The organism is Massilia frigida (assembly GCF_011682175.1).
Classification (GTDB): Bacteria; Pseudomonadota; Gammaproteobacteria; order Burkholderiales; family Burkholderiaceae_D; genus Telluria_A; species Telluria_A frigida.
On record NZ_WHJG01000002.1, the window covers coordinates 283,836 to 337,243 of the forward strand.

Sequence of the window (53,408 nt, forward strand, 5' to 3'; positions counted from 1 at the left end):
GCGCGTGGCCAAGACCTATCTGACGCAAGCGAACCGCACCGTCATCGACCGCAAGCCGGTCGTCAAGACCGCCGCCGCCGCGCCCGCCGCCCAACCCGCCGCCAAGAATTAAGGAGAGCCACCATGAAAAGACTGATGCTGGCACTGAGTATTTCCCTGCTGTTCGCGCCGGCCGCCTTTGCCGCCGACAGCGCCAAGGCCGCCACTGCCAATACCCTGCCCCCGTACGGCAAGGACAAACCGATTCCGATTCCACAGATCTTCAAGCAAACCCTGGCCAATGGCTTGCAGGTATGGGTCGTGCCGCGCCAGGGCTTGCCGCGCGTGGACTACGTGCTGGCCGTGCGCGGTGCCGGCCTGGCCGCCGACGACAGCGCGCACCCCGGCTTCGCCAACCTGCTGGCGAGCCTGCTCAATGAAGGCAGTACCAGGCGCGACTCGCGCGCCATCGCCGAAGCGGCCCAGGGCCTGGGTGGCGAAGTCGGCGCCGGCGCCAGCCACGACGGCATCGTGGTCTCGGCCAATGCCCTGACCTCGAACGCCGGCCCGATGCTGCAACTGCTGGCCGAAGTGGCGCGCCTGCCGGCCTTCCCGCCGAAGGAAGTCGAACTGGGCAAGGGCAATGCGCTGGAGGGCTTGAAAGTGTCCGAAACCAGTCCGGGCTTTCGCGCCGACCGCGCCCTGAACAAGGTGGTGTTCGGCCCTCACCCGTATGGCAACACCAGCCCGACCGTGACATCGATCACCTCGGTCACGCCGGAATTGCTGCACGCCGAGCACGGCAAGCGCTTCCGCCCCGACCGCAGCCTGCTGGTGATCACCGGCCGCATCGGCAACGCCGAGGCGCTCAAGCTGGCCACGGCCGCCTTCGGCGACTGGAAGGCGGACGGCCCTGCCCTGCCCGACACTCCGGGCGCGAGCCTGGCCGCCAAGCCGGTGCGCCTGATCCTGCAGCGCGACGGCAGCGTGCAGTCGACCATGCGCCTGGGCAGCCCCGGCATGGCCGCCAGCGCCACCGACTACGTGCCGCTGCGCCTGACCAGCACCATCCTCGGTGGCGGTTTCAGCAGCCGGGTGAACCTCAACCTGCGCGAGGAAAAGGGCTACACCTATGGCGCCTCGGCCGGTGCGCGCATCTTCCGCAACGGCGGCAGCATCGTCGGCGGGGCCGATGTGCGCAATGAAGTGACCGGCGCGGCGCTCAAGGAATACCTGCACGAGTACACCCGCATCGGCAGCGAGCTGGTCCCGGACGCGGAATTGAGCATGAACAAGCGCTACGTGGCCGGCGGCTACCTGATCAGCAACCAGATGCAGCGCGCCGTGGCCGGCACCCTGGCCAACAACTGGCTGGTCGGCTTGCCGCCGGAATTCCTCGGCCAGTACGTGCCGCTGATCCAGAAAGTCACGGCCGCACAAGTGCGCGAGATGGGCAAGAAGTATTTTGCTCCAGAGCTGCAATCGGTGATCGTGGTCGGCGATAATGCCGCCGTGGCCGAACAATTGAAGCAATACGGGGAGTTCACCGTCCAGGAGAAGTAAGCCGGGGACGGCAGGACAGCCCGCCAGGGCGCCTGCACCGGATCGATTCGCCCGCAAGCCGCCGCTGCGCAAGCACCGGCGGCTTGTTTTTGCCCGCTTTTCCAAACATTATCCGCCGGCCCAGCCGCCTATCTGACATGACCATCAAAACCTGTGCCCTGCCCGTCCTGCTGGCAGCCTTGACCGGCTGCGTTACCTACGCGCCGCCGCCCGACGGGCCGACAGCGTCCCTGGGGGACGTACTTCGACACCGATTCAGACGGCCACATGCGTACCGGATTGGCAACAGTGTTTGCCAATCCGGCCTGCGACAGCATGCCGTCGGGCGGACGCATCGGTACCACCATGGGCATGGACGAGCGTCACGAATTTCCGACCCAGAAAATCGCCGCAGGCCAGGAATTCACCTTCGCCCTGGCGGTGGTCGAGGTACTGAACAAATCCAATGCAGGCTGCTCCGTGACCGCCACGTTCCTGCCCGAACCCGGCGCAACGTATGAAGCGCGCTTGTATATTCGCGGCAATACGGCACGATGCGAGATGGTGATCGTCGACGGCCAGAACCTCGCTGTTCCATTCACAATGCCGAAATTTTCCTGCATGGGCGGCTTGAAAGGTAAAACCAGAAACGGCGTGGGCTGGTTCGGCTCCCTCAATATTATTGGAGGAATCCGATAGTGAGGCTAAAGATCCCTCTGAAATAATCGTCGTTCAAGACATCGTTTCAGGGAAATCCCCCAAGTTGCCCGCACGGCACGCGTGCGCAGCATGCAGGCGTGCGAAAAACCCAGGCCGCCTGCCTCCACAGCAGGCGGTTTTATTATGCCGCTCACCATCTGTTAAGCAAACCGTGTATGCGATCTGCAAATCGGACAGCCAGGGCACCGAAAAGGAACAAGCCATCCCGCTCAAGTAAGTGCTCGGGCAAGTGCGCCTGCGGCGCTGCATCCGGCCATGCAGGGCCGGATTCAGGCGTAGACGTCGATGATATTGCCGGAGGAAGTGGCAGACGGCGCGCCGGCGGTGGGAGTCGCGGCCGTGGCGGATGGCGCGCTGGGAACGGCCGCCGCCGGCGTGGCGGCACTGCCACTTTCCTGGTCGATGCGCTGCCGCACCTGGGTGATGCGCGCAGAGATCGCCTGGATATCGGATTTGCCCTGCGGCGTGTCGGCGCTGGCGCAATTGACGCAGTCGGACAACTGCTGCTGATAGCGCTGCAATTGCGCTTGCAGGGTCACGGGCGACGGTTTCGCGGCGCCATAGGCATACGCGGCGCTGCTGGTACTGCTGGCGATGGCTTGCGTCATACGGCCTCCTGGAAACGCCCGGCGCTGCGGCCGGGCACCACGTTTACTTCTTCATCTCGTCCTTGGCCATCGCGTCTTTCTTCATTCCATCCTTGGCCATCGCATCCTTGCCCATGGCGTCTTTCTTCATGCCATCCTTAGCCATGTGATCCTTCTGCATGGCCGGCTTGTGCATGGCATCCTTGCTCATGCCATCCTTGGCCATCTCATCCTTCTTCATGGCATCCTGAGCATACACGGAAGAGGACAGCATCAGGCATGCGGCGATCAGGGCGGTGGTAACGTTTTTCATGGTATTTCCTTCAAAGTGAGTGAACAGGATAAGTACTGCTTGCGGGTGGTGCGGGACAGCGATCGGAAACCGGTCAACTGCCGCCGAACCAGTTATACCCCTGGTTTTCCCAGTAGCCGCCAGGGTAGGTATTGGTCACGAAAATGGCCTGGATATGCTTCGGATTCTTGTAGCCGAGCTTGGTCGGCATGCGCAGCTTCATCGGAAAGCCGTAGCGCGGCGGCAAGGGCTGGTCGTCGTAGGTCAGCGCCATCAGGGTTTGCGGATGCAGCGCCGTAGCCATGTCGATGCTCGTGAAATAATCGTCGGCGCATTGAAAGCCCACGTATTTGGCGCTCAGGTCGGCGCCCACATGGCGCAGGAAATGCCCGAACGACACCCCGCCCCATTTGCCGATCGCGCTCCAGCCTTCCACGCAGATATGGCGCGTGATCTGGTCCTGCTGCGGCAGCGCGCGCAGCCGGGCCAGGGTCCACGGCTTGCGGTCGGCCACCATGCCGCCCAGCTCCAGGCGCCAGGCCTCGCCATCGATCTCGCGCACCTCGTCCTCGCCATAAAAGGCATTGAAGGGAAACGGCCGCGTGATCATGCTGGCCGGATAAGTAGGCGCCAGACGCGCCGGATCGAACAGCAAGCCCTGGACCCGGTCGTTGAAGCGCGAGATGCCCGTCAGCGCCTGCTCGATGCTGTCCTGGTCGCTGGTGGAGCAGCCGGTTAGCAAGCTCAGGCCGCCCAGGGTCAGGCTGCGCTCCAGGAAGGCCCGGCGCGATGGCTGGGCGATGCGCTTGACGGCATCGGCCAGCATGGCGGCACCCTCGGCGGGAATGGCGATGTCGCGTGGTTTGAACAGTGTCATGATGGAGTTTTCCTGAACGGTGATTGTTAGCGGCCGCGCAGCATGGCCAGCAGGGTGCGCGGCACCAGGGCCACCATCGCCACGTGCACGACGATGAAGGCGCACAGGCCGCCCATCGCAAAAAAATGCACCAGGCGCGCGCCTTCATAGCCACCCATCAGCACGCGCAGCAGGGGAAACTGCACCGATTTCCACAGCACCAGCCCGGACAGCACCAGCACGATGCTGTCGAGCATGACGAACAGGTAAGCCAGGCGCTGCACGCTGTTGTAGCGGCGCGGATCGGCATGGGCCAGCTTGCCTTTCAGCGCAGCGCCCATGTCGAGCAGCAACTGGCGTGGCGAAATCGGGAAGAACTGGCGCCGCAAGCGTCCCGACACCAGATTGAGCAGCAAATACAGGATGCCGTTGGCCAGCAGCAGCCACATCGCGGCGAAGTGCCATTGCAGTGCACCGCCCAGCCAGCCGCCCAGGGTGATTCCAGGGGGAATGGCAAAGCCGAGAAAGGCGGTCGCGTTGTAGATGCGCCAGCCGCTGGCGACCAGCAGCACCACGGCGAGCGCATTGAGCCAGTGGGTCAGGCGCAGCCAGAGCGGATGGATGGTGCGCGCATCGCGCCTCATCGCGCGCCCCCGGCGGCCGCACCCTTTTTGACTTGGCGGCAAGAAGCGGCATATGATGCCGGCGCGGCGCCGGACCTTGTCAATACGGTGAAGGTGGGAAACGGTTTCATGGACTTTGCCTGTTTATGAATGACACTGACAGGTAGTTCGCAACGCGCCCGGGATTGGTTACAGCCCAGGAAAAATATGTCGCAAAATAATTTATATCGATCAAACGCTGTTACTAAAGGCCCCGATGGAACGAATACCTGAGGTAAGCAGCTTGCGCAGCACGGAATTGCGCTTGCACGCCCTGTTCTTGCAAGGACTCGACGGCGACGCCCAGGCCTACCGCGTCTTCTTGCAGGCGACGGCGTCGCATTTGCGGGCCTTCCTGCGGCGGCGCCTGAACCGCTGGCCGGACGAGGTCGAAGATCTGGTGCAGGAATCGCTGCTGGCGATCCATAACCAGCGCCTGAGTTACGATACCGGCGTGCCGCTGACGGCGTGGATGGTGGCGATTGCCCGCTACAAGCTGGTCGACTGGATGCGCCGCCATGCGCGCCGCGACGCCCTGACCGAGCCGCTGCCCGACGAAGACGCTTTCTTTTCCAGCGCCGACGCCGATGCCGGCGAGGCGCGGCGCGACCTGGGCAAGCTGCTGGCCACCCTGCCGGTCAAGCAGCGCGAGGCGATCGTCTACACCAAGCTCGACGGCCTGTCGGTGCGCGAAGCGGCCGACGCCCTGCAAATGACCGAAGCGGCGGTCAAGGTGTCCGTCCACCGCGGCTTGAAAACCCTGGCAACCCTTTTGAAGGATGCGCTATGAACACAGATGACTTGATTGACATGCTCTCCAGCGGCCCGGACGTGCGCGTGCAGGCGGCCCCGGCCCGCACCGCCCTGCTGCCGCTGGCCGCCGGCTTGCTCGCCAGCACCTTCATCGTGCTGGCCGGGCTGGGCCTGCGCGCCGACCTGGCCCAGGCCGCCACCCTGGCGCCGTTCTGGACCAAGCTTGCCTTCTCGCTCGCCTTGGCAGCGGCCGGCGCGCTGGCGCTCAAACGCCTGGCCACGCCGGGCGCGCGCACCGCCATGCTAGCGCTGCTGCTGAGCGCGCCGGTCGTGCTGATCTGGTGTCTGGCGGCAATGATGCTGTGGCAAGCGGCGCCCGAGCTGCGCGCCGAGCTGTTCTGGGGCCGTACCTGGCGCAGCTGCCCGCTGCTGATCGCGCTGATCTCGCTGCCCCTGTTCGGCACCGCGCTGCACGTCGTGCGCAACCTGGCGCCCACCCGCCTGCGACTGGCAGGCGCGGCCGCCGGATTCGGCGCCGGCGCGGCCGCCGCCGCCGTGTACTGCCTGCATTGCCCCGAGGCAAGCGCGGTATTCGTCGGCTTCTGGTACCTGCTCGGGATGCTGATCCCGGCGGCCGTCGGGGCCCTGATCGGCCCGCGCGTGCTTGCATGGTAGTTTGCATTTTCCATGCCATGTCGCGAACTCGTGCGCAACAAAATCAGTATTGAGCTAGATCAAAGTTTGTGCAGATAGGAGCACGTATAGTGATTTATATCGATCCGGGCTCAACGAACATTTGAGCCTTGTCAAACATTGTGCAACTTTCTTTGACCGGGAGAATGACGCGCATGCTAGCCCGACTGGCCCTCCCACTCTGGATCCACGCGTTTGAACCGGTCAGTGCGGCAGTGCGCGCCAAGGTGGCGGCGGCGCTGGAACAGGCCGGGCTGGAGCCGCAAGCGGGCGGCGCCCTGACGGCCGGCTTCGGCCTGGTCTTGATCGATGGCGTCGATAGCGCCGTGCTGGAGCGGGTGCGGCCCCTGGCCGCCGGCGCCAGCGTGCTCGCCATCGCCGTGGGTGCGCGCGCGCCGGCCACGGCCGACATGTGGGCCCTGCTGGACGCCGGCGTCTTCGATGTGCTCAGCTGGACCGATGCCAGCGGCGACGCCGCCCAGGTGCGGGCCCGCCTGGAGCGGCGCGACGCCCTGCAGCGCCTGGCCGACTCGCCCGCCGTGAGCAATTGCCTGGTCGGGGTCAGCCCGGCCTGGCGCGCGCTGGTGCACAGCGTGGTCGAAGTGGCCGCCTTCACCGAGTCGCCGGTGCTCATCACTGGCGAAACCGGCACCGGCAAGGACCAGATTGCGCAACTGATCCACCGCCTCGGCGGGCGCGGCGAGCTTACCGTGCTCGACTGCACCACCCTCACGCCCGAGCTGGCCGGCAGCGAGCTGTTCGGCCACGAGCGCGGCGCCTTTACCGGGGCCGCCAACGCGCGCGACGGCGCCTTCGCGCTGGCCGACGGCGGCGTGCTGTTCCTCGACGAAGTGGGCGAACTGCCGCTGCCGCTGCAAGCGCAATTGCTGCGCGTGCTGCAAGAACACACCTATAAACGGGTGGGCAGCAATACCTGGCAGCATTCGCACTTCCGGCTGGTGTGCGCCACCAACCGCAGCCTGGAAGAGGAGGTGGCCAATGGGCGCTTCCGGGCCGACCTGTACCACCGCATCGCGGCCTGGCGCTGCCGCACCCCGCCCCTGCGCGAACGCAGCGACGACGTGCTGCCGCTGGCGCGCCATTTCCTGGCGCTGCTGGCCGGGCCGGGCGTGCCGTGCGAATTCGACGACGCCGTGCGCGAATTCCTGCTGCTGCGCCAATACCCCGGCAACGTGCGCGAGCTGCGCCAGACCGTCGCGCGCCTGTGGTACCGCCACAGCGGCCCGGGCCCGATCACCATCGGCGACCTCGCGCCCGACGAGCGGCCCGCGCGTGGCGGCATGGCGGCCTGCTGGCCCGATGTGCGCTTCGAGAGCGCGATCCGCGAGGCCATCGATTTGCGCATCGGCCTGGCGCGCATCAGCCAAGCCGCGGCCGACATCGCGATCCAGCTGGTGCTGGAACAGGAAGGCGACAACAACCAGCGCGCCGCGCTGCGCCTGGGCGTGACCGACCGCGCGCTGCAAATCCGGCGCAAGGCGTGGGCCGATGCGCACTGACGCCGGACGCGCTTCAATGCCCGATCAGGCGCAGCAGGTTTTGGCCCAGCACCAGCGCCTCGTCGTCCCGCGCCAGGCCCAGCATGCCGATCTTGGCCAGCTCCACGCCCGGATGCAGCCACGGACCGTCGGAGCCGAACAGCAGCTTGTGCGCGCCGGCGCGCCGCACCGCCATCTCCAGCAGGTCGAAGCGGCGCACCCCGGCGCTGTCGGCGTAGATGTTGCGGTGGCGCGCCAGATGGTCGACCAGCGCCAGCTGCGCGCTCCAGTCGTCGGCAAAGCTGCCCAGGTGCGGCAGGATGAAGTTCACGTCGGGGAACTGGCTGGCCAGCAGTTCGGCCACCGCCACCTCGCCCGTCACGTCGTACAGCACCGGCAGGCGGAAGAAGCGCGCGGTCTCGCACACCTCGCGCGAAATGCGCGCGTCGTGCCGGTGCAGCTTGATGCCCACGAAGCCGTACTCCTCCACCGCCACCCGCACCATGGCGCGCACCCGCCCGCGGTCGCGCTGCGCATGCACGAAGGCGAAGCCGTAGAAGCGGCCCGGGTCGGCGGCCACGATGCGCGCCACGCTGCGGTTGGCCTGCGCATAGTCGGAGTGAAACGCGGCCAAGAGCACCGTGCGCGCGATGCCGGCCTGGCGTGCCCGCGCCAGGTAGCGTTCGAGGCCGGCGTCGCTGTCCCACGGGCCGGAAAAGCCGTCGCCCTCGCCCGCATGGCAATGGCAGTCGATGATCATAGATCGAGCACGATGCGGCGGCCGCCCTGGCGCCGCCATGTGCCGCTGCTGCCGCCACCGCTGCTTCTGCCCCGGAGGGCAGGCGAGGACTCGCGCAGTTGCGGCATGTGGCAGCGCAGCGCCGCATCGAGCGCCTGGCGCGCGGCGCGCTGCGGATCGGCACCCTGCCCCGCCAAGCCGGCCTGCTGCGCCGCCGTGCCGGCGATGCGCACGAAGCGGCGCGCCATTTCCAGCTCGCGCTCTTCGCCTTCCAGGCCGACCGTTTCCATCTCCAGCGCCTTGGCCAGGGCGCCGCCAAGCGCGCCGCCGATGGCCGTGCCCACGCCAGGAATCGGAATGAAGGACCCGAGCGCGCTGCCCACGAACGGCAGCGCGGTCTTGGCCAGGCCCTTGAGCATGCCGCCGAGCGGCTTGGCGACCTTGCCGATGAAGGAGCCGACCTTTTTGACGCCCTTCCAGATCCCCTTGAACATATTGCCGAGGAACTGTTCGAGTTCTTCCTCGCTGGCGACCGACATCAGTTCCATCGCCAGCGCGATTTCTTCCTGCTCCCCGAAGGGACCGGGCACTTCGAATTCGAGCATTTCCAGTTCGCCCATCTCGGCCTGCTGGCGGCATTTGGCACAAGCACATCCTGACCCTTGCATGATATTCTCCTTCAGTTGATGAAGCGTTGGCGAACGTTAGCGCCAGGATTCGCCGAACAGCTCGGCCTCCAGCTCGGTGCGCGTGTTGGTCAGCGTCGGGTTTTTCGTGGCGTTCGGTCCCGACTTGACACCCATATTCTTGTGCAGATCCTTTTCCACGGCGCGGCGCTGGTCGTCCGTCAGGGCGGTTTTGGCGACGAAGACCGTATGCTTGGCCACGTCCAGTCCCAGCATGGTGGCGCACAGGAGATGCTGCTGGAGCCGGCGCTTCACGCTATCGCTCTGGCCGCTGTAGGCGCGCTTGCCTGTCGGACCATCGAACTCGATCAGGTAGAGGCCCGCCACATTGGCGTCCGGCGAGCGCACCGCATCGCGCAGCGAGCCAATGCGTTTGTACTGTGGCGCGCCGCCCCCCATCTTGTCGAGTGCCGGTTTGATGGTCTTGGGTGTTTCATCCTGCGGCTCGTCGGCGTCGGCGTCGGGCGCAGGGCCGTACCCATACGGTTCCGGCCAGGGAGCCAGCACCGGGTAACGCCAGCCGCCCCACGCCGGCCCGCGTGGCGCTGGCGGCCTGGCCGGCCAGGTGCGCCCCATCGGGGGCCGTGGCGCGCGCGCCGGCGCCCCACGGCGCGCGCCGCGCTCTTGTTCCATCCCGAATTCCAGCATTTCAAATTCCGTATTCATACTCCCTCCTTGTGTGTTCGACTGAACCTGTCTGCGCGCGCAGGCAGGCCGCCAGCAGCGCCAGTGCGCGTTCGATGTCGCCCGGCGCATGGCGCGCCGTGACGATGAAACTGAGCGTGGCCTGCGTGCCCGCCCGCTGCAGAACCGCATCGACGCCGGCGCTGCGCAGGCAGGCGTGCAGCGCCACGCCGTCGGTGCGGCTATCGAGCGCCAGCGTCTGCACCGGAAAGGCGCTGGCGCGCAATGCGATGCCGTGCCTGGCCGCGCCGGCGCGCCACTGCGCCACGCGGCACCACAAACGCCGCCGCAACTGGTCGCCGTGGACGCGGTTGATGCGCAGCGCCGCCAGCGCGGCCCGGATCGAGGCCACCGATGGCGGGCTGGAATGCACGCGCGCCTGGCTCGATTGGCCGAAGCGCCGCACCAGGTCCGCGCTGGCGCACAGCACCGCCAGCGGCGCGCCGAAGGCCTTCGACAGCGAACTGCCGACCACCACGTGCGGCCCGTTGACGCCGTGCCGGCGCAGCGAACCGCCACCGCCGCTGCCAAACAGTCCGATGACCTGGGTGTCGTCCAGCACCAGCCAGCCGCCCGCCTCGCGCGCCAGCGCCGCGTATGCGGCCAGCGGCGGCGCCTGGGCCGCGCCGGGCGAGTAGCCGTCGGCCAGGATCAGCGGACGCCTGCCCTGGCGCCGCGCCGCGGCGGCCAGTTGCCTCAGCGCGCCCAGGTCGGCATGGGCGAACACCGTGAGCGGCGTGCCCCTGGCCGCCGCGCGTTCGGCCCCGGCCCGCGCAATCGGGTAGCTGGCGCCGTCGACCAGGATCGCCACCCGGGCCTGCGCCATCAGCTCGAACAGATCGCAGAACAGGTGCAGGGTCGATGGCAGCAGGGTCGCCGCCTCGCAGCCGCACAGCAGCGCCAGCGCGGCCGCCAGCTGCGCCGCGCCCGGCGGCTCGCTGCTGGCCGCCGGCCGTCCCAGGGTCAGCGCATCCCACTCGCCCAGCGCCGTGCTGGGATGGCGCAGGCCCAGGTACAGGGCGTTGGCGAAGTCCAGCATGCCGCGCGCTTGCTCACGCCATCCGCGCCTGCTGGTCCAGGCGCTGGCGCAGCAGGATCGAGGGCAAGGTGCCTTCCGCCTTGGGATCGCGCGCGTCGACCGTCAGGTCGACCCCGGTGGCGGCGCGGTAGGCGTGGATGTAGCCCTGGATCTGCGGACGCCAGAAGCGCGCCCAGTTGAAGGCCTGGGTCGGTTCGTAGATATCGCTCCAGGCGCCGTAGCGCACCGACAGCAGCACCTGTTCGCCGAACATGGCCAGGCTGCGGAAGTGCATCACGCTGGTGTCCGACCATCCCTGCAGCTTCTTCATGGCGTCCACCCGGTCCATCCACGGTTCCGGATAGGCGACCATGATGCGGGTCGGGAGAAACTCGCGGAACTCGGGCCGCGCCAGCATCCACTGCTGCATCAGCATTTCGATGCGCGCCGTCGACGGCAGGTCGCCGAACTGGTTGTGCGCGCCCTGCGACAGGATCAGGTGCACTTCCTTGAGGCCGTTCAAGACCGGGAAGGCGTCGGCCTTGACGGTGGTGTCGTCGTCCTGGCGGTAGAAGGAGGTGCACAGGCGCAGCAGGTAGTGGAAGGCTTCCAGGAATTTCGAGCGCGTGTCGGCCGGGCGGAAATGCTGGACCGCCTTGCCGTCGAGCCGCACGCCGTAATGATGGTCGTACTCGTAATTGCGGCGGACCACGGTGAGGCGATGTTGTTCGTCCTGCGTGTACCCCCAGATCAGGTTATTCAGTGGGCGCAGGGGATCGATTTCAAGGTTCGCCAGCGGGTCGGCGCGGCCCAGCGCGCGCACGTTCTGGAAGCGCTGGGTGATCGCATTCATGGTCTGCACCAGCATCCCCTCTTCGTGCCAGTAAGACCAGATCAGCTCCAGCAGGCACGGGTTGGCCAGTTTTTGCTGGACGATGCCGAAGCACATATCGGCCTCGCCCTCCTGCCCGCGCAGGAGGTGGATCGGCACGTCGGGCAGCTTGCGCCGGATGATCGCCAGGTAAGGCAGCACCTTGGTGCCGTCGACCGTCTCTTCGAGGTAGTCGGTATTGAAAGTCCGTTCCAGGTCGCGCGTGGCGGGAATGTCGCGCCGGTCCAGGTAAGCCTGGTCCTCGACCGGATTGAAATGCGTCGGCTGGCTGAGCACCCCGCAGTTGACCATCACGAACGCCTCGGTGGCGACCTTGAGCACGCGGTAGGCTTCCGAATCGTTGAAGGGCAGCGCGCGGCGCTGGCGCAGCTGCTCGAACAGCGCGCTCTTGGCCTCGAAACCGGGGCCGCGGTTGCCGGGGGTGCAGAACAGCGCATCCATGAAGTTCAGGTAGTTCGTAAACGACATCGCGTCGGTGCTGTTGCGGATCAGGGTCCACAGCGGCAGGTCGTCGGTCGGCTCGGTCTCGGTGCGCGTCATCGACACGCCGATGTTGCCCGAGATCGGGCTTGGGGTGCGTTCGTCGGCGACAAAACCCTGGCGGATGCCGATCAGGGCCGGCGGCGCCAGCGCCAGGTCCATTTCCGCTGCCGGTACGGCCACCGCACCGGCAGCGGCGACTGCGGCGACCGCCCCGGGAGCGTGCATAGCGAGGGAGCGCCGCGCCAACCCCAGCACCGCCTCGAACTGCTGCGGGCCGGCGTAGTTCACCACGCGCGAGAATTCGTACGGGTCTTTCTCGCTCACGTTCCACCCGGACGAGGACACCACCCGCACGTACGGCTTGAGAGCCTTGTTTTCATTGTTGCTGAAGCAGATCTTCGCCACCGCCCGGTCCGACACGCGCGCCGCGTTGCAAGGGGTGAAATGGCAGTCGACCGCCTCGAATCTGAGTTCGGCCTTCAGCTCCAGCGCCAGCTGGAAGCAGACCACGGCGCGGCAGCCGCCATCGACCTGCACCAGGCGCGGCGCGACCACCGGGTGGTGTTCGTACGCCACCACGTAGCTGCCTGGCGCCAGGTTGGCGACCGTGACCGCGCCGGCGCTGCCGGTGACGGCAAGCGCCTCCAGCTGGGGCGGCGACGTCGGCCAGTTGGACGCATCGAAACCTTTTTCGCCGGGCGTAAATCGGTAAATGCCGACCGTCGCATTCGACACCGGCGCGCCGCTCTGGGCCTCGTGCACGGTCACCTCGAGCGACCCCGCGCGGGCTTCCTTCACATTGTTCTTGCTGCTCATGTCAATCTCCTTAGTGGAAAGTCAAAGGTGCCCGGGGAAGCGCCGGCGCTCGCGCGTCCAGCGAGGCGCACAGGAAGCTGGTATCGAGTGTGCTGCGCAGCGCCCAGTGCGTCAGCAGTTTGGCCAGCAGGACGTTTTCGTCCTCCGGCCCGACCAGGCCATCGGCGCGCGCCTGGCCCAGCACCGCGAACACCAGCGACGGCGGGGCGCGGTACATCTGCGCGGGCGCGCCCTCCCAGCGCCGGTACAGGGCCGAGAGCGCGGCCGGCTGGCGCCGCGCCACATCGAGCACCTCGGGCAGGGTCTTGCCGCGCAGCGCGGCCGGCCGGTGCCGCACCAGGAGCGCGACAAAGTCGCGCATGCCGCGCCGCAGCCGTCCCAACAGGTCGACCGTTTCCGGCGCCAGGGTGGCGCTCGGGTAGTAGTCGTGCCACACATTGGCCAGGCGCTCCCACTGCGGATGCGGATACAGGGCCTGCCCCATCGCGCAACTGAGCATCACGCGGATCCACGGGATCGGATGGGGATCGTCGGGACTGAGGCGAAACACGAACACGCGCGGCAGGCTGACCACCCCGATCAGGCCCAGGGTCGAGACCACGCCGACCCGCGCCACCGACCAGAAATCGGCCACGATCTCGGAAATCCAGCGTTCCCACCACTGCCATACCTCGCGCTGGGCCGGGTCGCTTTGCTGCATCGCCTGCAGTTCGGGGCGCAGCGAATTGACCAGGTCGAGCAGGGCCGCGCCCTGGTGTCCGACCTCGTGGATCAGCGACGAGGCGATGCCGCTGCCGATCATGCGTTCGCGCGGCACCCGCACCACCGCCACCGGGTTCTCGCCGCCGCCCGGCAGGCGGGTGCGCGCGCGCCGGATCGCCGCGCCCGGCCCGCGGTCGAGATAACAGACCACCGGCGGCAGGCGGTAATAGTCGCCCGGCAGGGTCAGGGCGTCGGCCGCGACCGCGTCCAGGCCGGACAGCCAGACCCCGTTTTCGTGCTCGCTGCGCTGGGTGATGACATCGTTGAACAGGTCGAACTGGGTCAGCGTGGCATTGAACTTGAGGCGCAAGAAGGTGAAGCGGCGCTGCGCCTCGGACGCGCTGGCGGTGTCGCGCGCGCCGGCCAGCCAGTGCTGGAAGGCCGCGACCAGCGCCTGCAGCTCGCGCCGCCCCGTGACCAGATAGCGCTCGAGCGCCGCCTGGGCCGACGGCAGCAGCGCGGCCGCCGGAACCATGGGCTCGATCAGGGCAAAGGGGCGGACCCGCGCCAGCCTGGTTTGCAGGGAGCGCGCTTCCTGTTCGAGCAGCGACGAGGCATACGGGCTCATGACAGTCAGGCGCCGTAGAGGACGATCTTGTTGCCCTGACGGCTCCAGCGGCCGCTGGCGCCACGTCCGCCGCCGCTGCCCATGCCGCCACCGGAGGACATGCTGGCGCCGCCCAGTCCCGCACCAGCGCCGCCACAGCTCCCGCAGCCGCCGCCGGCCGCGCCGCGTCCGAGCAAACCTGGCGCATGCTGGCGCGCGGCGGCCGTTGCCGCATTCTGGGCGATGGAGCGCGGGTCGCCCGAGGCCGGCGCCTGCGATGCTTTCTGCACCGTGTCGGCGGCCAGGCGCACGAACTGGCGGGCGCCTTCGAACTCGCGGTCTTCGCCGCTCATTTCCCCTTCCAGCCCGAGCGCGCCGCCGGCGGCCGAGGCCAGGCCGCTGCCGATCTTGGCGCCCAGCGGGCCGCCGAAATAGCCGCCGATGGCGCCACCGGCGAGCGGCAGGGCTTTCTTGGCCACGCCTTTGAGCACGCCGCCGACGGCCTGCCCGATCGGCGAGCGGATCACGCGGCCGGCCGTGGCGCCGACCTTGCGAATGAAGTCGCCCAGGAAGCGGTCAAGCTCCGCTTCGTTGTTCACGTTGAGCAGCTCTTGTGCGAATTCGGCTTCCTGCTGTTCGTTCAAGCCCGATTCGCCGCTCCACTCTCCCTGGCCGAATTCGAACTGTTCGCCCTCGTAGCTGGTTTCCTGGCCATATTCCATTGTCGTGCGGTCGATGTCATGCATGATGCGCTCCCAAAGAAGAGTGAAACAACAAAATGCCCGGATGGACGATCCGTCCGGATCAGCAATCGTGAACAATCAGCTGGCCCGCCTGGCGGGTCCAGCGTCCGTGCGTGGCCGGCGGCAGCGCGATGCGCGGCAGCAGGCCAGGTGCGTGTTGACGCGCGGCGGCTTGCACGGCGGCGCGCGCGTTCTGCGGCGATGGATGACCACCCTCGCCGGCCTTGCCGGCGTGGCGCGCGGCTTCGTCGGCAAGGCGTACCAGCTGGCGCGCCAGGATGAATTCCTTGTCCTCGGGGCTGAGGCCTTCGAGTTCGAGGCCGAGCATGCGTGCACCGAGGTTGATGCGCACGCTCTTGCCGTGCGCGCTTGCCAGGCCGGGGCGCAGCGGCGTCAGGATCGGCTGCAAGGCGCGCACAAGTTCGGCGACCAGCAGCGGTCCCATTGGCGAACGCGCCACGCGCGCACCGAGCACGCCGGCGCCGGCGATGGCGCGGCCCAGCACGCGCCGCAGGTCGGCCGGCTGGTCCGCTTCGAGCAGTTCGGCGGCCAGCGCCAGGTCGGCGCTGTCGTCGGAGAGCGGGCCGGCCTCGGATTCCTGCGCCTCGGCGCGCGGCGTGGCGTTGGTGAAGATGTCGAAGACCGGACTGTATTCAAGCAGGCGACGGTTCACGGGCGACCTCTCTGTGTAGTGGCGGATGCGCGTGGAAGAAAGGTTGATGCTGCTGCGCGTCCTGATCCATCTATTGCAAGGGCTGTGCCAGCGCGCGCAAGGGGCAAACGGCCAGGCGGGCGGCAGTGGCGGCGAAATGCGTTTCGTACAAGCCGCCGTTAGGGGCCGGCGTGGCGAAAAGCGTTTCGCATGCGCCGCATGCACCCATTCCTGCGAGGGGCCTGCCGGACGTATTTGCGTGGAACGGGTATAGTGATATCAATAGCGCAACAAGCGTTTGGTGATTGCGCCGGCCCGGTTTGACATCCACAAAGGAGAAATGATGCAAGTCAGTAAAGACATTCTGTTCCACGCACTGCACGCCGATGGCTTGCTGATGCTGCCCAATTGCGCTGACGCGGGCAGCGCGCGCATCGCCGCGGCGGCAGGCTCGAAGGCGCTGGCCACGAGCAGCGCAGCGGTCGCCTGGTCGCATGGCTTCGCCGATGGCAGCACCTTGCCGCGCGAGCTGCTGATGGCGTCCGTCAAGGCGATCCTGCGGGTCAGTTCCCTGCCGCTGACGGTCGATGCGGAGGATGGCTATAGCGCCGATCCCGCGCAGGTCGCCGGGCTGATTGGCGAGTTGATCGATGCTGGTGTGGTCGGCATCAATATTGAAGATGGCACCGGCGCGCCAGCGCTGCTGGCGGAAAAGATCAGGGCGATCCGGGCAGTTGCCGACGCGCGCGGCGTGAACCTGTTCATCAATGCCCGCACCGATGTCTATTTGCACGACCAGACCACCGAGCGCGTGCGTGAGACCATCCGGCGCGCCGCCATGTACCAGGAAGCCGGCGCCAGCGGCCTGTTCGTGCCCTGCATTACCACCGAGGATGACATCGCGGCCGTGGCCAAGGCAACGCCCCTGCCGCTCAATGTGATGGCGTGCGATGGCGTGCCGGCGCCGGCCCGCCTGGTGCAACTGGGCGCGCGGCGCCGGAGCGCCGGGTCGGCCCTCTCGGCGGCGATGTTCGGCTGCGTCGATACCCTGGCCCGCCCAGTCCTCGCCAGCGGCACGGTCGCTGTCGCGCCATATGCGCCGATGGACTATTCAGCGCTGAACCGGCTGATGACGCAGTAAGGCCAGCCTAGAACGCCGACTTGCCGAAGCGCGCCACGCCCTGGTTCAGGCCGGGCGGGTCCAGGGTTTCCAGCTTGAGCGGCAGCGGTTCGCCGATCCAGTGCGCCAGGGTGGTGTGGTCGGCCAGGTCGTCGTCGGTCAGCGGGTGCACCAGGGCGCGCAGGCCGGACGCGTCGAGCAGCGCAATGACCGCCGGCAGTATGGCGGCGCTGTAGTGGATCTCGTATTCGGGCAGCGGATGCGGGCCGGCCGCGTGGTCGCTTAGTTCGCCGACAAAAAACAGCTGGGCAATAGCGCCGGACTGTTTGGCGTCGAGCAACCGCTGGCGCAAGGCCAGTGCCTGCGGGCGGCTTGCGGCGTCGTAGTAAATGTGGGCGTGGTAGGGGGCGTTGAGGTCATCCATGTGCTTCATCCTTTTTCATGTGGCAGCGTGAAAAAAACCGCCAGGGCTTGCGCGCTGGCGGTTTTCAAAGGCGTTACTTGACAACGATTACTGAGCAGCCGCTTCCGCGCCTTCAGCAGCTTTCATCGACAGCTTGAGGCGGCCGCGGTCGTCGGTTTCGAGAACCTTGACGCGCACTTGCTGGCCTTCTTTCAGGTAGTCGGCAACCGCGTTCACACGCTCGTTGGCGATCTGCGAGATGTGCAGCAGGCCATCCTTGCCTGGCATGACCTGGACGATCGCGCCGAAGTCGAGCAGCTTGAGCACGACGCCGTCGTAGGTCTTGCCCACTTCGACCGAGGCGGTCAGTTCTTCGATGCGACGCTTGGCTTCCTGGCCGGCGGCGGCGTCCACCGACGCGATGGTGACGATACCTTCATCGCTGATGTCGATCTGGGTGCCGGTTTCTTCGGTCAGCGCGCGAATGACTGCACCGCCCTTGCCGATGACGTCACGGATTTTCTCAGGATTGATCTTGATGGTGATCAGGCGCGGTGCGAAATCCGACAGTTCGGTTTTCACGTGCGGCATGGCCTTCTGCATTTCGCCGAGGATGTGCTGGCGGCCTTCTTTGGCTTGCGCCAGTGCCACTTGCATGATTTCCTTGGTGATGCCCATGATCTTGATGTCCATCTGCAGCGCGGTAATGCCATTGGCGGTACCGGCTACCTTGAAGTCCATGTCGCCCAGGTGATCTTCGTCGCCCAGAATGTCGGACAGGACGGCGAACTTGCCGCCTTCCTTGATCAGGCCCATGGCGATACCGGCCACGTGCGCTTTCATCGGCACGCCCGCATCCATCAGCGCCAGGCAGCCGCCGCAGACGGAAGCCATCGACGAGGAACCGTTCGATTCGGTGATTTCCGATACCAGGCGCACCGAGTAGCTGAAGTCTTCCGGGTTGGGCAAGGCGGCGATCAGCGCGCGCTTGGCCAGGCGGCCGTGGCCGATTTCGCGGCGCTTTGGCGTACCGACACGGCCGGTTTCGCCGGTGGCGAACGGAGGCATGTTGTAGTGCATCATGAAGTCATCGGTGTACTCGCCCATCAGCGCATCGATCTTCTGGCTGTCGCGCGCGGTGCCGAGGGTGGCCACGACCAGCGCTTGCGTTTCGCCGCGGGTGAACAGGGCCGAACCGTGGGTGCGTGGCAGGATGCTGGTGCGGATCGCGATCGGACGCACGGTGCGGGTGTCGCGGCCGTCGATGCGTGGCTCGCCGTTGAGGATCTGCGAACGCACGACCTTGGCTTCGATGTCGAACAGGACGTTGCCGACGTCGACATTGTCGGGCTGAGGTATGCCGGTGGCGGCAGCGTCAGCGGCCAGGGCGGCGTAGACTTCCTGGAACGAGGCTTTCAGCTTGGCGGTACGGGCAACCTTGTCCTTGATCTGGTAGGTGTCGTTGATGTTCGTTTCAGCCAGTTCCTTGACGCGGGCGATCAGCGCTTCGTTCTTGGCCGGGGCGGTCCATTCCACTTCCGGCTTGCCGCCGTCGCGCACCAATTCGTGGATCGCATCGATCACGACTTTCATCTGGTCATGGCCGTAGACGACGGCGCCGAGCATGATTTCTTCGGACAGTTGCTTGGCTTCCGATTCGACCATCAGCACGGCCGTTTCGGTACCGGCGACGACCAGGTCCATCTCGGATGTTTTCAGTTGTGTCGTGGTCGGGTTCAGGATGAACTGGCCGTTGGCGTAGCCGACGCGCGCGGCGCCGATCGGGCCGCTGAACGGGATGCCGGAGACGCACAGGGCAGCCGAAGCGCCGATCATGGCGGCGATGTCCGGATCGATCTCAGGATTAACCGACAGCACGTGGATGATGATCTGAACTTCGTTCAGGTAGCCTTCCGGGAACAGCGGGCGGATCGGACGGTCGATCAGGCGGCTGGTCAGGGTTTCTTTTTCGGAAGGACGGCCTTCGCGCTTGAAGAAACCGCCTGGGATTTTACCGGCTGCGTACGTTTTCTCGACGTAGTCGACCGTCAGCGGGAAGAAATCCTGGCCTGGCTTGGCGTCTTTGCGCGCAACCACGGTAGCCAGGACGACGGTGTCTTCGATCGACACCATGACGGCGCCGGAGGCTTGACGGGCGATTTCGCCGGTTTCCAGGGTAACTTGGTGTTGGCCGTACTGGAAGGTTTTCGTAACTTTATTAAACATGGGTAATCCCTTTCTATTTGCCGACAGATTTTCAGGCGCTGTCGTCCACCTCACCACAGGCAACATTGCTTGTTGCCTTTACTACTTTTTCGGGACTAGAAATGCAAAATGCCCGCAACAGCAAGCTGTGCAGGCATTTCTTGATCAACTTGAATCGGCAAAAATTACTTGCGCAGGCCGAGTTTAGCGATCAGATCGCGATAACGGGTTGCGTCTTTGCTTTTCAGGTAGGACAGCAGGCTCTTACGACGGTTGACCATCATGATCAGACCACGGCGCGAGTGGTGATCTTTAGCGTGAGCTTTGAAGTGGCCGTTCAGTTCGTTGATGCGTGCGGTCAGCAGAGCGACCTGAACTTCAGGGGAGCCGGTGTCGTTTTGCGCACGGGCGTTGTCCGCGATGATCGCGGCTTTGTTGATGTTTTCTACGGTCATGATGATACCTTTCACATGCGGTGCACGAGTCGCAACCCGACACACCGTGAACTTCGATTGATGAACCGGCCAAAACGGCCAGACCCGCAAGTATATGCGAAAACCCGGCGTGCTGCCAGTGATGCTTGCCTGCGACTGGTGCATGATGGCGTTTTGGTCCTTTCCATGGTGGTTTTTATGCAAAAACTAGTCAAAGTAACAATCCTGAGCGCGCTGCTGGCCTTGGGCGGCTGCGCCGCGATGATGCGCACCCCGCCGCTGCCGGGCGACACGCTGGAGGTGGTGCGCGCCAAGTTCGGCGAGCCGACCGCGGTGCATCCGCTGCCAGCGGGCCAGGTGCTGGAATATGCGACCGGGCCGTTCGGCCAGTTCACCTGGATGGCGCGCATGGGGCCGGATGGCAAGTTGATCGCGTTGGAGCAGGTGCTGGGCGATGTGGGGTTCGGGCGCATCAAGATCGACAAGGCGAGCAAGGCCGATGTGATGGCGACCGTGGGCCGCCCGGCCGAGCGCTCCTACCTTTCGCTGTCGGACCTGGAAGTGTGGTCGTACCGCTATAAGGAGAGCGGCGTATGGAATTCGATGATGCACGTGCATTTCGACCGCAGCGGCATCGTCAGGAAGATGATCAGCGGGCCAGACCCGATGTACGAAGAGAGGCGCGGGTTTTTCAGGGATTGAGAACGGCGTAGCGAGGCGCTGGCAGCGCCGCTGCCCGGAATGCGGACGCCGGTCCGGAAAGCTTGCGGCCCGGCGCTGCGCCTCATGGCGTCAGGTGGAATTCAAACCGACGCATTCCCCCGACCGGGTCTTGCACCGAAAGAATTCCGGCAAGGTCCTTGCCGGTGGACATGCGCTCCCAATCCGGATCACGCTGCGCAACGCCCCAGTCGTGGTAATGCTCGACCCGCAAGATTGCGGACTCGGCGGACAAGTCGACGACCTTGTCGTAAGCATTCCTGTCCGCCCAGGCAGGCGGGCTTCCGAACGCCAGGAAAATAACAAGGGCAGCCATGAGCTGCCTGCGATGGCCACGATATGTCGTCAACGATCCTCCCGTCAAGTCAGTTTCCCGCCGCGAATTTACATTGAACCCGGTCCTGGCCGCATCGCGGCGAGCACCGGCGGCCTCGCACCTACTTGCCGGCCGTCGCCGGCGCGTGCTTGTCCGTCACACGTGGATGCGGCACCAGCCAGGTCCGGTCGCGCCTTAGCGCTTCGAGCGCGCCCTGCAGGAAGCGGTACAACTCGGGTTTGTCGAGCGGCACCAGCATGCTGCGCTCGTACGATGCCGTCCTGGGCCGGCTGGCCACATGCAGCAGCGCCGCATCCATGAAGGGATCGTTCCTGAGCGCTTCCAGGGCGGAACGGTCGACAATGGTAAAGTCCAGGCGCCGGTTCGAGACGAGCATGTGCAGCGCATTCTTGATCTGCGGCACATCGACGCGCGTGAGGCCGCCTGCGGCAATGAGCGGCTCCAGATCGGGAAAGCGATGGCCGCTCGGGGCGCCGAAGCGCTTGCCGCGCAGGGAGTCCGGCCCGTCGTACTCCAGCGGCGCCGCGCGTGACGACACCACCAGCGACTCATCGTCCATCAGGGCGCCGGTCCAGAGATAGCGCGTGCGTCCGGGATCGTCGAAAAAGCGCGGATGCACCCACGGCACGACCAGCGTGACTTTTCCGTTCTGCAAAAGCACGTCGAGCCGCCGGCGCGGAATGTAGACCGATTCAAAACGGTAGCGCCCCCCGGCCAAGCTGTTGAGCTTGCTGGCCAGCCGCGCGTTGAGACCGGCTGAAGGCTGGCCCGGCACGAACCAGGGCACGTAGTCGTAGTAAGTGGCCAACTGCACGGTTTCGGCGCCCTGCGCGAAGCGCAGCACCAGCGCCGGCAACAGCAGCAGATATTTCAACCGCATGAGCACGCCGTTATCGACATCGTCATCCGCTCGCCACTCCCCAAGCCGCGTTCAAGGGACAGAAATTCACCGCCCTATTTAACCACGGTTATGCGGCAAGCCGATTACCATCTTTTGCGTCCGAGTCATCCAGTGCTGTCGGCATGATGCAGCGCTCACCACAGGGCAGTTCGCCAGGCGGCCCACTCGGTACCGCCAGACGCGTCTTTCGCGAAGAAATGAAAGCAGGAAAGCACAGTTCTATTGCTCCTGCAAAACCTTGTCTATACTTGCGGCCATGGTCCTCGCCTTCCCGCCACCGCCAGACAAACGCCACTCCGGCGCATTCGCGCTGACCTTGCTCGTGCACGCTTTGCTGATCGTGGGCTGGCAATATGCGCGCCGCATTCCGCCTGCCGAGCACGGTCCGGTCCGCACCATCCAGTGGGTCACGATCGCGCCACCAGCGCGCAAGATCGACGCGCCGGCACCAGCGCCGCTGCCGCCGGAAATGAAAAAGACGGTCAGCGCGGCCGGCGCGGCGCCACGCCCGGCCCCGGCGGCGGCACCACAGCAAGCTCCAGCCCGCCCTGCGGCCGAACCGACGGCCGAGGTGGTGGCAGCGGACGCGCCATCCACGCCAACCCCGAGCGCGGCCGAGATCATGCGGCAGGCCAGAAGCAGCATCGGAAAAATCGATCAGGATTTACGCAAGGCCCATCCCGGCCAGCCCATCACTGCGCCCGTGAGTAACGGGGCAAGCCGGCTGGCCCAGGGTTTGCAGGCGGCGGCCGACGCCGCCCCCAAGCGCTGGTACGAGGCACCCAAGGTCACCGAGATCATCGATCCCGGCCCGTACAGCAGGCGGCGCTACCGCGTGGTCGGCGCCAACGGCACCTATTGCATCACGGTCGAATCGAACCACGCGCCCGATGGTCTGGACATCATGAAAAACGGCATCCAGCACAAGAAGACCAACTGCGAAAAAAGCGAACAGGCGGCCACCGAGCAAAAATGGTAACGCGCCTCAGTCCAGGTGCGCGAGCAGCGCCGTCCGCGCAGCCTGGCCCGTGCCGGCCAGCGTGCGCGTGCGAAGTCACGACGTCGGTTTGTAGCACATGGTCCAGGGCAGCTTGGTCAGGGACTGGCCTTCGATCGTGGTCCAGCCGGCGCCTGCGGCAAAGCTGACCCAGAGCCTGTTGGGTCCGGCGTACGCCATGCTGCCGTCGTCGCCGATGAAGAAAGCGCGCGCGCCTTGCGTCACTGCCTCGTCCAGGTCGACCAGCTTCTCGGCGCGGCCGGCGCTGGCGCGGTACAAGGCGCTTGGGCGCACGGGCCAGGCTTGCGCATCGGCGCCGCCGATGAAGTACAGGGTGCCTTGTTGACCGCCTACCAGCACGGCGTTGTACGGGGCGGGAGTGCCGGCGTAATCGAGTTCGAGCGGTAACCAGGGCGCGCCCGCAGCGGCCTGGCGCACCAGACGGCGGCGGTGATCGGTGCTGCGGGTGGCGTACTGCGCGCCGTCGCTGCCGGTGTACGCGAACGATTCACCGGCACCTGCGGGGGCCGTATCGCGGCGATCCGCAAGCGGGCCGGTCACGTCGCGCCATGTCTTTCCACGATCAAGGCTGCGCACGGTGCCGAAGCTCGCGCGCACCAGGATCTCGCCCGTGGCGCTGGTGCGGGCCCAGTGGATTTTCTGGAAGGTGCAGGAACTGGCCTGTACGCCGCCGGCGGCGGTGCACAAACCAGCGACCAACAGTGCGGACAAGCGCATGCCGGCTACTGCTGCGGGTTGACGCGCTCGATCTTCGAGTGCAGCTTGTTCAGCCCTGACAGATACGCCTTGGCCGAGGCGACGATGATGTCCGGATCGGAGCCCACGCCGTTCACAATCCGCCCCGCGCGCGACAGGCGCATCGTGACCTCGCCCTGCGACTGGGTGCCGTTGCTGATCGCGTTGATCGAAAACAGCACCAGTTCGGCGCCGCTGGCCGCTTCCTTTTCGATGGCGTTGACGGTGGCGTCGACCGGGCCATCGCCCTCGCCTTCGCACGCGAACTCCTTGCCGCCGATGGCGAACACCACTTTGGCGGTCGGGATTTCACCGGTTTCGGAGCGCTGCGCGAGCGACACGAAGCGGTAATGCTCGTCTTCCTGCGCGTGTTCCTCGTCCGAGACCAGGGCCATGATGTCTTCGTCGAAGATCTCGGACTTGCGGTCGGCCAGTTCCTTGAAACGGGCAAAGGCGGCATTGACTTCGGCTTCGGATTCGAGTTCGATGCCCAGTTCGCGCAGGCGTTCCTTGAAGGCGTTGCGGCCCGACAGTTTGCCCAGCACGATCTTGTTGGCGGCCCAGCCCACGTCTTCGGCGCGCATGATCTCGTAGGTTTCGCGCGCTTTCAGAATGCCGTCCTGATGGATGCCGGATGCGTGCGCAAACGCGTTGGCGCCCACCACGGCCTTATTCGGCTGCACGGCGAAGCCGGTGATCTGCGACACCATCTTCGAGGCCGCCACGATCTGGGTGGTGTCGATGCCGAGTTCCAGGCCGAAGTGGTCGCTGCGGGTGCGCAGCGCCATCACGACTTCTTCGAGCGCGGTATTGCCGGCCCGTTCGCCCAGGCCGTTGATGGTGCATTCGATCTGGCGCGCGCCGCCGATCATCACGCCGGCCAGCGAGTTGGCGACCGCCAGCCCAAGGTCGTTGTGGCAGTGGACCGACCAGATGGCCTTGTCGGAGTTGGGGATGCGTTCGCGCAGGCGGCGGATGGTGGCGCCGAACACTTCGGGCACCGCATAGCCGACCGTGTCGGGGAAGTTGATGGTGGTGGCGCCTTCGGCGATCACCGCTTCGAGCACGCGGCACAGGAAGTCTTCGTCGGAGCGGCTGCCGTCTTCGGGCGAGAACTCGATATCGTCGGTGTACTGGCGCGCGCAGCGGATGGCGATTTTCGCCTGTTCGAGCACCTGCTCCGGCTCCATGCGCAGCTTCATCTGCATGTGCAGCGGTGAAGTGGCGATAAAGGTGTGGATGCGTTTGCGTTCGGCCGGCGCCAGCGCTTCGGCGGCGCGCGCGATGTCGCGGTCGTTGGCGCGCGAGAGCGAGCAGATGGTCGATTCGCGCACCGCGCTGGCGATGGCGCGGATGGCTTCGAAGTCGCCCGGCGAGGCGGCCGCGAAGCCGGCTTCGATGACGTCGACGCGCATGCGCTCGAGCTGACGCGCAATGCGGACCTTTTCATCCTTGGTCATCGAGGCGCCGGGCGATTGCTCGCCGTCGCGCAGGGTGGTGTCAAAAATGATCAGGCGATTCGAATTCGTCATGGCGGCTCCATTGGGCTAGTGTAAGGGCGTGCGCCGGCCGCCATCGAATCGCATCGATGGTCAGCGGCGTTCGCTCGGGTCGGCAGGGTCGTCGTCGGTCTGCACGATGCTCACGGGCTTGCCTTTGGCAAGGCGCCACGCGTACACGGCATAGCCGGACAAACCATAAATAACAAACAGTGGCATCAGTACTTTTGGCGGGTCGATCGAGACCAGCGCCAGCGCCAGCGCGATCAGGAACACCACGATGAACGGTACCGATTTGCGGAAGTTGACGTCCTTGAAGCTGTAGAACGGGACGTTGGTGACCATGGTCAGGCCGGCGAACAGCGCGATGCCCCACGAGATCCAGGGCAGCTCGGCGCCGGAAAATCCCAGGTCGGTCATCATCAGCACGAAGCCGGCCACCATGGCGGCGGCGGCCGGGCTGGGCAAGCCCTGGAAGAAACGCTTGTCGACCACTTCGATATTGGTGTTGAAGCGCGCCAGGCGCAGGGCGGCGCCGGCGCAATAGACGAAGGCGGCCAGCCAGCCGAATTTGCCGAGGCCGCGCAGCGACCATTCGTAGATCACCAGCGCCGGCGCTGCGCCGAAGGAGACCATGTCGGCCAGGCTGTCGTACTGGGCGCCGAATTCGGATTGGGTGTTGGTCAGGCGGGCGATGCGCCCGTCCAGGCCATCGAGGATCATGGCGATGAAAATGGCCCAGCCGGCGTGCTCGAAACGCTGGTTCATGGCCATGACGATGGCGTAAAAGCCGCAAAACAGGGCGGCGGTGGTGAAGGCATTCGGTAACAGGTAGATTCCACGGCGCCGCATCGGGTTGCCGTCGGCATCGACCCGGCGGCCAATCTTGCTGAAGCGGGACAGCTTGCCACCCTTCGCTTTCGGGACTGAGGGCTTTCTGCGGCGTGGGAATGTGGCCATATGTTTCCGTTTCAAGTAATTGGATCGCTTCGTGCGGCCGCGTCCGAAAGTGGACGCGGCGGGTTTGCCACTTATTATAGTGGGAGCACCGTCAACTTAGCGATCAGATACTTTTACCTGAACTTCACCTTTCCAACAAGACGCATTTGCAGCGTGGTTTCGCCAGGCTCGAAGCTCGGTTCGGCCACTTCGACCGATTCCGCCTTGGCGGCGCGCATGAACTGCGGCGCAGCATCTTGCTGGCCAGCATAGTTACCGGAACCTTCAAAGTCCACCGTATCGACCACCGCTTCGGCCAAGGTACGGCCCATGGCGCTGGCGATCGCGGCGACGCGTTCGTTCAGGTTCTTGTAGGTGGCAATGAGGCGCTGGGCGTCGAGCTTGCGGGTGGTGTCGGGCGAGAGGCCGAAATTGAGGCCGTTCAGGGCCAGGATCTTTTGCACGGCGGCCGTCATCTTCGGCAGGTTGGCCAGGTTGGTGGTTTTCACTTCCAGATACTGGCCCACGCGCCAGCCGGTCGGCACGAGCGGACGAGGCTGCGGTTGGCCATCCGGACGCGGCACCACTTCCGGATAGATCGGGTAGGTATAGTAGCCGACCGTTTTGAGGATCGCTTTCGGATCTTCGCGGCGCACGATCTCGGTGCCCTGCTTCATCTTCTGGTTCACGCGCGAGGCGGCGGCGGCCTTGTCCTTGTCCTGCTCTTCGATAAAGAAGGTGGCGACGACCTGGTCGTTCGGATGGGTGACTTCACCGTAGGCGGGAACAATCACCATCGCGCCGGCGGTCGCAAGCTGCGTTTGGGCGTGCGCTTGGGTGGCGAGGGTCAGGGCGGCGATTAATGCAATTTTTTTGAGGGACATGATTTTCTCCAGGTGAATGACAAGCACATGAGGCATTTCTACCTCATCAGCTTGGTTAACCCGGACGATACCCGGAATCGGACGGACCACGTACCGTTGTAATCAAAATTTGCAAATTTGAGAAGGTTGATTACATCTATTCATTCGTCGTTCCCGCGCAGGGCCATGCGCGGGAAAGACGGTCTGAAGTGTAACGGTACGATCCACGTGTACCGTTACGCCAACAATTAGTTCTTCGACTGATCCACCAGCTTGTTCTTGGCGATCCACGGCATCATCGCGCGCAGCTTGGCGCCGACTTCTTCGATCGGGTGCTCGGACGTCAAACGGCGGCGCGAGATCAGGGTCGGTGCGCCTGCCTTGTTTTCCAGGATGAAGCTCTTGGCGTATTCGCCGGTCTGGATGTCTTTCAGGCACTGGCGCATCGCCTCCTTGGTGGCCGAGGTCACCACTTTCGGACCCGTCACGTATTCGCCGTACTCGGCATTGTTCGAGATCGAGTAGTTCATGTTGGCAATGCCGCCTTCGTAGATCAGGTCGACAATCAGCTTGAGCTCATGCAGGCACTCGAAGTACGCCATTTCCGGCGCGTAGCCCGCTTCGGTCAGGGTCTCGAAGCCAGCCTTGATCAGCTCGACCGCGCCGCCGCACAGAACCGCTTGCTCGCCGAACAGATCGGTCTCGGTTTCTTCACGGAAGTTGGTTTCGATGATGCCGGCACGGCCGCCGCCGTTGGCCATGGCGTACGACAGGGCGATATCGCGCGCCGAGCCAGACTTGTCCTGGTAGACAGCGATCAGGTGCGGCACGCCGCCACCGGCTGCGTAGGTACCGCGCACGGTGTGGCCCGGGGCCTTCGGCGCGATCATGATCACGTCGAGGTCGGCGCGTGGCACGACCTGGCCGTAGTGCACGTTGAAGCCGTGCGCGAAGGCCAGCACGGCGCCCTGCTTGGCGTGCGGCGCAACGTTCTCGGTGTACACCTGGGCGATGTTTTCGTCCGGCAGCAAGATCATGATGATGTCGGCCGCTTTGATCGCATCGTTGACTTCCGCCACTTTCAGGCCAGCCTGCTCGACCTTGGTCCACGACGCGCCGCCCTTGCGCAGGCCAACGGTCACGTTGACGCCCGAATCGTTCAGGTTTTGTGCGTGCGCATGGCCTTGCGAACCGTAGCCGATGATGGCAACGTTCTTGCCTTTAACGAGGGAGAGGTCGCAATCTTTGTCGTAAAAAACGTTCATGTTATTTCCTGTAATTTTTAATGTAAGGGCGTGCTCGTGGGCACGGATTAAACTTTGAGAATGCGTTCGCCGCGGCCGATACCCGATCCACCGGTACGTACCGTTTCGAGGATGGAGGCGCGGTCGATGGAATCGATGAACGCGTCGAGCTTGCCCTTGTTGCCGGTCAGCTCGATCGTGTAGGTCTTTTCCGTGACGTCGATAATGCGGCCACGGAAGATATCCGCCGTGCGCTTCATCTCTTCGCGTTCCTTGCCGACCGCGCGCACCTTGATCAGCATGAGCTCGCGCTCGATATGCGCGCCCTCGGTCAGGTCGACCACCTTGACCACCTCGATCAGGCGGTTCAGGTGCTTGGTGATCTGTTCGATCACATCGTCCGAGCCGCTGGTGACGATGGTCATGCGCGACAGGGTGGCGTCTTCGGTCGGCGCCACGGTCAGGGTTTCAATGTTGTAGCCGCGGGCCGAGAACAGCCCGACCACGCGCGAGAGCGCACCGGCTTCGTTTTCGAGCAGGACAGAAATGATATGGCGCATTACAAGTCCTCCGAGCCGAGCAGCATTTCGGACAAGCCCTTGCCGGCCTTGACCATCGGCCAGACATTTTCGGACTGGTCAGTAATGAAGTTCATGAACACGAGGCGGTCTTTCATGCCGAAGGCTTCTTTCAGTGCACCGTCGACGTCGCCCGGCTTTTCGATCTTCATGCCGACGTGGCCGAACGATTCGGCCAGCATCGAGAAGTCCGGCAGCGAATCCATGTAGGACTCGGAATAGCGCGAACCGTAATCGATCTGCTGCCACTGGCGCACCATGCCGAGGAAGCGGTTGTTGAGCAAAATGATTTTCGGCGTCAGGTGATATTGCTTGCAGGTAGCCAGTTCCTGGATGCACATCTGGATCGAACCTTCGCCGGTGATGCAGGCGACCGTGGCATCGGGATTGGCCATCTGCACGCCCATGGCGTACGGCAAGCCCACACCCATCGTGCCCAGGCCGCCGGAATTGATCCAGCGGCGCGGCTTGTCGAACGGGTAGTACTGGGCCGCCCACATCTGGTGCTGGCCGACGTCGGAGGTGATAAAAGCGTCGCCCTTGGTGATTTCCCAGACCTTCTGGACCACCGATTGCGGCTTGATGACCAGGTCGGAATCGGCGAATTTCAGGCAGTCGCGCCCGCGCCATTCGCCGATCTGCTTCCACCAGTCTTTCAAGGGGGCGGCATTGACCTTGGCGTCGGCGGCGTCGAGCTGCGCCAGGAATTCGATCAGCACGTCCTTGACGTTGCCGACGATGGGAATATCGACCTTGACGCGCTTGGAAATCGACGATGGATCGATGTCCACGTGGATGATCTTGCGCGGATTGGAGGCGAAGTGTTTCGGGTTGCCGATCACGCGGTCGTCGAAGCGCGCGCCGATGGCGATCAGGACGTCGCAGTGCTGCATCGCCATGTTCGCTTCGTAGGTGCCGTGCATGCCGGGCATGCCGACGAAGTTGTCGCTCGACGCGCGGTAGCCGCCCAGGCCCATCAGGGTGTTGGTGACCGGGAAGCCGAGTTTGTCGACCAGCTTGTTCAGCTCGGGCGAGGCATTGGCCAGGATCACGCCGCCGCCGGTGTAGATCATCGGACGTTCAGCCTGCAGCAGCAATTGCACGGCCTTGCGGATCTGGCCCGAATGGCCCTTGTCGATCGGCTTGTACGAGCGCATCTCGATATCCTTCGGATAGTCGTAGACGCATTTGTGCATGCTGATGTCTTTGGGGATATCGACCAGGACCGGACCGGGACGGCCGGTGCGCGCAATGAAGAACGCTTTCTTGATCGTGGCGGCCAGGTCTTTCACATCCTTCACGAGGAAGTTGTGCTTGACGCAGGGTCGCGTGATGCCGACGGTATCGCATTCCTGGAAGGCATCCTGGCCGATCGCAGTGCTGGGCACCTGGCCGGAAATGACGACCATCGGAATCGAATCCATGTACGCCGTCGCCAGGCCGGTGACGGCATTGGTGACGCCCGGACCGGAGGTGACCAGGGCCACGCCGACGGTGTTCGAGCTGCGCGAATAGGCATCTGCCGCATGCACGGCGGCCTGCTCATGGCGTACCAGGACGTGTTGGAATTTGTCTTGCTTGAAGATGGCGTCGTAGATATACAGTACGGCGCCGCCTGGATAACCGAAAACGTGTTTAACGCCTTCTTCCGCCAGACAACGGACAAGTATTTCGGACCCCGTGATGGTGGCCGATGATTCGTTGTTCATGATACATTCCTTTCAAGACCCATTGGGAGGTGATCGGATGCTCTTTCCTAACGAGATACACGTGTCGCGACAGTGCTCAGGCTTCCCTTCTTTCTGCGGTCACGTCGATCTTTCACGTACCCATAGATACGTTACGAACCGGCGCTAAACGCAACTCGTTTGGCGTGAGTTTCTGTAGCGATTACTGCGAACCTCTCGCGCTTGTGGCGCGGGTTAGAGCAAACTGCCTACATATGAAAGCGCGTCACGTCGATGTTGGCCTTGTGTGGCGTTTTCGACTTGACCATACAGCTTCGGGGTTGCAAAGCGTCATATACCTTACTGCGTTGCACCATTGCGGTCAAGTTAAATCGGCCCGGCACGGCTGCTTTCGTGGCATTCCGCAGGGCAATCACAGTAAATACCATGCAAAAAGGCGCATTCTTTGCTAGCATGCGTCAGTTTTCTCCAATGCCCACAGGCTATGTACCTGAGGTGCTTCAAGGTTCCGTCACATCCCACCCCTGTTCGCATGGCCACAGACAAAGAGTTATCCGATTTTCTTGAGAATGTCGAGCGGCGCGCTTTCAAGCAAGCCGTGTACGCCGTCCGCAAGGATGAAGCGGCGCTGGATATCGTGCAGGACGCGATGATCAAGCTCGCCGAAAAATACGGAGACAAGCCGGCCGCCGAGCTGCCGATGCTGTTCCAGCGCATTCTCCAAAACACCATCCTCGATTACTTCCGGCGTGAAAAGGTGCGTAATACCTGGGTCAGCCTCTTCTCCGGCATGGGTAAACGCGAGGGAGAAGACGAAGAATTTGATATACTGGAATCGCTGGAGGCGGAACAGGGTTCGGCCTCGGCGGAATCGAGCGCCGACCAGGTCGAGCGCCAGCAGACACTCAGTCTGATCGATGCCGAAGTACAAAAACTGCCAGCGCGTCAACGGGAAGCCTTCCTCATGCGTTACTGGCAGGACATGGACGTGGCTGAAACAGCCGAAGCGATGGGGTGTTCGGAGGGAAGCGTCAAAACGCACTGCTCGCGAGCCACCCATACCCTCGCTGAATCGCTGAAAGCCAAGGGAATAAAATTATGAACACCGACGATCTGAACTTTGCGTACAAGGTACGCCATGCCCTGAACGAGCACCTCGACGACCTGCCGGCGTCGACCAGCGAGCGCCTGGCCGCCGCGCGCGCCGCCGCGATGGCGCGCAAGAAGCCGCACGCGCCCGTCAAGGCCGCGCAAACCCAGCTGGTCGGCAATATCGGCGCCCTGTTTTCATTTTCCTCGCTCGGCCGCATGGGCGTGGCGCTTCCCCTGATGGCGCTGGTGGCGGGCCTGGCCGGCGTGTATCAGTACGAAGAGCAGCAGCGCATCGCTGAAATCGCCGAGCTGGACGCGGCGGTCCTGTCCGACGAGTTGCCGCTGACGGCGTATCTGGACCAGGGTTTCAACGCCTACCTCGCGCAGCGCGGCCAATAAGGATGACGCGCGCGATTCCATCGTCGACATCCCTGGCGCTCGCCCTTGCCTTGTTGGCAACAACCGGCGCGGCGGGCATCGCCACAGCCCAGACCGGTGCACCGCCACCCGCAGGCCCGCCCTTGCAAGCGCCGGCAGTCGTTCCGGGGCAGATTGTAGCGCCCGTCACCGCCCCCATTTCCAAGCCCGCACCGACACTGACGCCGGTCGTCAAGCCGGCGCCAGCCATGGCCGCGCCCGTGGCGATCAAGCCGGCGCCGATGGGCGACAAACTCCTGTGGAAAGACCTGTCGCGCCCGCAGCAGGTCGCGCTCGACCCGCTCAAGGCCGAATGGGACCACATGGAAACGGTGCGCAAGCAAAAGTGGCTCGATATCGCCAACCGCTATTCCTCAATGAAACCCGATGAGCAGTTGCGGGTGCAGGAACGCATGCGCGACTGGATCAAGCTCACCCCCGAAGAGCGGCGCCTGGCGCGCGAAAACTATACCCTGAGCAAAAAGATCGACAAGAGCAAGAAGTCGGTCGAATGGGAGAAATATCAGCAGTTACCCGAAGAAGAAAAGAAAAAGCTGGCACTTGACGCCGCCGTCGCCAAAAAGCAGGTCACCAACCTGCCGCCGACCACGCAGACCAAGCCGCTGGCACCGACCAAGCCGCCTGCCGCTTGTCCGCCAGGCACGATCCGCAACGCCCCGGCTGCCGTGCCGCGCTGCATCGTCAGCTCGTCCGCAGGCGCGCCGCTGGCCGTGCCGGCCACGCCGCCGGCCGTTACCACTCCACCCATGACACCGCCGGGCAATCCGGCCGCTCCCGTATCCAATGCAAAATAGCAAGACCCTGGTTGCCACGCCTACCCTGAAACGTCGTTTGATCTGCCTGGTGTACGAGCTGTTCCTGCTGACCGCCGTTGTCATGTTCGGCCTGCTCATCTTCCTGCTGGTGACCCAGAAAATGAGCCACAGCGTGATCGAGCATGGCCGCACGGTCGTGCTGTTCCTGGTTCCAGGCGCCTATTTCATCTATTCGTGGACCGGTAGCGGGCATACGCTGGCCATGAAAACCTGGCGCATCAAGCTGGTCAAGGTCGGGCACGCCAGCGTGCCGCTCAAGGCCGCTGTCTTGCGTTACCTGCTGGCCTGGGGCTGGGTGTTGCCGGCCCTGGTGATTTGCTGGCGTTTTCATTTGACCAGCAAGACCGAGGTGGCGAGCGCGCTGGCGATCAACGTCGTGGCGTGGGCGATGACCGCGTTTATCTACGAGGACCGGCAATTCCTGCACGACAGGCTGGCCGGCACCCGGCTTATTTCCTTGCCCAAGCCGGTCAAGGCCGGCAAGGCAGCCAAGCCGGCAGAGGCCTGAGCACGGAGCGGATGAGCGACGCCGCATGCCCCCTGTGCGGCCGTGCGCTCGGCAAGGCCCACGTCGACCGCCATCACCTGATTCCCAAGACCTACAAGGGACGCGAGCAGTTCGACATTCACAAGATCTGCCACCAGAAAATCCATTCGACCTTCACCGAACATGAATTGTTCAAATCCTTCCATACCTGGGAGGCATTGCGGCAGCATGAGGATATTCGCGCGTTTATCGCCTGGGTCGCAAAAAAGGATCCCGCTTATTTCTCGCGCAACGTGCGCTCGAACAGCAAACGCAAGCGATAAACCGCGCGTATTGAGTAATCCATAATAATCGGTTAGTATTTGCTTGAGAAGGCTCAGGCCGGGCTTCCTTCTACCCCTGATTCAGTCTGGCCGATTCCCTTCTCACCTTTCAAAAACGGATCATGGCGCGTGCCTGCATCCGTTTTTTTGTTTTGGGGACCCACTATGTCTGTCGATTTTAAAGAAACCCGGGCGCTGCTGCTGCGCCGCCATGCCGCTGTATTCGCCCCGGACCGGACCGCCCAGCAGCCCGACGCCTGCATGCAGCTGTTCGATATCGACCTGGCCAAGCTCGGCTACGCGCTATCGCAGCGCCTGCGCGCGCGCCTGCAAACGCTCGATTCTGCTTTGCTGAGCGCCATGCAAGAGCACATCTGGGAGACACTGGCGGCGCAGCTCGGCGGCAATCGCCAGCACACGCCGCTGTTCCGGCGCTTCCCCAACAATATCCCGTCCAACACCGAGGCGCTGTGGATGGACCGGGTTTTGACCCACTTCATGCAGGCACCCGACCAGCCCTGCCTGCACTGCGCCCGCACTGGCACCACCCATGTGCTCAAGCCGTGCCGGCACGTCGTGTGCGATGCCTGCTTCGACGGCGGCAATTACAGCGCCTGCCCGATCTGCAACCGCCACGCCGACCGCGACTCGCCGTTCTTCCTGCCCGACCCGGGGCAGAAGCAAAAGGCGGCGGTACACATGCCGCTCAAGCTGCTCGACCTCGGCGCCAGCATGGACGACGCGGCGCAGGTGCTGGTAAGCGCCCTGTGCGCGCGCAAGCAGGCCATGTCGCCGGTCGACACGGACGACTTCAAGACGCTCGCTGGCGAGTACCGCCTGCGCCTGCTGGCCTGGATTCCCGAACAGATCCCGGTGCGCGAAAATATCGCGCTGCTGTTCGGCACCCTGCTCAAGCACTGCGAGCCGGCCGCCGTGCTGGCCGCCGCCGCTGCGCATATCGGCACCGCGACCGACGTCATTCGCCTCGTCGCCGTCTACTCCGGTGCCGACCCGTCGCTGCAAGGACAAGTCGTGTATCGCCAGGTGCCGATCGCGAAGGCGCGTGGCATGGCGCGCTTCAAGACCTTGTTCACGCCGGGATCGTACTGGAACAAGCAAGCGAGCCTGCCGCTTCCCGTGACCATCAAGCGCTTCAAGATGGCCAAACTGGGGCGCCCGCTACGCCGTGCGCTGCTCGCCCTGCTGGAGAGTTTTCATCCCGACTCGCTGACCGAAGACATGCTGCGCCACCGCGCGTACTGGGTCTGGCTGGGCGAATTCCTGCATCCGCACGAATACCACAAGCGCTATCCGAAGGTGGCGTTTGCGTTCGGCGTGGTGCGCAAGAAGGGCCCGGACGGCACCCCGGGACCGCAGTTCGAGACCTTTTACGCGGGGCTGGAAAAGGCCGTCATGCGCAAGGATGCCGTCGCCATGGTCGCGCTGCTGCGCCAGCGGCCGGGGGAACTGGCACGCCGCTTCGACCACGCCCTGCGCGTGGCAGATGGCGACAGCACCGCCAGCAGCGCGGTGCTGGACGCGTTTGCAAGCTGCGCGCCGCAGTTTGCCACCCCGGTACTACTGACCTTGCTCGCCCTGCTGCCAAACCGCCTGCACGCCGGAGAGACGCGCCTCTACTGGCCCAAAGGGTCCGTGGCGACCGGATTCATGGCGCCCGACCAGCGCGCCCCCCTGCCGCGGCAGACGGTGGACCAGGCAGTGGCCCTGGTCGAGCGCGAGCTGCTGGCGCGCTTTTCAAGCAAGCCGCCCGTGGGCGAGTGCTTGATCGATACCGCGCTGGCCGACATCATGGTACCGTTCAACGAACGCACCGCAAGCCGCTCGGCCATCCAGCTGCCGCGCGGCTCGGTGCTGCCGGTCCCGCCGGGCAAAAAGGCGCGCCTGTTCCTGCACTGGTGCCAGCCGGAGAACGGCGGGCGCAGCGACCTGGATCTCTCGGTCGCGTTCTACGACGAACAGTGGCATTTCCGGGGAGTCTGTTCCTACTATCAGCTAACGTGCAAGGGAAGCGATGGCAGCATCATCGCCACCAGTGCGGGCGACCTGACGGACGCGCCCTTCCCCGACGGCGCCAGCGAATTCATCGACCTGGACTGCGACCTGGCGCGCCAGAACGGCGTGCGCTATGCGGTCGCGGTGCTGAACAATTACTCGGGGATGCCTTTCGAAGACCTGGAACATGCGTTCGCCGGCCTGATGTTCCGCGACGACGTGCAAGGTGCCCACTTCGATCCGCGCACGGTGGCGCTGCGCTTCGACCTGGCCGGAACCAACGGCGTATTCCTGCCGATGGTGTTCGACCTTCAGGAAAACCAGCTGCACTGGCTGGACCTGTATGCACCGGGCGGATTTGAATTCAATAACGTGGAAACGTCGACTGCGACGATCAGTGCCGTTTGCCCGGCCATGATTGCCTACTTCGCCAGCAGCATCCGCATGTCGATGTACCATCTGGTCTTGCTGCATGGGGCGGCGCGGGCGCAACGGGTGATCTTGCGGGGTGATGGCACGCTGCGAGCGCTGTCGCGCCAGGAGGGCGAAGATAACGCCAGCTTCCTGGCACGTCTGCGCAGGTGGAATCCGCAGGACGTCGACAACGCGCCCGTCATGCACGAAGCGCCGCTGTTCGCGGCCTTGCTCGACGCCGATATCGCGCTGCCGGAGAACAGCATCGTGTATGCGCTGCGGCCCGGCGTGAGCGCGGCGACCATCGCCGCCAGCGACCTGATTTCGTAACCCTGGCGGCGCCGGGTCAGAAGCGCTCGTAGTCGTGCAGATAGCGCCACTGCCCTGGCGCCAGGCTGGCCATCGGCACGCGGCCGATGCGCAGGCGCTTGGTGCTGACGATGCTCAGGCCCACCAGGCGGCACATGTGCATCAGCTGGCCGGGCTTGACGCCCTTGAGCGCAAAGCGCAGGCGCGTTTCGTTCTGCCAGCTCACCTTCATCGGCGGGATTTCCTTGCCGTTGAAGGTCAGGCCGTGATTGAGCAGCGCCAGGCCGCCTTCGCGGATCGTGCCTTTGACTTCCACCACGAACTCCTGCTCGACGCGCGCGCCTTCGTCGACCAGCTTGCGCGCCACGCGGAAGTCCTGGGTGAACACTACCAGGCCGCTGGCCTTGGCCTCTAACGGCGATGTCAGCGTCAGGTTGGCCAGGTGGCGCTTGAGGAAGCGCTGCTTGCCATGTTCCGCCAGCAGCAGGTTCTCTTGCGTGAGCAGGTTCAGGGCCGGTTCGGCATCGGCGTCCGCACCGGCGCTGTAGCCGGCCGGCTTGTGGAACAGGATGGTGACGGGCGTCAGTTCGACCAGTGTGGCCTCGGGATGGATGACGACGTCCTGCTCGTCGGCCACGCGGGCGCCGGCTTCCTCGACGACGACGCCGTCAACGCTGATCCATCCTCCCGCGATGTACTTGTCGGCTTCCGCGCGCGAGCACGGCATCATTTCGGAGACGCGCTTGGCGAGGCGGATGGTGGAATCGTTCATGAAGCTTGGTGCCAGTCTTTAAAAAATGCGGTGAATACGGCGACGACACGTTCGACGTCGGCCGCGTTGATGTTGAGGTGAGTGACCAGGCGCGTGTGCTGGCCCACCGTGGCGCGGATATGCTCGCGCGCGAGCGTGGCGCGCAGGGCGTCGCAGGCGGCCGGCGGTACCTCGATGTAAAAAATATTGGTCTGCGGCGTGGCGACCTTGAGCTGGGTGATCTGCGCCAGCCCGCGCGACAGGTTGGCCGCGTTGCTGTGGTCATCGGCCAGGCGCTGCACATTGTGTTCGAGCCCGTACAAACCCGCCGCCGCGATCATGCCGGCCTGGCGCATGCCGCCGCCGAGCATCTTGCGCCAGCGCTTACCCTGTTCGATGAAGGCCTTGTTCCCCAACAGGACCGAGCCGACCGGCGCGCCCAGGCCCTTGGACAGGCACACCGAGACGCTGTCGAAACCGGCGCAGGCGGCGCGCAGGCTGATGCCCTGCTTGACGGCGGCGTTACAGATACGCGCGCCGTCGAGGTGCGTGACCAGGCCGCGCGCATGCGCGAGCGTGGTGGCGGCCGCCATGTAGTCGGCGCCCAGCACGCGCCCGCCGATGGTGTTTTCCAGCGCCAGCACGCGGGTGCGGGCAAAGTGCATGTCGTCCGGCTTGATGTAGCCCTCGATGTCGGCCAGTGCGATGCTGCCATCGGGCTGGTTGGCGATCGGCTGCGGCTGGATGCTGCCCAACACTGCGGCGCCCCCGCCTTCGTACTTGTAGGTGTGCGCCTCCTGGCCGACCAGGTACTCGTCGCCGCGCGCGCAGTGCAGCAGCAGCGCAATCAGGTTGCTCTGCGTCCCCGACGGCGCATACAGCCCGGCCTCGTAGCCGAACATCTCGGCGGCCGTGTCCTGCAGGCGGTTGACGGTGGGGTCGTCGCCGTACACGTCGTCGCCCACGGGCGCGCTGTGCATGGCGTCACGCATCGCCTCGCCCGGTTGGGTGACAGTGTCGCTGCGCAGGTCAATCCAGGAGGGGGCGTCGTGGCTCATGTCGTCGATTCGGCTTCCGCTAAATGTTGAGTGTAGAAACGCTCGCCCATTTCTTCCAGGCCGAGCGTGGCGAGGACTTCCTGCAAGCGGTCGGTCGGACGCTTGCGCGGCAGGTTCTTGTAGCTGGCGATGATCAGTTCATTTTTCATCGAATGCTCCCAGCCCACCAGCTCCGTCACGCTGACCTGGTAGCCGTGCGCTTCAAGCTGCAGGCAGCGCAGCACGTTGGTGACCTGGCTGCCGAATTCGCGCGTGTGCAGCGGGTGGCGCCAGATTTCGGTCAGCGCGCTCTTGCCCAGGTCCTTGCCCTTGTTCTTCTTGAGGACCGTGGCCACTTCGGCCTGGCAGCACGGCACCAGCACCATGAACTTGGCGCGCTTCTTGAGCGCGAAATCGATGGCGTCGTCGGTGGCAGTGTTGCAGGCGTGGAGCGCGGTGACGATATCGATTTGGTCCGGCAGCTTGTCGGAGCGGGTCGATTCGGCCACCGACAGGTTCAGGAACGACATGCCCGGAAAGCCCAGCTTGTGCGCCAGCGCGGTCGACTTTTGCACCAGTTCTTCGCGCGTTTCGATGCCGTAGATGCGCGAACCGTCGTCCAGGCCCTTGAAGAACAGGTCGTACAGGATGAAGCCGAGGTAGGACTTGCCGGCGCCATGGTCGACCAGCGAAATGGCGGCGTGGTCCTGCTGGATTTCCTTGAGCAGCGGTTCGATGAACTGATACAGGTGATACACCTGCTTGAGTTTGCGGCGGCTGTCCTGATTGAGTTTGCCGTCGCGCGTGAGGATGTGCAGCTCCTGCAGCAGCGCGATCGACTGGCCCGGACGGATTTCGGGCGCCAGCGTTTCAGCCGGCTTGGCCTTGTCGGCGGTGGTATCAGCGCGCTTCATCGATCCACGCCGCCTGAATCGCTTCCAGTACCTTCTCGCCGCCGCGGGTGCGGTCGTCGTCGAAGCCGTCGAGTTCAATCACCCAGTTGTGCAGGTCGACGAAACGCAGCGTGGCCGGATCGACCTCGGGGTGTTTGTCGAACAGCGCCTCGGCGATGGCCGTGATGTCGCTCCATTTCATGGCGCTCTCCTGATCAATGGTTCTTTTCGGCCGCATGATTGATCGTGTACTTCGGAATCTCGACCACCAGGTCTTCGGTTCCCACGATCGCCTGGCACGACAGGCGCGAGACCGGTTCAAGGCCCCAGGCGCGGTCGAGCAGGTCTTCTTCTTTTTCTTCCGGCTCGTTGAGCGAGGCGTAGCCTTCGCGCACCAGCACGTGGCAGGTGGTGCAGGCACAAACGCGGTCGCAGGCGTGCTCGATTTCGATATCGTTTTCGAGCATGACGTCGCACACCGACTTGCCGGCGGGCGCCTCGATGACGGCGCCTTCAGGGCAGAACACGGGATGGGGAAGGAATACGATTTGTGGCACGGTGATTGTCCTGGTAGTGTTTCTTAAATTTCGTCGAGCGTTTTTCCGGCCAGCGCCGAGCGCACGCTCTGGTCCATGCGGCGCGACGCGAATTCTTCGGTGCCGTGGGCCAGCGCATCGACCGCTGCGTGCAATGCTGCCTGCTTCGGTGCGGGCTCGCCGTCCTCGACGTTCGATGCCGCCAGCGCGGCGCGCACGCCGTCCATCAGCGCATCGACCGAGGCGCGTTCCTCGCTTGAGAGCAGGCGGGCGTCTCCATCGAGCGCAGATTGCGTGGCCAGCAGGATGCGCTCGGCCTCGACCTGTTCTTCGCGCAGCGCGCGCCGCACCATGTCGCCTTGCGCCGAGGTGTACGAATCCTGCAGCATGCGCGCCACTTCATCGTCGGCCAGGCCGTAGGATGGCTTGACGGTGATCGACGCTTCGACGCCGGAACGCGTTTCGCGCGCCGACACCGACAGCAAGCCATCGGCATCGACCTGATAGGTGATGCGGATGCGGGCGGCGCCGGCGACCATCGGTGGAATGCCGCGCAGCTCGAAGCGCGCCAGCGAACGGCAGTCCGATACCAGTTCGCGCTCGCCCTGCAGCACGTGCACCGCCAGCGCGGTCTGGCCATCCTTGAAGGTGGTGAATTCCTGCGCGCGGGCGCATGGAATGGTCGAATTGCGGGGGATGATTTTTTCGACCAGGCCGCCCATCGTCTCGATACCGAGCGAGAGCGGAATCACGTCGAGCAGCAGCCAGTCGTCGCCAGCGGCGCGGTTACCGGCCAGCAGATTGGCCTGGATGGCGGCGCCCAGCGCCACCACTTTGTCCGGATCGATGTTCGCGTGCGGGATGGTCTTGAAAAATTCGGTGACCGCGCGCCGCACGTGCGGCATGCGGGTGGCGCCGCCGACCATCACCACACCGTCGACATCATCGACCGACACCGAGGCGTCGCGCATGGCTTTTTTGATCGCGGTCATGGTCTTGTTGACCAGGTGCCTGGTGATGTCGGCAAAGACTTCGGCGCTGATTTTCACGTGCACGATCTCGCCGGAGTTCAGCATGGCGTCGATGGTGGTGTCGGCGTTGGTCGAGAGCAGTTCCTTGGCCTGGCGCGCCTTGACCATCAGGATCGCGGTGTCTTCGTCGGACAAGGGGGCCAGCTTGGCCTGCTCGCACACCCAGCAGAACAGGCGGTGGTCGAAGTCGTCGCCGCCTAGCGCGGAATCGCCGCCCGTGGACAGCACCTCGAACACGCCCTTGGACAATTTGAGGATGGAGATGTCGAAGGTGCCGCCGCCAAGGTCGTAGACGGCGAACACGCCTTCGGAACCGTGATCGAGACCGTAGGCGATGGCCGCGGCAGTCGGCTCGCTCAAGAGGCGCAGCACGTTCAGGCCGGCCAGCTGGGCCGCATCCTTGGTGGCCTGGCGCTGGGCATCGTCGAAGTAGGCGGGCACGGTGATGACGGCGCCGACCAGCTCGTCGCCGAGCGAGTCTTCGGCGCGCTGGCGCAGCGTGGCCAGGATCTGGGCCGAGATTTCAACCGGGCTTTTGATGCCAGCCACGGTTTTCAGTTGCACCATGCCGGGCGAGTCCTGGAAATCGTAGGGCAGGTTTTCAGCGTAGGCGATGTCGGCCAGGCCGCGTCCCATGAAGCGCTTGACCGAGACGATGGTGTTCTTCGGATCGGTGGTCTGGTGGGCCTGGGCCTTGTAGCCGATGTTGGCGTGGCCGTTCGGCAGGTAGCGCACGATGGACGGCAGCAGCGGCCGGCCCTCTTCGTCGCTCAATACTTCGGGACTGCCGCTGCGCACGGTGGCGACCAGCGAATTGGTGGTGCCCAGGTCGATGCCGATGGCCAGCCGATGCTGGTGCGGCGCGGTCGACATGCCGGGTTCTGAAATTTGCAAAAGTGCCATGTAAGTACCGATTTCTTTTTATATGCGAGTGCCCGCGTCGTTCCAGCCATTGGCAGGAACGACGCGGGCACGCCTGGCGCAAGCGTCCAGACCGTTCTTATTGTTCGAGCGCGTCGAAGGCGAAGCTAAGTTCTTCACCGAATTTTTCCAGAAACATCAGCGCCCTCACCCCTTGCGCGGCCTGTTCGTAATCGCCCGCGTCAAGCTGCCCGCCGATCTGCACCAGGCGCGAGGTGCGTTCCTGCTTGACCTGCTCGTCGAGCGCTTCCAGCGCGTCCAGATCCTTGGCCGCGCGCGCGTCGCCGAGCGCTTCGCGCCACGCCATCTGCTGCATCAGGAATGCCATCGGCATGGCCGTGTTCGACTCGGTTTGCAAGTCGACGCCATTCTGCTCGCACAAATACTGGGCGCGCTTCTGCGGGTTTTTCAGGGTCTGGTAGGCTTCGTTGGCGCGTGTCGCCCATTGCATGGCGACCCGTTTTTCGGCGTCGGTGGCGTTGACGAAGCGGTCGGGATGCACCTGCCCCTGGACGTCGCGGTAAGCGGCGTCGAGGGCGCCCGTGTCGAGCGTGAAACGGGGCGGCAGGTTGAAGAGATCGAAGTGATTCTGCATGGGTGCGGCTATCCGACCGAGGTCAGATGCGGAAGCTTTCGCCGCAACCGCACTCGTCCTTGACGTGCGGATTGTTGAAGCGGAAGCCTTCGTTCAAGCCCTCGCGCGTGAAGTCGAGCTCGGTGCCATCGATGTACGGCAGGCTTTTCGGGTCGACAAAGACCTTCACGCCGTGCGACTCGAAGACATTGTCTTCGGCCGCCGCTTCATCGACATATTCGAGCTTGTAGGCCAGGCCCGAGCAGCCCGTGGTGCGCACGCCAAAACGCAAGCCGACACCCTTGCCGCGACGTTCGATGAAGCGGTTGATGTGCTTGGCTGCTTTTTCGGTCAGTGTGATTGCCATGTTTCCCTCCGCGTTTACTACGCTTATTTCAACTTCAGGCGACGGCCGGATGCTTGGTCTTGTAGTCCAACACGGCCGCCTTGATCGCGTCTTCCGCCAGGATCGAGCAGTGAATCTTGACCGGTGGCAGGGCCAGTTCTTCGGCGATCTGGGTGTTCTTGATCGACAGCGCCTGGTCCAGCGTCTTGCCCTTGACCCATTCGGTCACCAGCGACGACGAGGCAATCGCCGAGCCGCAGCCGTAGGTCTTGAATTTTGCGTCTTCGATCAGGCCATCGGCGCCAACCTTGATTTGCAGCTTCATCACGTCGCCGCAGGCCGGCGCGCCGACCATGCCGGTGCCGATGGTTTCGTCGCCCTTGTCGAAGGCGCCGACGTTACGTGGATTTTCGTAGTGGTCCAACACTTTGTCCGAGTATGCCATGGTAAAACTCCTGAATATTCAATACGGTTAGTGGGCTGCCCATTGGATCGAACTGATGTCGATGCCTTCTTTGAACATGTCCCACAGCGGCGACAGTTCGCGCAGCTTGTGGACTTTCGACTTGAGCAGGTCCACTGCGAAGTCGATGTCGGCTTCGGTCGAAAAACGGCCGATGGTAAAGCGGATCGAGCTGTGCGCCAGCTCATCGCTGCGGCCCAGGGCGCGCAGCACATACGATGGCTCCAGGCTGGCCGAAGTACAGGCCGAACCGGACGACACGGCGATATCCTTGATCGCCATGATCAGCGACTCGCCTTCGACGTAGTTGAAGCTCACGTTCAGGTTGTGCGGCACGCGGTGTTCCATGTCGCCATTGATATAGACTTCCTCGATCTCTTGCAAGCCCTTGGCCAGACGGTCGCGCAGCGCGGTGATGCGCGTGATTTCGCTGTCCATCTCTTCCTTGGCGATGCGGAAAGCCTCGCCCATGCCGACGATCTGGTGGGTTGGCAGGGTGCCCGAGCGCAAGCCGCGCTCGTGACCGCCGCCGTGCATCTGCGCTTCGAGGCGCACGCGCGGCTTGCGGCGCACGTACAGGGCGCCGATGCCTTTCGGGCCGTAGGTCTTGTGCGCGGTGAAGGTCATCAGGTCGACCTTGCTGTTGGCCAAGTCGATATGCACCTTGCCGGTCGCTTGCGCCGCGTCGCAATGGAAAATGATGCCTTTCGAGCGGCACAGCGCGGCCAATTCTTCGATCGGCTGGATCACGCCGATTTCGTTGTTGACCAGCATGACCGACACCAAAATCGTGTCCGGGCGAATCGCCGCTTCGAGCTGGGCGACCGTGATCAGGCCGTTATCTTGCGGCTCGAGGTAGGTAGCGTCGAAACCGACGCGTTCGAGTTCGCGCACGGTGTCGAGCACGGCTTTATGCTCGGTCTTGACGGTGATGATGTGCTTGCCCTTGGTCTTGTAGAACTGGGCAGCGCCCTTGAGCGCGAGGTTGTTGCTTTCGGTCGCGCCGGAAGTCCAGATGATCTCGCGTGGATCGGCGCCGACCAGGGCGGCCACGTGGGCGCGCGCTTCCTCGACTGCCGCTTCGGCGGTCCAGCCGTACATATGGCTGCGCGATGCCGGATTGCCGAACTGCTCGCGCAGGTAAGGAATCATTTTGTCCGCCACACGCGGATCGATCGGCGTCGTCGCCGAGTAATCCATGTAGATCGGGAAATGCGGGGCAGTCACGAAAGTCTGCTCGAGGTTTTTGTCCAAAGGCGCGTTCATCAAATCACTCCAATATGCTTCAATTTTGTCCGACGGCGGCGTGCGGGCGGTGTACGTGCACGACGTTTTGTTCAGAATTCTTTTGCTTTTGCTGGTCGACCAGGTCTTGCAGCGAGACCGAATCGAGATAGTCGACCATCTTTTCGTTCAGCGTGGCCCACAGTTCATGCGTCATGCAGCGGGTACCGGTGGCCGCATCGGCGCCGTGGCAATTTTCCTTGCCGCCGCACTGGGTCGCGTCGAGCGGTTCATCGACGGCGATGATGATGTCGGCCACGGTGACCTTGTCGGCGCGGCGCGCCAGACTGTAGCCGCCGCCGGGGCCGCGGATCGACTCGACGATTTCATGGCGGCGCAGCTTGCCGAACAATTGCTCCAGGTACGAGAGCGAAATGGCCTGGCGCTGGCTGATGCCCGACAGCGTGACAGGGCCCTTGCCCTGTCGCAGGGCAAGATCGATCATCGCAGTTACAGCAAAACGGCCTTTTGTGGTCAGACGCATCACAATCCCGGTCACAGTGGTAAAATATTGCCTCAATTCAATCAACGAGGTCGATGCATCCTGCCATCAAAGACCGTATTAGTTGATCGAATTAGTCAAGTATATCAAATACGGGGCATCTTGTCTTGGGAGCCCCTGTTTTCCCCCAGGGCTGCCAAGCCCGACTTCAGGGCACGAGCCCGGCATTGCACCGGGCTGCGGCAGCATCCGCTCATCCGGCATGCATGGAACGGTACTGCCAAGATAGTCGGGCTGCCGGCCCTTGCCGCATGATGCGTCCCTGGCCGACACTGCGCAGGCGCACATCCAGGTTCGAGAGCGCCTGCGCTCCGGCGGCTATTGCCATCGGCTCATCATCCTGGGCGGCGCTGGCAAGCCGGCATTGTCGATACTCAACAAACCAAGCGCGAGTCATACCCTGACCATGCCAGACATCCATTTTTCGCGGGCTTGATCAAGCCCGGCCGGTCAAAGTCCTGCGGCGCGCAGCAAGTGCATCGGCCCGAACAGGGCTTGCATTCCGGCATGCTGGATAAACGACAAATTATACGGATGCTCGGAGCTCAGCTGCGGAAAACTCTTAGTTTCCGGCAATTTTTGTAATTGTTCCGCAATTTTCCCCCACAGCACCAGCGTGGGAGCCTGTTGCCGGGCAGCCAGCGCGGCCATCACCGTTTGCAGGAATGGCAGCCAGGCACGCGCATCGATCACAGGCGCCACATGGGAACGGAACACCAGCGAGGCGTTGAGCAGCAGAAACCCTTGCTGCGTCAGCTTGTGCTGCAACTCGGCCAGGGTCTGGATGCTGCCGTTGCTCGCCGCAGCGGCCGCTACCGGCGCCAAGGCCGCGCCGCCGGTATCGCCGGCTTGCAACTGCCCATCGGCCACCAGCAGCATTTTCATGAAGTTGCGCAGCGAGGTCGCCTTGTTGACCGGCTTGGACAGCCCGCTCTCGCACCATAGCTTGCCCACAGCCCCATCCATGAAGCAGACGCCGGTGGCACTCTCGGCGCGCGGATACGGCCCCTCGCCCACCAGCACATAGCGCACCTGGTCGAGCGGCAAGGCAAAGGCGGCGAACAGGCGCTGTTCGGTGGGCAGGTAGTTATCGGCGGCCAGGGTCGGCAGGTAGAGGGGCTCGGCGCGCATGACCGCGTCCAGTCCCTGGCGCAGGATCGGCTGCCAGGATGGGTCGGCACGCGAGACGGCGTCGAGAATGGCGGGAGGAATGGGTTGGACGGACATCGGGACCTGCCGGTGAAAAAGGGAGGATTGTAGCCGACCGGGCTTGCCGCCAGCACGCCGGATGATGCAATTTCAACCACGCGGCGCTTTTTTTGGAATCCGTGCATGATGCTGCCAACCCGATTGGGATGACGTAGCAACAACTAACCTATTCAGCTTTGGAGACTTATATGCAAACCATTCAAAATGTCATGACCCGCGACGTGCAACGTGTTTCGCCGGAAGACAGCGTTCACCGCGCCGCGCAGATCATGAAAGAATTCAATATCGGCTCCGTTCCTGTCGTTGACGGCGAGAAGCTGGTCGGCATGATCACCGACCGCGACATCACCGTGCGCTCCACCGCTGCCGGCAAGGCCCCGGAAAGCCACCGCGTCGGCGACGTGATGAGCACCGAAGTGCGCACCTGCTTCGCGACCCAGTCGGTCGATGAAGTCCTGACCCAGATGGGCGACGTGCAGATCCGCCGCGTGCCGGTTGTTGACCAGCAATCGCACTCATTGGTCGGCATCGTGTCGCTGGGCGACATGGCGACCAAGCAAACCACCGGCGTCGGCGAGGCCTTGCAAGAGATTTCGTCGCCAACCGATGGTGCGGCAAAAGCGAACTAAGCACAGCAGACGATCACCGCAGGCGGGGCCACGTGCCTCGCCTGCAAACATGCGGGGCCGCCTGGCCCCGTAGCAAAGCCAGCCCTTCTCACCGCTGCGACCCCATTGCAGAACATCAAGCCGCACTGCGCCCCATCGCAGAACATCAATCCGCACTGCGCCCCATCGCTTCGAGCGCGCCAACCCATTTGTCCAGCGCCAGCCGTTCCGGATCGCCGACCATGCCGATCAGGGTATCGCGCACCGGCGCCACGCCAACAAACCCCAGGATATTGCGCTTGAGCGACTTGACGCTGTGCGCCCGGAAATACCAGCGATACAGCAGCGCCGGCATGCCCATCGTGACCACCACGCGCGCCGAGCGTCCGGACAAGCCCTTCTTGGCCAGCGGATGCATGCGGTCGCCCGGAAAGGCAAAACCCGGCCGCGCCACCTGCTCCAGAAAGCCTTTTAGCAAGGCCGGCATGTCTCCCAGCCAGAGCGGGAAGAAAAACACCATGTGCTGGGCCCAGCGGATATCTTCTTGCGCCTGCTGCAAGCCGGGCGGCAACGGACCGTGCTCCCACTCATCCTGGCTGCGGAGGATAGGAAAGTCGAGCGCGGCGACCTGCGTTTGCCGCACCTCGTGCCCCGCTTTGGCCGCCCCAGCGCCGTAGGCGGCCGCGAGCGCGTGACACAAATGCCCCTGCGCCGCATCGGGATGACCCTGGATTAACAGAATGCGCTTATGCATGGCATGCCTTCCGACAGAATCGCATTGTCATACGCCCCCTCGGCACGGCGAGCGCACATGGCTTACCTGTTTATTTATATGACAGGCCAGCGCCGGCTTGGTTCCCCATCTTGATATGGTATTGCGCATGGGTCTGCTCCTGTTTTGTGCGAACCAGGGCAGCTATGCTCAGGGGAATCGGGGCGTGCGCCCTGCCGGACTGATCGAAAGAGGAACAGCATGTCGGACACGAATCTTACGCAAGGCACTCAACGGTCGTTTTTTTCGACCCTGGCGGCGATCGCCTGGTCGTTTGTCGGCCTGCGCCGCAAATCCGACTTCGACCGCGACGTCACGGCCCTCAATCCCGCGTACGTGATCATGGCCGGGCTGATCGGCGTGGCGCTGCTGATCGCCACCCTGCTCGGCGTGGTGGCGTTCGCTACCCGCTAAGGACCTGTTCCATCGAGGAGCAGGCCCAGGGCACGCTTATTCGGCGTCGGGCTGGCGCGATGGATGCGCCTCGGCAAAAGCCGGCAGCGCGGCGCACACGGCGTCGATGCGGGCAATGGTTGGATACGGCGCCAGGTCCACGTGAAAGCGGCGCGCATTGAATACCTGCGGCACCAGGCAGCAATCCGCCATGGTCGGCATGTCGCCGTGGCAAAAACGGCCTGTGTCACGCGAATGCGCCAGGTGCGCTTCCAGGGCGGCCATTCCTTCGCGCAGCCAGTGCACATACCAGCCGGTTTTGGCTTCTTCCGACAAACCGACCTCATTCACCAGATGGCGCAGCACGCGCAGATTGGTCAGCGGATGGGTATCGCAAGCCACCATCAGCGCCAGCGAGCGCACCCGGGCGCGCCCGAGCGCATCGCGCGGCAGCAAGGCCACCTGTGGATGCACCTCTTCCAGGTATTCCAGGATGGCCATCGACTGCGTCAGCGTGGCACCCTTGTCCTGCAGGCTGGGCACCAGGGCGCTGGGGTTGATCGCCAGATACTCGGGCGCCAGCTGCTCGCCGCCATTGCGCAGCAAATGCACGGGCACCGATTCGTAACCCACCCCTTTCAGGTTGAGCGCGATACGCACCCGGTACGCGGCGGAACTGCGGAAGTAGGTGTACAGCTTCATGGGCGACGCTCCTCATAGACGGCTACGGTCTGGTCGATGGCGCCGAAGATGCTGGCCCCGGCGGCATCGAACATCTCGATGCGCACGCTGTCGCCGAATTTCAGGAAAGACGTTGTCGGCGCGCCATGCTCGATCGTTTCGTACATGCGCACTTCGGCCAGGCAGCAATAGCCGACGCCGCCGTTATCGATGCTCGACCCGTGCAAGTTGCCCTGCTTGTTCGACACCGTGCCGGAACCGATGATGGTGCCCGCCGCGAGTTCGCGCGTTTTGGCCGCATGCGCGACCAGTTGCGCGAAGTTGAAGGTCATGTCGTCGCCCGCGTTCGGCTTGCCGAACGGCCGCGCGTTGATCTGCACGTTCAGCGGCAGGCGCAGCTTGCTATCCTGCCATGCGTCGCCCAGTTCGTCCGGCGTGACGCAGACCGGCGAAAACGCGCTGGCCGCCTTCGACTGGAAGAAACCGAAGCCCTTGAGCAGCTCGTTCGGAATCAGGTTGCGCAGCGAAACGTCGTTGACCAGCATGACCAGGCGCACGGCCGCGGCGCTGCGCTCGACACTGGCGCCCATCGGCACGTCGCCGGTGATGACCGCCACTTCCGCTTCGAGGTCGATGCCCCACTCTTCCGACAGTGCGTAGATCGGATCGCGCGGACCGATGAAGGAATCCGAGCCGCCCTGGTACATCAGCGGATCGGTGTAGAACGACGCAGGAACCTCGGCGTTGCGTGCTTTTCGCACCAGTTCGACGTGGTTGATATAGGCCGAGCCGTCGGCCCACTGATACGCGCGCGGCAGCGGCGAATGACACAGTTCTTGGTCGAAGGGCTGCGCATCCCACGTGCCATTCTGGTTCAGGGCGATGTAGACGGCCTGCAAGCGTTCGACCACATCGTCCCAGTTGTCGAGCGCGAACTGCAAGGTCGCGGCAATCTTGGGAACCTTCTGGTAACGCGACAAGTCGCGGCTGACCACGACCAGCGAGCCGTCACGCCCGCCTGATTTCAATGTTGCAAGTTTCATGTGTGCCTTATTGTTGGTCCGCTCGGGGGTTTTCGTGCATCCAGGCCGCGTGTTTCGGCGCCTTGCGCGTCTCGGACCACTCGTTGAGCATGTCCCATTTGACGGCGTCGAGCTTCTGTTTCATCTCTGGCGTGGCCGTGTTGACGGCCAGCTCCAGGCGGTGACCGTTAGGATCGAAGAAATAGATCGACTTGAAGATGGTGTGGTTGGTCGGACCGATGACCTCGATACCGTCCGCTTCCAGGCGCGCCTTGGCGGCCAGCAGCTCGTCCATGGAGCCGACTTCCAGCGCCAGATGCTGCACCCAGGCCGGGGTATTCTCGTCGCGGCCCATCGGCGCCTGGCTCGGCAGCTCGAAGAATGCCAGCACATTGCCCATGCCGGCATCGAGAAAAACGTGCATGTACGGGTCGGGCGCGCCGGTCGACGGCACTTGGTCTTCGGCGATGGCCAGCACGAAGTCCATATTGAGGTAGTTGACGTACCACTCGACTGTCTCTTTGGCATCCTTGCAGCGATAGGCTACGTGGTGAATCCTGGTAATTTTCATGCTGTGCTCCCCTGTTGATTCCCCTATTAGAGTGCAAAACGAACTATCATTCAAACAATATTTTCAACGCGACTTATCAGATTAAGCTATGAATCCCACCCTGCGCCAGATGCGCGCCCTCGTCGCGCTTGCCAAGACCGGCAGTTTTACCCTGGCGGCCGAGTATCTCCACGTGACCCAGGCGGCGCTATCGGGGCTGATCAAGGAGCTCGAACTGACCCTGGGCGTGCGCGTGGTCGACCGCAGCACGCGCCGGATCGCCCTGACCGAGGTCGGGCGTGAGCTGACGCCCCTGTTTTCCAAGATGATAGATGACCTCGACGGCGCGCTGCTCGACATCGCCAGCCAGACACGGCTGAAAAAAGGCGTGGTCCGGATCGCGGCCCCGCAGTTGATGTCGTGCACCTTGCTGCCGCAGGTCATCGCCGCCTACCGTAAGGTGTATCCGGAAATCCAGGTGCGCCTGGTCGATTGCGCGGTCGAAAACGTGACGGCGCGCGTGTTCAGCGGCGAGGTCGACTGCGGCATCGGACCGGAACGCGATCCCACCGCGCAGATCGAGGCGGTGGTGCTGTTCGAGATGCCCTTCGTGCTGGTGTTTCCGCAGCAGCACCCGCTCGAGCAGCGCGAGCGCGTGACATGGTCGGACCTGGCAGCCTACCCGTTCATCTCGCTGCAAGGGCAGTTCACCGAGCGCCTGCTGAGCGACATGCACCATTCGCTGCGCGATGTGCCGCTCAATCCGGTCAATGAAGTCACGTTCATGACGACCGCGCTGGCCATGGTCAGCGCCGGACTGGGCGTGACCGTCTGCCTGCCGTATGCCGAGCCGCTGGTACGCTTGCATCAGTTGCACATGCGCCAGTTGCACGAACCGGAACTGACGCGGCGTTTTTTCGTGTACACGCGCGACAAGCGCTCGCTGTCGCCGGCGGCGGAAAGCTTTATGGCCTTCCTGTTCAAGTTCGTCGAGTCGCATGACTGGAACATTCCCATCGCGGTAGGTCAGGAGCCTGCGCAGTCTTGAGCCGATCACATGGCGCCATAGCTTGCGCGCATAGCGCCATGTGATCGGCTGCGGACGGTCGCAATACGCCATCGACCGCGGACGCGCCAAGGCGCCATCGATCACCGACGTGCAGACGACGCCATCGATCGTGAATGCACAAACGACGCTATCGATCGTGGAGGCTCAACACCCGCAGCAGGCCACGGACGCTGCGAGCCGCCATCTGCCGGGCGCGCTCACGAAGCGTCATGGACAGCGCGCCTTGCCGCCGCTGCGCCGGTGGCGCGCCGCCTCTATAATTGATGCTCGCCTCCAACGGATACTACCCATGTCACACAACACCATCGCCATCAACCAGCGCATGGATCAATTCGACGGCCACCATCGCGTGTGGCTGTTCGGCTATGGCTCGCTGATCTTCAAGGCGGACTTTCCGTACATCGAGCGCAAACCGGCGACGATCAGCAATTGGACCAGGCGCTTCTGGCAAGGTTCACACGATCACCGCGGCACGGAGACTGCCCCGGGCCGCGTGGCCACGCTGATTGCGCAGTCCGGCGCCGTCACCGCCGGCATGGCTTACCTGATCACCCCCGAAGTGTTTGCCCATCTGGACCACCGCGAAAAGAACGGCTATCTGCGTCTGGCAACCGACATCCGCTTCGAGGACGGCGGCAGCGAACTCGGGCTGGTGTACATCGCGACCGAAGACAATGCCGCCTTCCTCGGCGAGGCGAGCGAGCGTGATATTGCCCGTCAAATCGCGCGCTCGCACGGCCCGAGCGGCGCCAACCGCGATTATCTGATCGACCTTGCCCACGCGCTGCGCGAACTGGGCATGGAAGACGCGCACGTGTTTGAAATCGAGCGGTATTTAACTGACCTGCGTGAATAAGCACGGCTAGCGAGCCGCGAAAAATGTTTTATCGAGCGCCTCCTATCCAAACAAATCCAGCTGCCCTGTCGCGTTGCCGCATTGCTTGGCGGGCGCTGTCGGCACCACCAGCGGCCGCTTGAACCGTGCGGCATCGAGTTGCGCAAAGCGCCCGCTGGTCGCGTTCATGCCCAGCCGCTCCACCGCCTTGACGAAACGCTGGCGTATCAAATCCGCCCAAACGCCCTCCCCGTGCATGCGCTTGCTGAAGTCGCTGTCATAGTCCTTGCCGCCACGCAGCTCGCGCACCCGGTTCATCACGCGCTGCGCCCGCTCGGGAAAGTGCGCTTGCAACCATTCCTGGAACAGCGGATTGACCTCCCACGGCAGGCGCAGCACGACGTAGTGCGCGCTCACTGCACCGGCATCGCGCGCGGCTTCCAGCACCCGCTCGAGCTCGGGCTCGCTGATGAAGGGAATCACCGGCGCGACGCTGACCCGCACCGGGATGCCCGCGTCCGTCAGCCGCCTAATCGTGCGCAGGCGCCGCGCCGGTGCCGCCGCGCGCGGTTCCAGCGTGCGCGAGATTTCCGGGTCGAGCGTGGTGATGGTAACCGCCGCAATCGCCTGGTTCTTGGCCGCCATGGCCGAAATGCTACCGGTGTCGGTGGAGGCGGCGCGCGACGCCGGCGCCGTCAGCGCGCATTACGTCGTGCTGCGCTTGCCATGGGAAGTCAATCCCCTGTTCCAGCAATGGCTGGAGGTGCATTTCCCCGAGCGCGATATGCGCGGCGGCAAGGAGTACGACAGCGACTTCAGCAAGCGCATGTCGGGCGAGGGCGTGTGGGCCACCTTATTCGACAGCGTTTCGTCAAGGCGGTGCAGCGGCTGGGCATGAACCCATGTCGTTATACACATCTTTTTTTATAATAAAATCAACGACTTGCGCCTGACATCGCTAGGGCGCCGTCGACATGAAACGACAGAGAATCAGTGCGGTTGATCTTAAAATACCCGCATTTCGCTTAATTTTTAGGCAAAACCTCATGGAAATCGCCGCCCCGGGCTGAAATGACGTTGCGCGGAAAAAGATGTGTATAACGATATGGCATGAACCTGAGCAGCGGGCGCTTTGCCGAGCTTGATACATCGCGTTTCAAGCGGCCGCTGGTGGTGCCGCCGTTGAAGGCCCAGCAATTCGGCAAGGCGGCGGGACAGTTGGATTTGTTTTCGTAGGTCCCCCTGACGGGGTTTGCCACTGCGAGGTTTTTGCCCTTCATTGACCGCGCCATGCGGGGTGCATAGTCACGAAATATTTTAGAGGATGCACACAAAACATGATCACTTACATGAGATATTATTTGCTAATATTGCAAAAAACATTAAAACGAAACGTTTTGATGTGGGCAGTATCCAGATCGAAAAACGGGGGAAGCAAGTGTATATATGGTTACGCATGCTGTACGTGTTTATCGTTGCCCGGTTCCTCAAACCGCTGGAACGCAGGAATTCAACCTCCGGGTTGAAGCTGTTCTGTAACGGCTGCTGCCTCGCCAAGGCCGACTCAATCAGCCTCGACCTGTTTCTGCGCACTGGGCTGTTCTTTCACGCCCGCGCAAATTTTGGCTCTATGACGTTTTCGGTGAAACTTGACGACCGCCACGGTATCGCCTAATTGAAACCGACCGCTTCGCGGCGGCCTGCAAGGGATTGACGGGTAAATGAGCGAGTTTGGACATGCGCAGATAGGC

61 protein-coding genes and 2 pseudogenes (1 of these 63 only partly in view) are annotated in these 53,408 nt (G+C 63.9%); 22 read left to right on the forward strand and 41 right to left on the reverse strand.

Annotated elements, in window-relative coordinates; genetic code table 11:
- From F2P44_RS03605 to F2P44_RS03615, 3 genes are all read left to right on the forward strand, one after another.
- Positions 1-112, forward strand: partial view of a M16 family metallopeptidase gene (locus F2P44_RS03605; RefSeq protein WP_167085090.1) — the final stretch only. 1,280 nt of this gene lie to the left of the window's left edge; 112 of the gene's 1,392 nt are visible here — the last part of the coding sequence; its start codon lies beyond the left edge, outside the window; the stop codon is at positions 110-112.
- 11 nt (positions 113-123) lie between these two features.
- Complete coding sequence (locus tag F2P44_RS03610) at positions 124-1,542, forward strand: M16 family metallopeptidase (protein WP_167085092.1); 1,419 nt, start codon at positions 124-126, stop codon at positions 1,540-1,542.
- A 267-nt stretch (positions 1,543-1,809) separates the two neighbouring features.
- Positions 1,810-2,220, forward strand: coding sequence for a hypothetical protein (locus F2P44_RS03615; RefSeq protein WP_167085094.1), 411 nt, complete (start codon positions 1,810-1,812; stop codon positions 2,218-2,220).
- Positions 2,221-2,510: 290 nt separating this feature from the next.
- On the opposite strand, the gene F2P44_RS03620 is transcribed toward F2P44_RS03615, so the two are convergent.
- The 4 genes from F2P44_RS03620 to F2P44_RS03635 all read right to left on the reverse strand — a co-directional run bounded on the left by F2P44_RS03620 (position 2,511) and on the right by F2P44_RS03635 (position 4,620).
- Positions 2,511-2,849: a hypothetical protein gene (locus tag F2P44_RS03620; protein ID WP_167085096.1), complete on the reverse strand. Its 339-nt coding sequence runs from the start codon at positions 2,847-2,849 to the stop codon at positions 2,511-2,513.
- A 43-nt stretch (positions 2,850-2,892) separates the two neighbouring features.
- A complete protein-coding gene (locus tag F2P44_RS03625; protein WP_167085098.1) occupies positions 2,893-3,141 on the reverse strand; it encodes a pentapeptide MXKDX repeat protein in 249 nt (82 codons plus the stop codon).
- Between the two features lie 73 nt (positions 3,142-3,214).
- Positions 3,215-3,997 carry a molybdopterin-dependent oxidoreductase gene (locus F2P44_RS03630; protein ID WP_167085099.1) on the reverse strand — a complete coding sequence of 261 codons (783 nt, stop codon included), beginning with the start codon at positions 3,995-3,997 and terminating at the stop codon, positions 3,215-3,217.
- Between the two features lie 26 nt (positions 3,998-4,023).
- Positions 4,024-4,620, reverse strand: a complete 597-nt coding sequence (locus tag F2P44_RS03635; protein ID WP_167085101.1) for a cytochrome b/b6 domain-containing protein — start codon at positions 4,618-4,620, stop codon at positions 4,024-4,026.
- Positions 4,621-4,855: 235 nt separating this feature from the next.
- Here F2P44_RS03635 and F2P44_RS03640 point away from each other — a divergent pair, with 235 nt between their 5' ends.
- The 3 genes from F2P44_RS03640 (at position 4,856) to F2P44_RS03650 (ending at position 7,604) form a co-directional block, all read left to right on the forward strand.
- Positions 4,856-5,428 (forward strand): sigma-70 family RNA polymerase sigma factor, encoded by a 573-nt coding sequence (locus F2P44_RS03640; protein WP_167085103.1) that lies wholly within the window; start codon positions 4,856-4,858, stop codon positions 5,426-5,428.
- Complete coding sequence (locus tag F2P44_RS03645) at positions 5,425-6,066, forward strand: NrsF family protein (RefSeq protein WP_167085105.1); 642 nt, start codon at positions 5,425-5,427, stop codon at positions 6,064-6,066. Before F2P44_RS03640 ends, F2P44_RS03645 begins: the two co-directional genes overlap by 4 nt.
- A gap of 173 nt (positions 6,067-6,239) precedes the next feature.
- Complete coding sequence (locus tag F2P44_RS03650; RefSeq protein ID WP_167085107.1) at positions 6,240-7,604, forward strand: sigma-54-dependent transcriptional regulator; 1,365 nt, start codon at positions 6,240-6,242, stop codon at positions 7,602-7,604.
- A gap of 13 nt (positions 7,605-7,617) precedes the next feature.
- On the opposite strand, the gene F2P44_RS03655 is transcribed toward F2P44_RS03650, so the two are convergent.
- The 8 genes from F2P44_RS03655 to F2P44_RS03690 are packed head-to-tail and all read right to left on the reverse strand — an operon-like array spanning position 7,618 to position 15,626.
- On the reverse strand, positions 7,618-8,343 hold the full coding sequence (locus tag F2P44_RS03655) for an amidohydrolase family protein (protein WP_167085109.1): 726 nt from the start codon (positions 8,341-8,343) through the stop codon (positions 7,618-7,620).
- The gene (locus F2P44_RS03660; RefSeq protein WP_167085111.1) at positions 8,340-8,990 is read right to left on the reverse strand and encodes a hypothetical protein; all 651 of its coding nucleotides are present in this window, start codon (positions 8,988-8,990) and stop codon (positions 8,340-8,342) included. Before F2P44_RS03660 ends, F2P44_RS03655 begins: the two co-directional genes overlap by 4 nt.
- 36 nt (positions 8,991-9,026) lie before the next feature.
- Positions 9,027-9,674 carry a hypothetical protein gene (locus F2P44_RS03665; RefSeq protein WP_167085113.1) on the reverse strand — a complete coding sequence of 216 codons (648 nt, stop codon included), beginning with the start codon at positions 9,672-9,674 and terminating at the stop codon, positions 9,027-9,029.
- Positions 9,658-10,731: an aminotransferase class I/II-fold pyridoxal phosphate-dependent enzyme gene (locus F2P44_RS03670; protein WP_167085115.1), complete on the reverse strand. Its 1,074-nt coding sequence runs from the start codon at positions 10,729-10,731 to the stop codon at positions 9,658-9,660. The genes F2P44_RS03665 and F2P44_RS03670 overlap by 17 nt, the downstream gene beginning before the upstream one ends.
- Before the next feature lie 13 nt (positions 10,732-10,744).
- A complete protein-coding gene (locus F2P44_RS03675) occupies positions 10,745-12,901 on the reverse strand; it encodes an MSCRAMM family protein (protein WP_167085117.1) in 2,157 nt (718 codons plus the stop codon).
- Between the two features lie 10 nt (positions 12,902-12,911).
- A complete protein-coding gene (locus tag F2P44_RS03680; RefSeq protein WP_167085119.1) occupies positions 12,912-14,231 on the reverse strand; it encodes a hypothetical protein in 1,320 nt (439 codons plus the stop codon).
- A gap of 5 nt (positions 14,232-14,236) precedes the next feature.
- A complete protein-coding gene (locus tag F2P44_RS03685) occupies positions 14,237-14,956 on the reverse strand; it encodes a hypothetical protein (protein WP_223164989.1) in 720 nt (239 codons plus the stop codon).
- A gap of 58 nt (positions 14,957-15,014) precedes the next feature.
- Positions 15,015-15,626, reverse strand: coding sequence for a hypothetical protein (locus F2P44_RS03690; protein ID WP_167085121.1), 612 nt, complete (start codon positions 15,624-15,626; stop codon positions 15,015-15,017).
- Positions 15,627-15,948: 322 nt separating this feature from the next.
- Here F2P44_RS03690 and F2P44_RS03695 point away from each other — a divergent pair, with 322 nt between their 5' ends.
- Positions 15,949-16,746 carry an isocitrate lyase/PEP mutase family protein gene (locus F2P44_RS03695; protein WP_167085123.1) on the forward strand — a complete coding sequence of 266 codons (798 nt, stop codon included), beginning with the start codon at positions 15,949-15,951 and terminating at the stop codon, positions 16,744-16,746.
- A gap of 7 nt (positions 16,747-16,753) precedes the next feature.
- Here F2P44_RS03695 and F2P44_RS03700 read toward each other — a convergent pair whose 3' ends face one another.
- The 3 genes from F2P44_RS03700 to rpsO form a co-directional block, all read right to left on the reverse strand.
- A complete protein-coding gene (locus tag F2P44_RS03700; protein WP_167085125.1) occupies positions 16,754-17,149 on the reverse strand; it encodes a DOPA 4,5-dioxygenase family protein in 396 nt (131 codons plus the stop codon).
- A gap of 87 nt (positions 17,150-17,236) precedes the next feature.
- Positions 17,237-19,354 (reverse strand): polyribonucleotide nucleotidyltransferase, encoded by a 2,118-nt coding sequence (gene pnp, locus F2P44_RS03705; RefSeq protein WP_167085127.1) that lies wholly within the window; start codon positions 19,352-19,354, stop codon positions 17,237-17,239.
- 164 nt (positions 19,355-19,518) lie between these two features.
- Positions 19,519-19,788 carry a 30S ribosomal protein S15 gene (gene rpsO, locus F2P44_RS03710; RefSeq protein WP_054263682.1) on the reverse strand — a complete coding sequence of 90 codons (270 nt, stop codon included), beginning with the start codon at positions 19,786-19,788 and terminating at the stop codon, positions 19,519-19,521.
- Positions 19,789-19,965: 177 nt separating this feature from the next.
- Here rpsO and F2P44_RS03715 point away from each other — a divergent pair, with 177 nt between their 5' ends.
- Positions 19,966-20,469 carry a hypothetical protein gene (locus F2P44_RS03715; RefSeq protein WP_167085129.1) on the forward strand — a complete coding sequence of 168 codons (504 nt, stop codon included), beginning with the start codon at positions 19,966-19,968 and terminating at the stop codon, positions 20,467-20,469.
- Positions 20,470-20,551: 82 nt separating this feature from the next.
- On the opposite strand, the gene F2P44_RS03720 is transcribed toward F2P44_RS03715, so the two are convergent.
- Positions 20,552-20,803: a hypothetical protein gene (locus F2P44_RS03720; protein WP_167085131.1), complete on the reverse strand. Its 252-nt coding sequence runs from the start codon at positions 20,801-20,803 to the stop codon at positions 20,552-20,554.
- 121 nt (positions 20,804-20,924) lie between these two features.
- Complete coding sequence (locus F2P44_RS03725) at positions 20,925-21,704, reverse strand: substrate-binding periplasmic protein (protein WP_167085133.1); 780 nt, start codon at positions 21,702-21,704, stop codon at positions 20,925-20,927.
- A 259-nt stretch (positions 21,705-21,963) separates the two neighbouring features.
- On the opposite strand from F2P44_RS03725, the gene F2P44_RS03730 reads away from it, so the two are divergent.
- Positions 21,964-22,704, forward strand: a complete 741-nt coding sequence (locus tag F2P44_RS03730) for a hypothetical protein (RefSeq protein ID WP_167085134.1) — start codon at positions 21,964-21,966, stop codon at positions 22,702-22,704.
- A 75-nt stretch (positions 22,705-22,779) separates the two neighbouring features.
- On the opposite strand, the gene F2P44_RS03735 is transcribed toward F2P44_RS03730, so the two are convergent.
- From F2P44_RS03735 to F2P44_RS03765, 7 genes are all read right to left on the reverse strand, one after another.
- A complete protein-coding gene (locus tag F2P44_RS03735) occupies positions 22,780-23,454 on the reverse strand; it encodes a hypothetical protein (protein WP_167085136.1) in 675 nt (224 codons plus the stop codon).
- An 11-nt stretch (positions 23,455-23,465) separates the two neighbouring features.
- A complete protein-coding gene (locus F2P44_RS03740) occupies positions 23,466-25,010 on the reverse strand; it encodes a 2-isopropylmalate synthase (RefSeq protein WP_167085138.1) in 1,545 nt (514 codons plus the stop codon).
- A 60-nt stretch (positions 25,011-25,070) separates the two neighbouring features.
- A complete protein-coding gene (gene pssA / locus F2P44_RS03745) occupies positions 25,071-25,937 on the reverse strand; it encodes a CDP-diacylglycerol--serine O-phosphatidyltransferase (protein ID WP_167085140.1) in 867 nt (288 codons plus the stop codon).
- Between the two features lie 113 nt (positions 25,938-26,050).
- Positions 26,051-26,800 (reverse strand): SIMPL domain-containing protein, encoded by a 750-nt coding sequence (locus F2P44_RS03750; RefSeq protein WP_187363226.1) that lies wholly within the window; start codon positions 26,798-26,800, stop codon positions 26,051-26,053.
- Between the two features lie 227 nt (positions 26,801-27,027).
- Positions 27,028-28,044 (reverse strand): ketol-acid reductoisomerase, encoded by a 1,017-nt coding sequence (gene ilvC / locus F2P44_RS03755; protein WP_167085142.1) that lies wholly within the window; start codon positions 28,042-28,044, stop codon positions 27,028-27,030.
- A gap of 47 nt (positions 28,045-28,091) precedes the next feature.
- The gene (ilvN, locus tag F2P44_RS03760) at positions 28,092-28,583 is read right to left on the reverse strand and encodes an acetolactate synthase small subunit (protein WP_054263691.1); all 492 of its coding nucleotides are present in this window, start codon (positions 28,581-28,583) and stop codon (positions 28,092-28,094) included.
- The gene (locus F2P44_RS03765) at positions 28,583-30,310 is read right to left on the reverse strand and encodes an acetolactate synthase 3 catalytic subunit (protein ID WP_167085144.1); all 1,728 of its coding nucleotides are present in this window, start codon (positions 30,308-30,310) and stop codon (positions 28,583-28,585) included. The genes ilvN and F2P44_RS03765 overlap by 1 nt, the downstream gene beginning before the upstream one ends.
- Positions 30,311-30,821: 511 nt before the next feature.
- On the opposite strand from F2P44_RS03765, the gene F2P44_RS03770 reads away from it, so the two are divergent.
- The 6 genes from F2P44_RS03770 (at position 30,822) to F2P44_RS03795 (ending at position 36,201) form a co-directional block, all read left to right on the forward strand.
- The gene (locus F2P44_RS03770) at positions 30,822-31,391 is read left to right on the forward strand and encodes an RNA polymerase sigma factor (RefSeq protein ID WP_099876475.1); all 570 of its coding nucleotides are present in this window, start codon (positions 30,822-30,824) and stop codon (positions 31,389-31,391) included.
- The gene (locus F2P44_RS03775; RefSeq protein WP_167085146.1) at positions 31,388-31,780 is read left to right on the forward strand and encodes a DUF3619 family protein; all 393 of its coding nucleotides are present in this window, start codon (positions 31,388-31,390) and stop codon (positions 31,778-31,780) included. The genes F2P44_RS03770 and F2P44_RS03775 overlap by 4 nt, the downstream gene beginning before the upstream one ends.
- Positions 31,781-31,782: 2 nt before the next feature.
- Positions 31,783-32,613 (forward strand): DUF3106 domain-containing protein, encoded by an 831-nt coding sequence (locus F2P44_RS03780; RefSeq protein WP_229423354.1) that lies wholly within the window; start codon positions 31,783-31,785, stop codon positions 32,611-32,613.
- Positions 32,603-33,142 (forward strand): RDD family protein, encoded by a 540-nt coding sequence (locus F2P44_RS03785; RefSeq protein WP_167085148.1) that lies wholly within the window; start codon positions 32,603-32,605, stop codon positions 33,140-33,142. Before F2P44_RS03780 ends, F2P44_RS03785 begins: the two co-directional genes overlap by 11 nt.
- Before the next feature lie 11 nt (positions 33,143-33,153).
- The gene (locus F2P44_RS03790) at positions 33,154-33,444 is read left to right on the forward strand and encodes a hypothetical protein (RefSeq protein WP_167085150.1); all 291 of its coding nucleotides are present in this window, start codon (positions 33,154-33,156) and stop codon (positions 33,442-33,444) included.
- Between the two features lie 165 nt (positions 33,445-33,609).
- Positions 33,610-36,201 carry an MXAN_6230/SCO0854 family RING domain-containing protein gene (locus F2P44_RS03795; RefSeq protein WP_167085152.1) on the forward strand — a complete coding sequence of 864 codons (2,592 nt, stop codon included), beginning with the start codon at positions 33,610-33,612 and terminating at the stop codon, positions 36,199-36,201.
- Between the two features lie 16 nt (positions 36,202-36,217).
- On the opposite strand, the gene F2P44_RS03800 is transcribed toward F2P44_RS03795, so the two are convergent.
- The 12 genes from F2P44_RS03800 to F2P44_RS03855 form a co-directional block, all read right to left on the reverse strand.
- Positions 36,218-36,952, reverse strand: a complete 735-nt coding sequence (locus tag F2P44_RS03800; protein WP_167085154.1) for an rRNA pseudouridine synthase — start codon at positions 36,950-36,952, stop codon at positions 36,218-36,220.
- A complete protein-coding gene (gene ltaE, locus F2P44_RS03805) occupies positions 36,949-37,989 on the reverse strand; it encodes a low-specificity L-threonine aldolase (RefSeq protein WP_167085156.1) in 1,041 nt (346 codons plus the stop codon). The genes F2P44_RS03800 and ltaE overlap by 4 nt, the downstream gene beginning before the upstream one ends.
- Positions 37,986-38,882 (reverse strand): class I SAM-dependent methyltransferase, encoded by an 897-nt coding sequence (locus F2P44_RS03810; RefSeq protein ID WP_167085158.1) that lies wholly within the window; start codon positions 38,880-38,882, stop codon positions 37,986-37,988. Before F2P44_RS03810 ends, ltaE begins: the two co-directional genes overlap by 4 nt.
- Positions 38,869-39,063 carry a Fe-S cluster assembly protein IscX gene (gene iscX / locus F2P44_RS03815; protein WP_167085160.1) on the reverse strand — a complete coding sequence of 65 codons (195 nt, stop codon included), beginning with the start codon at positions 39,061-39,063 and terminating at the stop codon, positions 38,869-38,871. Before iscX ends, F2P44_RS03810 begins: the two co-directional genes overlap by 14 nt.
- Positions 39,064-39,076: 13 nt before the next feature.
- Complete coding sequence (gene fdx / locus F2P44_RS03820) at positions 39,077-39,418, reverse strand: ISC system 2Fe-2S type ferredoxin (protein WP_054263701.1); 342 nt, start codon at positions 39,416-39,418, stop codon at positions 39,077-39,079.
- A 23-nt stretch (positions 39,419-39,441) separates the two neighbouring features.
- A complete protein-coding gene (gene hscA, locus F2P44_RS03825; protein WP_167085162.1) occupies positions 39,442-41,331 on the reverse strand; it encodes a Fe-S protein assembly chaperone HscA in 1,890 nt (629 codons plus the stop codon).
- Between the two features lie 97 nt (positions 41,332-41,428).
- The gene (gene hscB, locus F2P44_RS03830) at positions 41,429-41,944 is read right to left on the reverse strand and encodes a Fe-S protein assembly co-chaperone HscB (protein WP_167085164.1); all 516 of its coding nucleotides are present in this window, start codon (positions 41,942-41,944) and stop codon (positions 41,429-41,431) included.
- Between the two features lie 22 nt (positions 41,945-41,966).
- Positions 41,967-42,290, reverse strand: coding sequence for an iron-sulfur cluster assembly protein IscA (gene iscA / locus F2P44_RS03835; protein ID WP_166876663.1), 324 nt, complete (start codon positions 42,288-42,290; stop codon positions 41,967-41,969).
- Between the two features lie 34 nt (positions 42,291-42,324).
- The gene (gene iscU / locus F2P44_RS03840) at positions 42,325-42,714 is read right to left on the reverse strand and encodes a Fe-S cluster assembly scaffold IscU (RefSeq protein WP_099876445.1); all 390 of its coding nucleotides are present in this window, start codon (positions 42,712-42,714) and stop codon (positions 42,325-42,327) included.
- A 27-nt stretch (positions 42,715-42,741) separates the two neighbouring features.
- Positions 42,742-43,998, reverse strand: coding sequence for an IscS subfamily cysteine desulfurase (locus F2P44_RS03845; RefSeq protein ID WP_167085166.1), 1,257 nt, complete (start codon positions 43,996-43,998; stop codon positions 42,742-42,744).
- A gap of 19 nt (positions 43,999-44,017) precedes the next feature.
- Positions 44,018-44,500, reverse strand: coding sequence for a Fe-S cluster assembly transcriptional regulator IscR (gene iscR / locus F2P44_RS03850; protein ID WP_166876672.1), 483 nt, complete (start codon positions 44,498-44,500; stop codon positions 44,018-44,020).
- A 468-nt stretch (positions 44,501-44,968) separates the two neighbouring features.
- Positions 44,969-45,745: a uracil-DNA glycosylase family protein gene (locus F2P44_RS03855; protein WP_167085168.1), complete on the reverse strand. Its 777-nt coding sequence runs from the start codon at positions 45,743-45,745 to the stop codon at positions 44,969-44,971.
- 170 nt (positions 45,746-45,915) lie between these two features.
- On the opposite strand from F2P44_RS03855, the gene F2P44_RS03860 reads away from it, so the two are divergent.
- On the forward strand, positions 45,916-46,356 hold the full coding sequence (locus F2P44_RS03860) for a CBS domain-containing protein (RefSeq protein ID WP_167085170.1): 441 nt from the start codon (positions 45,916-45,918) through the stop codon (positions 46,354-46,356).
- Positions 46,357-46,501: 145 nt separating this feature from the next.
- On the opposite strand, the gene F2P44_RS03865 is transcribed toward F2P44_RS03860, so the two are convergent.
- Positions 46,502-47,089 (reverse strand): NAD(P)H-dependent oxidoreductase, encoded by a 588-nt coding sequence (locus F2P44_RS03865; protein ID WP_167085172.1) that lies wholly within the window; start codon positions 47,087-47,089, stop codon positions 46,502-46,504.
- A gap of 219 nt (positions 47,090-47,308) precedes the next feature.
- Between F2P44_RS03865 and F2P44_RS03870 the strand changes: the two genes are divergently transcribed.
- Positions 47,309-47,521: a DUF2970 domain-containing protein gene (locus tag F2P44_RS03870; RefSeq protein WP_167085173.1), complete on the forward strand. Its 213-nt coding sequence runs from the start codon at positions 47,309-47,311 to the stop codon at positions 47,519-47,521.
- A 36-nt stretch (positions 47,522-47,557) separates the two neighbouring features.
- Here F2P44_RS03870 and maiA read toward each other — a convergent pair whose 3' ends face one another.
- Genes maiA through F2P44_RS03885 form a run of 3 tightly spaced genes read right to left on the reverse strand, consistent with a single transcriptional unit; the run spans position 47,558 to position 49,774 of the window.
- The gene (gene maiA, locus F2P44_RS03875; RefSeq protein WP_167085176.1) at positions 47,558-48,202 is read right to left on the reverse strand and encodes a maleylacetoacetate isomerase; all 645 of its coding nucleotides are present in this window, start codon (positions 48,200-48,202) and stop codon (positions 47,558-47,560) included.
- The gene (locus tag F2P44_RS03880) at positions 48,199-49,224 is read right to left on the reverse strand and encodes a fumarylacetoacetate hydrolase family protein (protein WP_167085178.1); all 1,026 of its coding nucleotides are present in this window, start codon (positions 49,222-49,224) and stop codon (positions 48,199-48,201) included. Before F2P44_RS03880 ends, maiA begins: the two co-directional genes overlap by 4 nt.
- 7 nt (positions 49,225-49,231) lie before the next feature.
- Positions 49,232-49,774: a VOC family protein gene (locus F2P44_RS03885; RefSeq protein WP_167085180.1), complete on the reverse strand. Its 543-nt coding sequence runs from the start codon at positions 49,772-49,774 to the stop codon at positions 49,232-49,234.
- Between the two features lie 88 nt (positions 49,775-49,862).
- On the opposite strand from F2P44_RS03885, the gene F2P44_RS03890 reads away from it, so the two are divergent.
- Entirely contained in the window at positions 49,863-50,801 is a 939-nt protein-coding gene (locus tag F2P44_RS03890) for a LysR family transcriptional regulator (RefSeq protein ID WP_167085182.1), read from the forward strand.
- A 310-nt stretch (positions 50,802-51,111) separates the two neighbouring features.
- Entirely contained in the window at positions 51,112-51,678 is a 567-nt protein-coding gene (locus tag F2P44_RS03895) for a gamma-glutamylcyclotransferase (protein ID WP_167085228.1), read from the forward strand.
- Between the two features lie 42 nt (positions 51,679-51,720).
- Here the strand turns inward: F2P44_RS03895 and F2P44_RS03900 are convergent.
- A pseudogene (locus tag F2P44_RS03900) lies at positions 51,721-52,323 on the reverse strand (SPL family radical SAM protein); the annotation flags it as partial.
- Between the two features lies 1 nt (position 52,324).
- On the opposite strand from F2P44_RS03900, the pseudogene F2P44_RS03905 reads away from it, so the two are divergent.
- The 3 genes and pseudogenes from F2P44_RS03905 to F2P44_RS03910 all read left to right on the forward strand — a co-directional run.
- A pseudogene (locus tag F2P44_RS03905) lies at positions 52,325-52,557 on the forward strand (PA0069 family radical SAM protein); the annotation flags it as partial.
- A gap of 210 nt (positions 52,558-52,767) precedes the next feature.
- On the forward strand, positions 52,768-52,893 hold the full coding sequence (locus tag F2P44_RS36060) for a hypothetical protein (RefSeq protein ID WP_267877577.1): 126 nt from the start codon (positions 52,768-52,770) through the stop codon (positions 52,891-52,893).
- Between the two features lie 88 nt (positions 52,894-52,981).
- A complete protein-coding gene (locus F2P44_RS03910; protein WP_167085184.1) occupies positions 52,982-53,332 on the forward strand; it encodes a hypothetical protein in 351 nt (116 codons plus the stop codon).
- Positions 53,333-53,408: the final 76 nt, after the last annotated feature.

Coding starts and splice junctions, on each gene's coding strand:
- F2P44_RS03855 (WP_167085168.1), bottom strand. CDS start 45,745: ATGTCCGTCCAACCCATTCCTCCCGCCATTCTCGACGCCGTCTCGCGT.
- F2P44_RS03660 (WP_167085111.1), bottom strand. CDS start 8,990: ATGCAAGGGTCAGGATGTGCTTGTGCCAAATGCCGCCAGCAGGCCGAG.
- F2P44_RS03895 (WP_167085228.1), top strand. CDS start 51,112: ATGTCACACAACACCATCGCCATCAACCAGCGCATGGATCAATTCGAC.
- F2P44_RS03880 (WP_167085178.1), bottom strand. CDS start 49,224: ATGAAACTTGCAACATTGAAATCAGGCGGGCGTGACGGCTCGCTGGTC.
- maiA (WP_167085176.1), bottom strand. CDS start 48,202: ATGAAGCTGTACACCTACTTCCGCAGTTCCGCCGCGTACCGGGTGCGT.
- ltaE (WP_167085156.1), bottom strand. CDS start 37,989: ATGAGCCACGACGCCCCCTCCTGGATTGACCTGCGCAGCGACACTGTC.
- F2P44_RS03620 (WP_167085096.1), bottom strand. CDS start 2,849: ATGACGCAAGCCATCGCCAGCAGTACCAGCAGCGCCGCGTATGCCTAT.
- F2P44_RS03770 (WP_099876475.1), top strand. CDS start 30,822: ATGGCCACAGACAAAGAGTTATCCGATTTTCTTGAGAATGTCGAGCGG.
- F2P44_RS36060 (WP_267877577.1), top strand. CDS start 52,768: ATGAACCTGAGCAGCGGGCGCTTTGCCGAGCTTGATACATCGCGTTTC.
- F2P44_RS03635 (WP_167085101.1), bottom strand. CDS start 4,620: ATGAGGCGCGATGCGCGCACCATCCATCCGCTCTGGCTGCGCCTGACC.
- F2P44_RS03670 (WP_167085115.1), bottom strand. CDS start 10,731: ATGCTGGACTTCGCCAACGCCCTGTACCTGGGCCTGCGCCATCCCAGC.
- F2P44_RS03615 (WP_167085094.1), top strand. CDS start 1,810: ATGCGTACCGGATTGGCAACAGTGTTTGCCAATCCGGCCTGCGACAGC.
- F2P44_RS03800 (WP_167085154.1), bottom strand. CDS start 36,952: ATGAACGATTCCACCATCCGCCTCGCCAAGCGCGTCTCCGAAATGATG.
- F2P44_RS03910 (WP_167085184.1), top strand. CDS start 52,982: ATGCACACAAAACATGATCACTTACATGAGATATTATTTGCTAATATT.
- F2P44_RS03765 (WP_167085144.1), bottom strand. CDS start 30,310: ATGAACAACGAATCATCGGCCACCATCACGGGGTCCGAAATACTTGTC.
- F2P44_RS03860 (WP_167085170.1), top strand. CDS start 45,916: ATGCAAACCATTCAAAATGTCATGACCCGCGACGTGCAACGTGTTTCG.
- F2P44_RS03725 (WP_167085133.1), bottom strand. CDS start 21,704: ATGCGGTTGAAATATCTGCTGCTGTTGCCGGCGCTGGTGCTGCGCTTC.
- F2P44_RS03885 (WP_167085180.1), bottom strand. CDS start 49,774: ATGAAAATTACCAGGATTCACCACGTAGCCTATCGCTGCAAGGATGCC.
- F2P44_RS03695 (WP_167085123.1), top strand. CDS start 15,949: ATGCAAGTCAGTAAAGACATTCTGTTCCACGCACTGCACGCCGATGGC.
- F2P44_RS03890 (WP_167085182.1), top strand. CDS start 49,863: ATGAATCCCACCCTGCGCCAGATGCGCGCCCTCGTCGCGCTTGCCAAG.
- F2P44_RS03715 (WP_167085129.1), top strand. CDS start 19,966: ATGCAAAAACTAGTCAAAGTAACAATCCTGAGCGCGCTGCTGGCCTTG.
- F2P44_RS03810 (WP_167085158.1), bottom strand. CDS start 38,882: ATGAAGCGCGCTGATACCACCGCCGACAAGGCCAAGCCGGCTGAAACG.
- F2P44_RS03720 (WP_167085131.1), bottom strand. CDS start 20,803: ATGGCTGCCCTTGTTATTTTCCTGGCGTTCGGAAGCCCGCCTGCCTGG.
- F2P44_RS03640 (WP_167085103.1), top strand. CDS start 4,856: ATGGAACGAATACCTGAGGTAAGCAGCTTGCGCAGCACGGAATTGCGC.
- F2P44_RS03610 (WP_167085092.1), top strand. CDS start 124: ATGAAAAGACTGATGCTGGCACTGAGTATTTCCCTGCTGTTCGCGCCG.
- F2P44_RS03795 (WP_167085152.1), top strand. CDS start 33,610: ATGTCTGTCGATTTTAAAGAAACCCGGGCGCTGCTGCTGCGCCGCCAT.
- F2P44_RS03655 (WP_167085109.1), bottom strand. CDS start 8,343: ATGATCATCGACTGCCATTGCCATGCGGGCGAGGGCGACGGCTTTTCC.
- F2P44_RS03870 (WP_167085173.1), top strand. CDS start 47,309: ATGTCGGACACGAATCTTACGCAAGGCACTCAACGGTCGTTTTTTTCG.
- iscR (WP_166876672.1), bottom strand. CDS start 44,500: ATGCGTCTGACCACAAAAGGCCGTTTTGCTGTAACTGCGATGATCGAT.
- F2P44_RS03750 (WP_187363226.1), bottom strand. CDS start 26,800: ATGTCCCTCAAAAAAATTGCATTAATCGCCGCCCTGACCCTCGCCACC.
- F2P44_RS03780 (WP_229423354.1), top strand. CDS start 31,783: ATGACGCGCGCGATTCCATCGTCGACATCCCTGGCGCTCGCCCTTGCC.
- F2P44_RS03785 (WP_167085148.1), top strand. CDS start 32,603: ATGCAAAATAGCAAGACCCTGGTTGCCACGCCTACCCTGAAACGTCGT.
- hscB (WP_167085164.1), bottom strand. CDS start 41,944: ATGCAGAATCACTTCGATCTCTTCAACCTGCCGCCCCGTTTCACGCTC.
- F2P44_RS03790 (WP_167085150.1), top strand. CDS start 33,154: ATGAGCGACGCCGCATGCCCCCTGTGCGGCCGTGCGCTCGGCAAGGCC.
- F2P44_RS03845 (WP_167085166.1), bottom strand. CDS start 43,998: ATGAACGCGCCTTTGGACAAAAACCTCGAGCAGACTTTCGTGACTGCC.
- F2P44_RS03700 (WP_167085125.1), bottom strand. CDS start 17,149: ATGGATGACCTCAACGCCCCCTACCACGCCCACATTTACTACGACGCC.
- hscA (WP_167085162.1), bottom strand. CDS start 41,331: ATGGCACTTTTGCAAATTTCAGAACCCGGCATGTCGACCGCGCCGCAC.
- iscA (WP_166876663.1), bottom strand. CDS start 42,290: ATGGCAATCACACTGACCGAAAAAGCAGCCAAGCACATCAACCGCTTC.
- F2P44_RS03675 (WP_167085117.1), bottom strand. CDS start 12,901: ATGAGCAGCAAGAACAATGTGAAGGAAGCCCGCGCGGGGTCGCTCGAG.
- pssA (WP_167085140.1), bottom strand. CDS start 25,937: ATGGCCACATTCCCACGCCGCAGAAAGCCCTCAGTCCCGAAAGCGAAG.
- F2P44_RS03650 (WP_167085107.1), top strand. CDS start 6,240: ATGCTAGCCCGACTGGCCCTCCCACTCTGGATCCACGCGTTTGAACCG.
- F2P44_RS03625 (WP_167085098.1), bottom strand. CDS start 3,141: ATGAAAAACGTTACCACCGCCCTGATCGCCGCATGCCTGATGCTGTCC.
- ilvC (WP_167085142.1), bottom strand. CDS start 28,044: ATGAACGTTTTTTACGACAAAGATTGCGACCTCTCCCTCGTTAAAGGC.
- F2P44_RS03865 (WP_167085172.1), bottom strand. CDS start 47,089: ATGCATAAGCGCATTCTGTTAATCCAGGGTCATCCCGATGCGGCGCAG.
- F2P44_RS03740 (WP_167085138.1), bottom strand. CDS start 25,010: ATGACGAATTCGAATCGCCTGATCATTTTTGACACCACCCTGCGCGAC.
- rpsO (WP_054263682.1), bottom strand. CDS start 19,788: ATGACCGTAGAAAACATCAACAAAGCCGCGATCATCGCGGACAACGCC.
- ilvN (WP_054263691.1), bottom strand. CDS start 28,583: ATGCGCCATATCATTTCTGTCCTGCTCGAAAACGAAGCCGGTGCGCTC.
- F2P44_RS03645 (WP_167085105.1), top strand. CDS start 5,425: ATGAACACAGATGACTTGATTGACATGCTCTCCAGCGGCCCGGACGTG.
- F2P44_RS03630 (WP_167085099.1), bottom strand. CDS start 3,997: ATGACACTGTTCAAACCACGCGACATCGCCATTCCCGCCGAGGGTGCC.
- pnp (WP_167085127.1), bottom strand. CDS start 19,354: ATGTTTAATAAAGTTACGAAAACCTTCCAGTACGGCCAACACCAAGTT.
- iscU (WP_099876445.1), bottom strand. CDS start 42,714: ATGGCATACTCGGACAAAGTGTTGGACCACTACGAAAATCCACGTAAC.
- F2P44_RS03665 (WP_167085113.1), bottom strand. CDS start 9,674: ATGAATACGGAATTTGAAATGCTGGAATTCGGGATGGAACAAGAGCGC.
- F2P44_RS03680 (WP_167085119.1), bottom strand. CDS start 14,231: ATGAGCCCGTATGCCTCGTCGCTGCTCGAACAGGAAGCGCGCTCCCTG.
- F2P44_RS03685 (WP_223164989.1), bottom strand. CDS start 14,956: ATGCATGACATCGACCGCACGACAATGGAATATGGCCAGGAAACCAGC.
- F2P44_RS03775 (WP_167085146.1), top strand. CDS start 31,388: ATGAACACCGACGATCTGAACTTTGCGTACAAGGTACGCCATGCCCTG.
- iscX (WP_167085160.1), bottom strand. CDS start 39,063: ATGAAATGGAGCGACATCACGGCCATCGCCGAGGCGCTGTTCGACAAA.